At 72.9% G+C, this 57504-nt stretch carries 49 protein-coding genes (1 of these 49 running past the window's edge); 33 read left to right on the forward strand and 16 right to left on the reverse strand.

Annotation, left to right across the window (positions count from 1 at the left end):
• Both AB0H64_RS14510 and AB0H64_RS14515 read right to left on the reverse strand, forming a co-directional pair.
• On the reverse strand, window positions 1–99 hold the beginning of the coding sequence (locus AB0H64_RS14510) for a helix-turn-helix domain-containing protein (RefSeq protein WP_357623863.1). 1458 nt of this gene lie to the left of the window's left edge; the window shows 99 of its 1557 coding nt (coding positions 1–99); its start codon is at window positions 97–99; its stop codon lies off the left edge, out of view.
• Between the two features lie 49 nt (window positions 100–148).
• A complete protein-coding gene (locus AB0H64_RS14515) occupies window positions 149–472 on the reverse strand; it encodes a carboxymuconolactone decarboxylase family protein (RefSeq protein ID WP_357623864.1) in 324 nt (107 codons plus the stop codon).
• A gap of 254 nt (window positions 473–726) precedes the next feature.
• Here AB0H64_RS14515 and AB0H64_RS14520 point away from each other — a divergent pair, with 254 nt between their 5' ends.
• The 3 genes from AB0H64_RS14520 (at window position 727) to glnII (ending at window position 5693) form a co-directional block, all read left to right on the forward strand.
• Window positions 727–1404 carry a hypothetical protein gene (locus tag AB0H64_RS14520; protein ID WP_357623866.1) on the forward strand — a complete coding sequence of 226 codons (678 nt, stop codon included), beginning with the start codon at window positions 727–729 and terminating at the stop codon, window positions 1402–1404.
• A 10-nt stretch (window positions 1405–1414) separates the two neighbouring features.
• A complete protein-coding gene (locus tag AB0H64_RS14525; RefSeq protein ID WP_357623868.1) occupies window positions 1415–4507 on the forward strand; it encodes an AAA family ATPase in 3093 nt (1030 codons plus the stop codon).
• A gap of 166 nt (window positions 4508–4673) precedes the next feature.
• The gene (glnII, locus tag AB0H64_RS14530) at window positions 4674–5693 is read left to right on the forward strand and encodes a glutamine synthetase (protein WP_357623870.1); all 1020 of its coding nucleotides are present in this window, start codon (window positions 4674–4676) and stop codon (window positions 5691–5693) included.
• A gap of 213 nt (window positions 5694–5906) precedes the next feature.
• Here the strand turns inward: glnII and AB0H64_RS14535 are convergent, their stop codons facing one another.
• Window positions 5907–7442 carry an aldehyde dehydrogenase family protein gene (locus AB0H64_RS14535; protein WP_357623871.1) on the reverse strand — a complete coding sequence of 512 codons (1536 nt, stop codon included), beginning with the start codon at window positions 7440–7442 and terminating at the stop codon, window positions 5907–5909.
• Window positions 7443–7596: 154 nt separating this feature from the next.
• A complete protein-coding gene (locus AB0H64_RS14540) occupies window positions 7597–7992 on the reverse strand; it encodes a RidA family protein (protein ID WP_357624070.1) in 396 nt (131 codons plus the stop codon).
• A gap of 136 nt (window positions 7993–8128) precedes the next feature.
• Between AB0H64_RS14540 and AB0H64_RS14545 the strand changes: the two genes are divergently transcribed.
• Window positions 8129–9103 (forward strand): WYL domain-containing protein, encoded by a 975-nt coding sequence (locus AB0H64_RS14545; RefSeq protein ID WP_357623873.1) that lies wholly within the window; start codon window positions 8129–8131, stop codon window positions 9101–9103.
• A 109-nt stretch (window positions 9104–9212) separates the two neighbouring features.
• Window positions 9213–10031: an alpha/beta hydrolase gene (locus tag AB0H64_RS14550; protein WP_357623875.1), complete on the forward strand. Its 819-nt coding sequence runs from the start codon at window positions 9213–9215 to the stop codon at window positions 10029–10031.
• A 58-nt stretch (window positions 10032–10089) separates the two neighbouring features.
• Here the strand turns inward: AB0H64_RS14550 and AB0H64_RS14555 are convergent, their stop codons facing one another.
• A complete protein-coding gene (locus tag AB0H64_RS14555; RefSeq protein ID WP_357623877.1) occupies window positions 10090–11253 on the reverse strand; it encodes a glycerophosphodiester phosphodiesterase in 1164 nt (387 codons plus the stop codon).
• 139 nt (window positions 11254–11392) lie between these two features.
• On the reverse strand, window positions 11393–12394 hold the full coding sequence (locus tag AB0H64_RS14560) for a WYL domain-containing protein (RefSeq protein WP_357623878.1): 1002 nt from the start codon (window positions 12392–12394) through the stop codon (window positions 11393–11395).
• Window positions 12395–12521: 127 nt separating this feature from the next.
• Here AB0H64_RS14560 and AB0H64_RS14565 point away from each other — a divergent pair, with 127 nt between their 5' ends.
• The 5 genes from AB0H64_RS14565 (at window position 12522) to AB0H64_RS14585 (ending at window position 17395) form a co-directional block, all read left to right on the forward strand.
• The gene (locus AB0H64_RS14565; RefSeq protein WP_357623880.1) at window positions 12522–13208 is read left to right on the forward strand and encodes an alpha/beta hydrolase; all 687 of its coding nucleotides are present in this window, start codon (window positions 12522–12524) and stop codon (window positions 13206–13208) included.
• Between the two features lie 154 nt (window positions 13209–13362).
• Window positions 13363–14748: a cytochrome ubiquinol oxidase subunit I gene (locus tag AB0H64_RS14570; RefSeq protein ID WP_357623881.1), complete on the forward strand. Its 1386-nt coding sequence runs from the start codon at window positions 13363–13365 to the stop codon at window positions 14746–14748.
• Between the two features lie 2 nt (window positions 14749–14750).
• A complete protein-coding gene (locus tag AB0H64_RS14575; protein ID WP_357623883.1) occupies window positions 14751–15776 on the forward strand; it encodes a cytochrome d ubiquinol oxidase subunit II in 1026 nt (341 codons plus the stop codon).
• A gap of 42 nt (window positions 15777–15818) precedes the next feature.
• Window positions 15819–16484, forward strand: coding sequence for a DUF4241 domain-containing protein (locus AB0H64_RS14580; RefSeq protein ID WP_357623885.1), 666 nt, complete (start codon window positions 15819–15821; stop codon window positions 16482–16484).
• A gap of 53 nt (window positions 16485–16537) precedes the next feature.
• Window positions 16538–17395: an alpha/beta hydrolase gene (locus tag AB0H64_RS14585; protein WP_357623886.1), complete on the forward strand. Its 858-nt coding sequence runs from the start codon at window positions 16538–16540 to the stop codon at window positions 17393–17395.
• A gap of 4 nt (window positions 17396–17399) precedes the next feature.
• On the opposite strand, the gene AB0H64_RS14590 is transcribed toward AB0H64_RS14585, so the two are convergent.
• Window positions 17400–17825 carry a nucleoside deaminase gene (locus tag AB0H64_RS14590; protein WP_357623888.1) on the reverse strand — a complete coding sequence of 142 codons (426 nt, stop codon included), beginning with the start codon at window positions 17823–17825 and terminating at the stop codon, window positions 17400–17402.
• Window positions 17822–18688, reverse strand: coding sequence for an LLM class flavin-dependent oxidoreductase (locus AB0H64_RS14595; RefSeq protein ID WP_357623889.1), 867 nt, complete (start codon window positions 18686–18688; stop codon window positions 17822–17824). Before AB0H64_RS14595 ends, AB0H64_RS14590 begins: the two co-directional genes overlap by 4 nt.
• Window positions 18689–18782: 94 nt before the next feature.
• Here AB0H64_RS14595 and AB0H64_RS14600 point away from each other — a divergent pair, with 94 nt between their 5' ends.
• On the forward strand, window positions 18783–19235 hold the full coding sequence (locus AB0H64_RS14600; protein WP_357623891.1) for an Lrp/AsnC family transcriptional regulator: 453 nt from the start codon (window positions 18783–18785) through the stop codon (window positions 19233–19235).
• A 28-nt stretch (window positions 19236–19263) separates the two neighbouring features.
• On the opposite strand, the gene ligD is transcribed toward AB0H64_RS14600, so the two are convergent.
• Both ligD and AB0H64_RS14610 read right to left on the reverse strand, forming a co-directional pair.
• Window positions 19264–20271, reverse strand: coding sequence for a non-homologous end-joining DNA ligase (gene ligD / locus AB0H64_RS14605; protein WP_357623892.1), 1008 nt, complete (start codon window positions 20269–20271; stop codon window positions 19264–19266).
• A 154-nt stretch (window positions 20272–20425) separates the two neighbouring features.
• Window positions 20426–20974, reverse strand: a complete 549-nt coding sequence (locus AB0H64_RS14610; RefSeq protein WP_357623894.1) for a cupin domain-containing protein — start codon at window positions 20972–20974, stop codon at window positions 20426–20428.
• Between the two features lie 81 nt (window positions 20975–21055).
• Between AB0H64_RS14610 and AB0H64_RS14615 the strand changes: the two genes are divergently transcribed.
• From AB0H64_RS14615 to AB0H64_RS14635, 5 genes are all read left to right on the forward strand, one after another.
• Window positions 21056–22522 carry an SWIM zinc finger family protein gene (locus tag AB0H64_RS14615; RefSeq protein WP_357623895.1) on the forward strand — a complete coding sequence of 489 codons (1467 nt, stop codon included), beginning with the start codon at window positions 21056–21058 and terminating at the stop codon, window positions 22520–22522.
• Window positions 22519–24177, forward strand: a complete 1659-nt coding sequence (locus tag AB0H64_RS14620) for a DUF5691 domain-containing protein (RefSeq protein ID WP_357623897.1) — start codon at window positions 22519–22521, stop codon at window positions 24175–24177. The genes AB0H64_RS14615 and AB0H64_RS14620 overlap by 4 nt, the downstream gene beginning before the upstream one ends.
• 59 nt (window positions 24178–24236) lie before the next feature.
• Window positions 24237–25319 (forward strand): AAA family ATPase, encoded by a 1083-nt coding sequence (locus AB0H64_RS14625; RefSeq protein WP_357624072.1) that lies wholly within the window; start codon window positions 24237–24239, stop codon window positions 25317–25319.
• Between the two features lie 169 nt (window positions 25320–25488).
• A complete protein-coding gene (locus AB0H64_RS14630; RefSeq protein ID WP_357623899.1) occupies window positions 25489–28089 on the forward strand; it encodes a DUF5682 family protein in 2601 nt (866 codons plus the stop codon).
• Window positions 28082–29203 (forward strand): VWA domain-containing protein, encoded by a 1122-nt coding sequence (locus AB0H64_RS14635; protein ID WP_357623900.1) that lies wholly within the window; start codon window positions 28082–28084, stop codon window positions 29201–29203. The genes AB0H64_RS14630 and AB0H64_RS14635 overlap by 8 nt, the downstream gene beginning before the upstream one ends.
• Before the next feature lie 30 nt (window positions 29204–29233).
• Here the strand turns inward: AB0H64_RS14635 and AB0H64_RS14640 are convergent, their stop codons facing one another.
• Window positions 29234–30679, reverse strand: a complete 1446-nt coding sequence (locus AB0H64_RS14640; protein ID WP_357623902.1) for a DHA2 family efflux MFS transporter permease subunit — start codon at window positions 30677–30679, stop codon at window positions 29234–29236.
• Between the two features lie 101 nt (window positions 30680–30780).
• Here AB0H64_RS14640 and AB0H64_RS14645 point away from each other — a divergent pair, with 101 nt between their 5' ends.
• The 5 genes from AB0H64_RS14645 (at window position 30781) to AB0H64_RS14665 (ending at window position 37326) form a co-directional block, all read left to right on the forward strand.
• Window positions 30781–31527 carry a TetR/AcrR family transcriptional regulator C-terminal domain-containing protein gene (locus AB0H64_RS14645; RefSeq protein WP_357623904.1) on the forward strand — a complete coding sequence of 249 codons (747 nt, stop codon included), beginning with the start codon at window positions 30781–30783 and terminating at the stop codon, window positions 31525–31527.
• 108 nt (window positions 31528–31635) lie between these two features.
• Window positions 31636–32727 carry a hypothetical protein gene (locus AB0H64_RS14650; protein WP_357623906.1) on the forward strand — a complete coding sequence of 364 codons (1092 nt, stop codon included), beginning with the start codon at window positions 31636–31638 and terminating at the stop codon, window positions 32725–32727.
• Between the two features lie 62 nt (window positions 32728–32789).
• Window positions 32790–34193, forward strand: a complete 1404-nt coding sequence (locus tag AB0H64_RS14655) for an MFS transporter (RefSeq protein WP_357623908.1) — start codon at window positions 32790–32792, stop codon at window positions 34191–34193.
• A gap of 10 nt (window positions 34194–34203) precedes the next feature.
• Window positions 34204–35208, forward strand: a complete 1005-nt coding sequence (locus tag AB0H64_RS14660; protein ID WP_357623910.1) for an enolase C-terminal domain-like protein — start codon at window positions 34204–34206, stop codon at window positions 35206–35208.
• A 60-nt stretch (window positions 35209–35268) separates the two neighbouring features.
• On the forward strand, window positions 35269–37326 hold the full coding sequence (locus AB0H64_RS14665) for a methyltransferase domain-containing protein (protein ID WP_357623911.1): 2058 nt from the start codon (window positions 35269–35271) through the stop codon (window positions 37324–37326).
• Here AB0H64_RS14665 and AB0H64_RS14670 read toward each other — a convergent pair.
• Together AB0H64_RS14670 and AB0H64_RS14675 are read right to left on the reverse strand one after the other, a co-directional pair.
• Window positions 37323–37967, reverse strand: a complete 645-nt coding sequence (locus AB0H64_RS14670; RefSeq protein ID WP_357623912.1) for a response regulator transcription factor — start codon at window positions 37965–37967, stop codon at window positions 37323–37325. The two genes, AB0H64_RS14665 and AB0H64_RS14670, sit on opposite strands and share 4 nt — an antisense overlap.
• A gap of 3 nt (window positions 37968–37970) precedes the next feature.
• Entirely contained in the window at window positions 37971–39146 is a 1176-nt protein-coding gene (locus tag AB0H64_RS14675) for a histidine kinase (protein ID WP_357623913.1), read from the reverse strand.
• Window positions 39147–39257: 111 nt separating this feature from the next.
• Between AB0H64_RS14675 and AB0H64_RS14680 the strand changes: the two genes are divergently transcribed.
• Genes AB0H64_RS14680 through AB0H64_RS14690 form a run of 3 tightly spaced genes read left to right on the forward strand, consistent with a single transcriptional unit; the run spans window position 39258 to window position 41097 of the window.
• Complete coding sequence (locus AB0H64_RS14680; protein ID WP_357623915.1) at window positions 39258–39557, forward strand: YceI family protein; 300 nt, start codon at window positions 39258–39260, stop codon at window positions 39555–39557.
• A complete protein-coding gene (locus AB0H64_RS14685) occupies window positions 39542–40366 on the forward strand; it encodes an ABC transporter ATP-binding protein (protein WP_357623917.1) in 825 nt (274 codons plus the stop codon). The genes AB0H64_RS14680 and AB0H64_RS14685 overlap by 16 nt, the downstream gene beginning before the upstream one ends.
• Window positions 40363–41097 carry an ABC transporter permease gene (locus AB0H64_RS14690; protein ID WP_357623918.1) on the forward strand — a complete coding sequence of 245 codons (735 nt, stop codon included), beginning with the start codon at window positions 40363–40365 and terminating at the stop codon, window positions 41095–41097. Before AB0H64_RS14685 ends, AB0H64_RS14690 begins: the two co-directional genes overlap by 4 nt.
• Before the next feature lie 80 nt (window positions 41098–41177).
• Here the strand turns inward: AB0H64_RS14690 and AB0H64_RS14695 are convergent, their stop codons facing one another.
• Window positions 41178–42317, reverse strand: a complete 1140-nt coding sequence (locus AB0H64_RS14695; RefSeq protein WP_357623919.1) for an ROK family transcriptional regulator — start codon at window positions 42315–42317, stop codon at window positions 41178–41180.
• A gap of 106 nt (window positions 42318–42423) precedes the next feature.
• Between AB0H64_RS14695 and AB0H64_RS14700 the strand changes: the two genes are divergently transcribed.
• From AB0H64_RS14700 to AB0H64_RS14715, 4 genes are read left to right on the forward strand one after another with little or no spacing between them, the layout of a single operon-like run.
• A complete protein-coding gene (locus tag AB0H64_RS14700) occupies window positions 42424–43338 on the forward strand; it encodes a glutamate ABC transporter substrate-binding protein (protein ID WP_357623920.1) in 915 nt (304 codons plus the stop codon).
• Entirely contained in the window at window positions 43338–43982 is a 645-nt protein-coding gene (locus AB0H64_RS14705) for an amino acid ABC transporter permease (RefSeq protein WP_357623922.1), read from the forward strand. Before AB0H64_RS14700 ends, AB0H64_RS14705 begins: the two co-directional genes overlap by 1 nt.
• Window positions 43979–44806: an amino acid ABC transporter permease gene (locus tag AB0H64_RS14710; RefSeq protein WP_357623924.1), complete on the forward strand. Its 828-nt coding sequence runs from the start codon at window positions 43979–43981 to the stop codon at window positions 44804–44806. The genes AB0H64_RS14705 and AB0H64_RS14710 overlap by 4 nt, the downstream gene beginning before the upstream one ends.
• Window positions 44799–45755, forward strand: coding sequence for an asparaginase (locus tag AB0H64_RS14715; RefSeq protein ID WP_357623925.1), 957 nt, complete (start codon window positions 44799–44801; stop codon window positions 45753–45755). Before AB0H64_RS14710 ends, AB0H64_RS14715 begins: the two co-directional genes overlap by 8 nt.
• On the opposite strand, the gene AB0H64_RS14720 is transcribed toward AB0H64_RS14715, so the two are convergent.
• Complete coding sequence (locus AB0H64_RS14720) at window positions 45730–47217, reverse strand: LCP family protein (protein ID WP_357623926.1); 1488 nt, start codon at window positions 47215–47217, stop codon at window positions 45730–45732. The genes AB0H64_RS14715 and AB0H64_RS14720 overlap by 26 nt on opposite strands.
• Before the next feature lie 299 nt (window positions 47218–47516).
• On the opposite strand from AB0H64_RS14720, the gene AB0H64_RS14725 reads away from it, so the two are divergent.
• Window positions 47517–48449, forward strand: a complete 933-nt coding sequence (locus tag AB0H64_RS14725) for an alpha/beta hydrolase (protein ID WP_357623928.1) — start codon at window positions 47517–47519, stop codon at window positions 48447–48449.
• A 4-nt stretch (window positions 48450–48453) separates the two neighbouring features.
• Here the strand turns inward: AB0H64_RS14725 and AB0H64_RS14730 are convergent, their stop codons facing one another.
• The gene (locus AB0H64_RS14730) at window positions 48454–49947 is read right to left on the reverse strand and encodes a prolyl oligopeptidase family serine peptidase (RefSeq protein ID WP_357623930.1); all 1494 of its coding nucleotides are present in this window, start codon (window positions 49945–49947) and stop codon (window positions 48454–48456) included.
• A gap of 107 nt (window positions 49948–50054) precedes the next feature.
• Between AB0H64_RS14730 and AB0H64_RS14735 the strand changes: the two genes are divergently transcribed.
• The 4 genes from AB0H64_RS14735 to AB0H64_RS14750 all read left to right on the forward strand — a co-directional run bounded on the left by AB0H64_RS14735 (window position 50055) and on the right by AB0H64_RS14750 (window position 57493).
• Window positions 50055–51179, forward strand: coding sequence for an exonuclease SbcCD subunit D (locus AB0H64_RS14735; protein ID WP_357623931.1), 1125 nt, complete (start codon window positions 50055–50057; stop codon window positions 51177–51179).
• The gene (locus AB0H64_RS14740; protein ID WP_357623933.1) at window positions 51180–55427 is read left to right on the forward strand and encodes an AAA family ATPase; all 4248 of its coding nucleotides are present in this window, start codon (window positions 51180–51182) and stop codon (window positions 55425–55427) included.
• A 226-nt stretch (window positions 55428–55653) separates the two neighbouring features.
• Window positions 55654–56103, forward strand: a complete 450-nt coding sequence (locus AB0H64_RS14745) for a hypothetical protein (protein WP_357623935.1) — start codon at window positions 55654–55656, stop codon at window positions 56101–56103.
• Window positions 56104–56614: 511 nt separating this feature from the next.
• On the forward strand, window positions 56615–57493 hold the full coding sequence (locus AB0H64_RS14750; protein ID WP_357623936.1) for a hypothetical protein: 879 nt from the start codon (window positions 56615–56617) through the stop codon (window positions 57491–57493).
• Window positions 57494–57504: the final 11 nt, after the last annotated feature.

Consider the following 57504-nt stretch of genomic DNA (forward strand, 5'->3'; position numbering starts at 1 on the left):
GACCCAGGCCAGGGGCTCGTCCAGCGCGCCCGGCGGGCCCGGCACCAGCACGCGCAGTCCGAGTGAAGCGTCCCCGGCCAGGGAGCTCAGCGTGAACACCTTTGTGAATATAGACAGCGGCCGCCGGCCGGGCCGTGGGACCCCGCGCTCAGGCGGGGCCCGGGCCCTCCTCCCGCACCCGGGCGATCAGCTCCTCCACCTGGGTGCTCAGTTTGGTCCCGCGTGACCACCCCGCGTAGTGGGTGATGAAGACCACCACTTCGCGCAGCTCGTCCTCCGACAGCAGGTTCGTGCGCAGGGCGGCGTCGAGCTGGACCTCCGCCTGGTCGTCGATTCCCTGGCCGATCAGCAGGCCGAGGAGCAGCAGGCGGCGGTCCCTGAGCGACAGCACGTCACGCGACCACAGGTCGCTGAACTGACGCTCGGCCGTCATGCCGTAGGAGTCCACGGTCTCGATCACCGGTTCTTTCATGAGTGCGCTCCCCAGTCGGAGGGATCCTCATATCTTTCGTCACTTCCTGAGAGGAACCAATGGGGGGTTGCACGAACGTTGTACGGCGGTGACCGTTGAGGGAGCGGCCCTGACGTCGGCTCTGTCTGGTCTGTAACAAGTGAAGCCAAGGTCCGGGCAAGATTTGGTCAAGATTTCTCATCGTACATCCGGCTCGTCGCGCCCGAAAACGGGCACAACAACGGCGTTGGTCCGCCAAGCGGAGGTAACCCCCGGTGAGAACGGCACGGGCCTGGGTCGCGCTCATGGCCGCGGCCCTCATGCTGTCCGCGTGCGGGCAGCCCGACTACACCTACGTGCGCGACCGTGACGGCACCACCTACTTCAAGGTGCCCGCCTCGTTCGCCCAGCTCAACGCCCACCAGATCGACCTCTACCTGAGCGGGACGCAGCCCGGCTCCCAGGCCGAGGCGGAGCAGTCCCGGCGCGTCTGGTCCGTCGCCTTCGACCAGTCGTCCGAACCGGACGTCACCCACCTGCTCGGCTCCACCGAGCCCTTCGTCTACGCCACCGTCCACCAGCTCACCGACGAGCAGCGCGACGGGGTCTCCCTCGACCGGCTCCGCGACTTCGTCCTGCCGGTGACCGCCCGGGTGCGCGAGCTGTACGAGGCGCAGGCCACGGCCTCCGGCCGGCAGCCGCTGTTCACCGGGTTCGAGCAGATCAGCGACCAGGTGCTCACCTTCGACCGGGGCGCCAGGGGCGTCAGGGTGCGCTTCAGCTACCGGATCGGGGCGGACGTCCAGACCTTCGACCACACCGCCATCCTCGACGAGCAGGGCGACACCGTCTCCGTCATGCTCATCGGCTGCCAGGCGATCTGCTTCCAGGCCCGCGCCGCGGAGTTCGACAGGATCGCCGATTCGTTCAGACTGCTCCGGCTGCCCGGATGAGGGGGCACAGTTGACCACCACCACGCACCACGAAGGGCTGCGCGCGCCCGGCAGCGGGCCGGCCGACCCCGACTCGGTCACCAGGAAGAAGATGCCGTTCTGGGACCGGAGCAAGTTCCTCATCGGGCTGGCCGCGGCCTTCCTCGTGCTGTCCTGGAAGACCATGGCCGACTACGAGGGCATCGTCACCTTCCCGGAGGCTGTGCGGGCCATCGCCTACGAGCACCAGTGGATCTTCTGGCTGCTCGGCGCAGAGGCGCTGCGCCAGCTCCACTTCCTCGTCAGCGAGCGCTCGCCCCGCTACCACGGGTTCTGGAGCCGCCGCGTGTTCGGCGGGTTCGAGCGGTGGGCGCTCACCCGTTTCGACGACTGGACGCGATACCGGATCTCCCGGGCCATCAAGATCGTGTTCTGGGTCGTGCTGGTGGCGCTGGTGCTCGGCGCCGTCCTGGAGACCAGCCCGTTCCTGGCGCTGTTCCGGGCCCCGGCGCTGGTGTTCCAGGCGCTGCCGTTCCTGCTCCAGATCATCTTCCTGTTCTTCGTGGTCATCATCCAGTTCGTCGGCATGTTCTGGTTCCTGTCGCGCGGCGGCGTCGAGACGTACTTCCCCGACGACATCAAGACCCGCTTCGCCGACGTGTGGGGCCAGGACCACGTCGTCGAGCGCGTCCGCGAGAACATCGTCTTCCTCGAACGGCCCGGCGAGATCGAGGAGCGCGGCGGGTACGTCCCCAGCGGCCTGCTGCTGTGGGGGCCGCCCGGGACCGGCAAGACGCTCATGGCCGAGGCGGTCGCGGGGGAGACCGGCAAACCGTACGTGTTCGTGGACCCCGGGGCGTTCACCAACATGTTCATGGGCATCGGCATCCTCAAGGTCAAGACGTTGTTCCGCAAGCTGCGCAAGCTCGCCCTCAGGTACGGCGGCGTGATCGTCTTCTTCGACGAGGCGGACTCGCTCGGCAAACGCGGGCGGCTCGCCGTGCAGGGGCCGCCCGGCCAGGGCGGCGGCTGGTCGGCGTTCTCCGGGGCGCGGGACTGCCACGGCCTCGGCTACCTGTCCGAGGAGACCCGGTCCGTACTGGCCTTCCGCCGCGGCCGTGAGCCGGAGGAGCCCGGCGCCCGCAACCGCTTCATCATGGGCGGCGGCATGAACAGCGGCGACCCCGGCACCCTCCAGGCGCTGCTCACCGAGCTGTCCGGGCTCAAGAAGCCGCGCGGCTTCTTCAACCGGCTCGTCCGCCGGCTGCTCGGCATGCGGCCCAAGCCGCCGCCCAAGTACCGCATCCTCGTCATGATGGCCACCAACCGGCCCGACGCGCTCGACGAGGCGCTGCTGCGTCCCGGCCGCATCGACCGCATCTACAAGGTGGGCTACCCGTCCAAGGCGGGGCGGCTGCGCACCTACCAGGGCTACTTCGACAAGGTCGAGCACGAGCTGACCCCCGAGCAGATCGACAAGCTCGCCACCATCACCCCGTACGCCACCGGCGCCACCATCAAGGACCTGGTCAACGAGTCGCTCATCACCGCCATCCGGGACGAGCGCGAGGTCATCACCTGGTCCGACGTGCTGCGCGCCAAGCGGCTCAAGCAGCTCGGCCCGCCCGAGGACGTCGAGTACATCGAGCGGGAACGGCACGCGGTCGCGGTCCACGAGGCCTGCCACGCCGTCGTCGCCTACGTCACCCGTTTCCACCTGGAGATCGACATCGCCACCATCGAGAAGGGCGCCGACTACCTCGGCATGGTGGCCTCCATCAAGCCGGAGGACCAGTTCACCCGGTGGAAGTCCGAGTACGAGGCCGACATCATGGTCTCCCTCGCCTCCCTGGCGGGCGAGCGGATGTTCTTCGGCGAGGACAACTCCTCCGGCGTGTCCGGCGACCTGCACTCGGCCACCTACCTGACCGCGCTCATGGAGTCCCACTGGGGCATGGGCTCCGGGGTCACCTCGCTGCCCGCCCTCCAGGAGCTGGAGATCATGGGCGGCAAGGCCATGCCGCGGCGCGACGGCGGCCCCACCGGCGTCGCCGACAAGGATCCCCCCAGGGTCAGGCCCGAGCTGACGCCCGACGTGTTGGGGGAGCGGATCGAGTTCAACCTGGTACGGCTGCTGGAGCGGACCGAGCGGCTGCTGGAGGAGCACCGGCGTGACGTGCTGTGCGTGGCGCACGCGCTGGAGACCCACAGGACGCTCAACGGCGACGACGTGGTGGCCATCGTCGAGCGGCGCCCCGGGCCGATCATCAACGGCACGATCTACGCCTCGGACGAGCTGTACCAGGAGCTGGAGGACTACCACCTGGAGGCGGCGCGGGCGCACAAGGAGCACAGCCGCATCGACCGGGACCTGCCGGAGGTCGCGGAGCGGCCGGGCGACGGGGAGGCGGTCACGGGTCGGATCGTGGAGAACGCCCCCTCGGGGACGCCCGTCATCCCGACAGTGCCCGCTGCGTCCCCGGCGACCGCTGCGTCCCCCGCGTCCGCTGTGTCCCCGGCGTCCGCTGTGATCTCAGCGGACGGGCGGCCGGAGTTCGTGCCGTGGGCGCCGGAGCCCGCGCCGGCCGCCGCCCCCGTGGCCACCCCGCCGTCGGCTCCCGTGCCCGCTCCCGCTGCCTTCACGGCCCCCGCGTCCCTGACCGGCCCGGTGCTCGGCGCGGCGCAGCCACCGCCGGGGCCCACGGGGGCACCCGTCGTGGGGCCGGCCGCCGAGGCGGTGGCCGACCCCGTCCGCACGCCGCGGCGCGGGCTGCGCGGCCGGGGCTGGGTGCTGGTCATGAGCCTGCTCGCGCTGGTGACGCTCGTCCTGCTCGTCGGGCTCGCCCTGACCGGCGTGGCGCCGCCCACCGGCGCCGGCAAGGGGACGGGGGTCGCCTCGCCGGGGCTGCTGCTCATCGTGTTCGTCGTCGTGGTGGCCGTGATCGTCGGCATCGGGCTCGCGCTAGTGGCGGTCCGCGGCATGCGGGCGGCCCAGATCAAGGCCGAGCGCGAACGCGACCACGCGCACGCCCGGGCCCAGCTCCTGGCCGCCGCCATGGACCCGGACACCGCCATGCGCCTGCTCGGCTACGACGGCATGAACGGGAGGGACCCGCGCAACTGAAGCGCCGGGCCGGACGGGAGACCTCCGGCCCGGCACGTTCGCATGCCCTCACAAGCGGAGATGCGGACCGGTGTCACTTAACACGACGTTCACATTCGGGCAAAAAGCGGGAAACGGCCGTCCGGAAGACTCGGCGCGGCTGAGAGAAACCCCGAAAGGACCGTTCGTGAGCTACAAGGCTGAGTACATCTGGATCGACGGCACCGAGCCCACCGCTCTGCTGCGCTCGAAGACGAAGATCCTTGCCGATGGCGCCGAGCCGCCCGTGTGGGGATTCGACGGCTCCAGCACCAACCAGGCCGAGGGTCACTCCTCCGACCGGGTGCTGCGCCCGGTGTCCACCTACCCGGACCCGATCCGCGGCGGTGACAACATCCTCGTCCTGTGCGAGGTCGAGGAGATCGACGGCACCGCGCACAAGAGCAACACCCGCGCCCTGCTGCGTCCCATCACCGAGCAGTACGCCGACCAGGAGTCCTGGTTCGGCATCGAGCAGGAGTACACCTTCTTCAAGGGCAGCCGCCCGCTCGGCTTCCCCGAAGGCGGCTTCCCCGCCCCGCAGGGCCACTACTACTGCGGCGTCGGCGCCGAGGCCGTGTTCGGCCGCGACATCGTCGAGCTGCACCTCGACCGCTGCCTGGCCGCCGGCCTCGCGATCTCCGGCATCAACGCCGAGGTCATGCCCGGCCAGTGGGAGTTCCAGGTCGGCCCGGCGGGTCCCGTCGAGGTCGCCGACCACCTGTGGGTCGCCCGTTACCTGCTCTACCGGACGGCCGAGGAGTTCGGCGTGGAGGCCACCCTCGACGCCAAGCCCGCCCGCGGCGACTGGAACGGCGCCGGCGCGCACACCAACTTCTCCACCAAGGCGATGCGCGAGAACTACGACGCGATCATCGCCGCCTGCGAGTCGCTCGGCGAGGGCGACAAGCCGATGGAGCACGTCTCCCAGTACGGCGCCGACATCGAGCTGCGCCTGACCGGCCACCACGAGACCGCCCCGTGGAACAAGTACAGCTACGGCGTGTCCAACCGCGGCGCCTCCGTCCGCATCCCGTGGCAGGTCGAGGTGGACAAGAAGGGCTACATCGAGGACCGTCGCCCCAACGCCAACATCGACCCGTACGTGGTCACCCGCCTGCTGGTGAACACCTGCTGCGCGGCGCTGGAGAAGGCCGGCCTCGTCTGACCGGTGGCACGACGCTGATCTCAGGGAACGCGGGCACCCCCGATGGGGCCCGCGTTCCCGCGTTGTCCGACTGCGTACCGTCGCCTTTCGACGCCGTACGGTGATCGGGGCACGCCCATCGTGGCACGGAGCCACCCCGCCGCGCAGGCCGACGCCCGCGGCGGAGTGGCTTTCTTCCCGGCTTCTCGTGCGGAAGGATGCCCCGCCGGCGGTCTAGAGGCGGAAGTCCAGGTCGGGGGTGATGTCGGCGACGTCCATCTGGGCCTTCTGCAGGCGGCCCGAGTGGTCCCAGTTCATCGCCTGCCAGCGGGTGAACTGCTCCAGCACCCACATGCCCGACTGGCGGCTGCCGTTGCCGGACTTGCCGTTGCCGCCGAACGGCAGGTGCGCCTCCGCCCCGGACGTGGAGTTGTTGACGCTGACCATGCCGGCCGAGACGCCCTCGCGGAAGCGGAACGCGTGCCGGGCGTCGGTCGTGTAGATGGAGCTGGACAGGCCGTATCCGGGCAGGTTCGCCAGCTCGATCGCCTCGTCCAGGGTCCGGAACGTCGTCACGCCGACGATCGGCCCGAACGTCTCCTCCAGGAACATCCGGTCGTCCGGCCGGACCCCGTCGACCACGACCGGGTGGTAGTACAGCCCGCCCTCGCCGGTGAAGTCCTGACGCGGGCTGTCCGGGGTGATCCGTCCGGTCTCGCCGGTGACGACCCGGTGGTGGGGCTGGATCCAGGTCAGGTACTCCTCGTACCGGTCGGCGAACTTCTGGTCGAGGAGCGGTCCCGCCAGCACGTCCTGGTCCGGCTCGCCGATCCTGGCCTCCCGCACCGCCGCGGCGAACCGCTCCACGAACTCGTCGTGGACGCTCTCGTGCACGATCACCGTGCCGAGGCTGGTGCAGCGCTGGCCGGCCGTGCCGAACCCGGAGAACAGGGCGCCCTCGACCGCGAGGTCCAGCTCGGCGTCCGGCATGATCACCATCGGGTTCTTGCCGCCCAGCTCCAGGCACGCCGACTGCAGGTGGCGCCCGGTGAGCTCGCCCACCTTCCGGCCGACCTCGCTGGAGCCGGTGAACCCGACCTTCTGCACCGTCCCCTCCTCCAGCGCCCGCTCCAGCCCGCCGAACGTGTCGGCGCCGTCGGCGAACACCACGTTGAGCACCCCGTCGGGCAGGCCGGACGCGGCGAACAGCCGGTACAGGGCGTGCGCGGACGCGGCCGCGTACTCGGCCGGCTTCCACACCACGGCGTTGCCGCACAGCAGCGCCGGCACCAGGTACCAGGACGGCACGGCGACCGGGAAGTTGCCCGCGGTGATCACCGCCGCCACGCCCACCGGGTTGCGGAAGGTGAACAGGTTCTTGTCCGGCATCTCCGACGGCACGGTCTGCCCGTACAGCCGGCGGCCCTCGCCGAGGAAGAAGTCGCACGTGTCGACGATCTCCCGCACCTCGCCCAGCGCCTCGGCGTACGGCTTGCCGATCTCCTCGGTGACCAGCCGGGCCAGGCTCTCGGCGTTGGCCTCGACCAGCCGCCCGATGGACGCGATCACCCGTCCGCGCACCGGCGCGGGCACCTTGGCCCACTCGCGCTGCGCCTCCTTGGCGGTCCGGCAGGCGGCGGCGAACGTGTCGGCGTCGGCCAGCCCGACGCTCGCCACGACCTCGCCGGTGCGTGCGGGATTGGTCGACTGGTACGTGCTCGCGCTGGCGGCGTCCTTGCCACCCACGACGGAGACGATCTGACGGGTCACCGGTGCCCTCCTCAAAGTTCCTACGGCCAGACAATCATCCCGCCGCAAAAAACCTCAAGGCGGGGCAGGGCAGAGCCGGCGTCTCACGCGCATCATCCACCTGCCCGCTGCTCGCGCCGCCTCCGGCAGCCCTGCCGGAGGCGGCGAGGTCGCATCACGCGACGGCGGTCCCCTCAAGTTCGACCATCAGCGTGGGGATCGCCAGCCGGGTCACCCCGAGCATCGTGGTGGCCGGCGCCACCCCGGCGGCGCCCAACCGCGCCGCCAGCACGCCGTAGTGCTGGAACAGCAGATCGACGTCGGTGGTGTAGACGTTGAGCCGGACGAGGCTCGCGAGGGACATGCCGGCCTCGCCGAGAACGGCCTCCAGGTTGTCGAGGCTCAGCGCCAACTGCGCCGCCATGTCACCGTCATGCTGGGGCTTGCCGTCACCGCTCATCGCGGTCTGCCCGGAGACGTACAAGGTCCGGCTGTGCCCGGAGACGAGCTCACCCTGGTTGTACCCCAGCTCCGTCGACCACGCCCACGGGTTGATCGCCGTTCGTTCCATCGCCACATCGGCTCCATTCGATTCGTCGGGAGTACGTACGTCGAGCGGCGCGGTAGCCGCCATCCTCGACGTCGCGGTGCTGAGCCTCCCAACAAATCACGACATCTTGTGTCGTGTATTCCACTAAGGTTTTCGGGTGCGCGCCGACCGGTTGGTCTCGCTGGTGCTGCTGCTGCGGCAGCACGGCCGGCTGTCCGCGGCCGCGCTGGCGCGCGAGCTGGAGGTGTCCACCCGCACCGTGCTGCGCGACATCGAGGCGCTGTCCGCGGCCGGCGTCCCCGTCTACGCCGAACGCGGCCGGCACGGCGGTTTCGCGTTGTTGCCCGGATTCCGGACCGAGCTCACCGGGCTGAACCCCGACGAGGCCCTTGCCCTGCTGGTCGCCGGTTCCCGGCGCGGCGCGCAGGCGTTCGGCCTCGGCTCGGCGCTCGCTTCGGCGATGCTCAAGGTGGTCGACGCGCTACCCGAGAGCTATCGGGCCACCGCGGCCGGCGCGGCCGAGCGCCTGCTCATCGACCCGGAGACCGACCTGCTCTCGCGCCGGCTGGTCGCCGAGGAGGTGCCTGACGCCATAGCGGCCGAGGTCCTGCGCGCGGTGTTCGCCGGACACAAGCTGCGCATCCACTACGCGGCTGTGGACCAGACCCCGCAGTGGCGCACGGTGGACCCGATCGGCCTGGTCACCGTACGCGACCGGGGATACCTGCTCGCCACGAGGTCCGGCACGGACCGCACCTACCGGCTGTCCCGGATCCTGGCCGCCGAGGAACTCGCCGAACCCGCGCAGCGACCGGACCGGGTCGATCTGGACCGGGCCTGGCAGGAACGCAGCACGCGGTTCCGGACCGGCGGCGACCAGGTCACCGTGCTGGTACGGGTGCACCCGGCCCGGCGGGAGGACCTGGTGGGCACCGCGCTGGCCGTCCTCGCCGAGGAAGCCGACCCGGACGGGCGGCTGCGGCTGGAGGTGGCCTTCCAGGATCCGAGACACGCCGTATGGGCGCTGTGGCAGCTCGGCACGAGCGCGGAGGCGCTGTCCCCGCAGTGGTTGCGCGCCTCCCTGCGCGACCGCGCCGCCGCGGTCGCCGCCCGTTACGAAGCCTCGTCCTGAGAGCCGGTGGCGCTTACCTGGGACGTAATTGGCGCCCTTACCTCAGCCCGGCAAGATTGTCCCCATCAGCAGCACCAACCACCCGGACCATGACATTGGGGGCAATGAGATGTTCTTCGCGGCGACTGACGGGACTCGGCTGGCGTACGAGGACTACGGTCAGGGCCGGCCGATCGTGTTCGTCGCCAGTGCGATGCTCTGCTCCGACATGTGGGAGTACCAGATCCCGTACTTCGTGGAGCGCGGCTACCGCTGCATCGCCCTGGACCGGCGCGGGCACGGCCGCTCCGACCGGCCCAGCACCGGCTACGACATGGACACGGCGGCCGACGACCTGGCCGTGCTGATCGAGCGGCTCGACCTGCGCGAAGCGATTTTGGTGGGCCACTCGATGGGCGGCGCCGAGATCGCCCGGTACCTGCACCGGCACGGCGACGAGCGGATCGCGCGGATCGCCCTCGTCTCGGCCATGCTGCCGTTCATGCGGCAGACCGACGACAACCCCGAGGGAATCCCCGGCGCCATCCTGGACGCGTCGATCGCCTCGCTCGACGCCGACCGGCCCAAGTGGCTGGCCCGGCAGTCCCAGGCGTTCTTCGCCACCCACCTGGGCAACGACGTCTCCCCGGCGCAGGTCGAGTTCACCTTGCGCCAGTGCCTGGAGGTCTCGCCGTGGGCGGTGCGCCAGAGCCAGCGGAACGTGGTCGACTTCGACCACCGGGCCACCCTGCCGGAGATCAACGTCCCGACGCTGGTCGTCCACGGCGCCGCCGACTTCTCCGCCCCGATCGACGTCACCGGCCGCCGCACCGCCAAGCTCATCCCCGGCGCCGTCTACCACGAGTACCCCACCGCCGGCCACGGTCTGTTCGTCAGCCACCGTGACCAGCTCAACGACGACCTGCTCGCCTTCATCACGGGCCGGTGACCCGCGAGGACGCCACGCGAGGAGGCCGCCTCCCCGGGGGAGGCGGCCCCTGGCCGTTCTACTCCCGGCCCTCTTCCGGCAGGCCGTTGTCGAACTGCTGCGGCTGCACGAGCTTGTTCGGCCTGCCGCGCTCGGACTTCGCCAGGACGGCGGCGTCGGGGTAGTCGGTGACGAAGGCGTCCACGCCCAGGTCCAGGTGGGCGCGGTACTCCGCCAGCGCGTCACCGTGGTCGGTCGGGACCTGACCGCGGCGCAGTTGCAGGGGCAGGTACTGGTTCTCGCTGCGGAACGTGTAGACGCCGATCTTGAGCCCCGCCTTGTGCGCGTCCGACACCAGCGTCGTCGGGGTGCCCCAGCCGCCGTCCGGGTTGACCGGGATCGCCGACGACTTGTCCGGCCCGATCCACCGGGCGTACTGGGCGATCTTCGCCAGCCCTTCGGGCTTCATCATGTCCGCGTACGTCGTCGGGTCCCCGGCCGCCGTCAGGTCGTGCGGCCGGCCCGTGGTGCCGAGCGCCTGCCACAGCGGCACGCGCAGCTCCTTGGCCACCCGCTTCAGGCTGGACGGCTCGAACGACTGCACCACCACCGGGCTGTTCGGCCGGTCGAGCCCGTTGCGCTTGACGGTCTCGATCAGCGGCTCCTCCAGCGGCAGCCCGATCGACCTGAAGTACGTCGGATGCTTGGTCTCGGGGAAGACGCCGACCTGCCTGGCGTACTGGCGGGACAGCCGCTTGGCCAGGTCGAGCACCTCCTGGAACGTGAGCACCCGGTAGTAGCCGTTGTAGACGGTGTTGCGCTGGCGGATCGCGGGCAGCCGCTCGACCGCGCGCAGCGTCTTCAGCTCGGCCAGCGTGAAGTCCTCGGTGAACCAGCCGGTCACGTCGCGCCCGTCGACGACCTTGGTGGTCCTGCGCGCGGCGAACTCGGGGTGCAGCGACACGTCGGTGGTGCCGGAGATCTCGTTCTCGTGCCTGACGACCAGGACGTGGTCCTTGGTCGGCACCAGGTCGGGCTCGATCCAGTCGGCGCCCATGGCCACGGCCAGCTCGTATCCGCCCTGCGTGTGCTCGGGGCGGTGACCCGCCGCGCCGCGGTGGCCGATGACGACGACCTTGGACCGGTCGGCGGCGGGCTCGGCGGCGGCCGGGGCGGTGGCCGCTCCGGCGAGGGGAACGAGGACGGCCAGGGTGGTGGCAGTGGTGACTGCGATCTTTCGCACGTGGGCTCCCTGCGGTGTCGGCACCGGAGACTCTCACCGGTGATCACCGCCGCCGGTTATGGTAAGGACCGAAACCCACCTATGGCCCCAATAATGGCGAAATTTCCGGTGACAAGCGCGTTCCGTCAGCTGGCGCGTGTCACGGCCGGTCGGACCCCGGGTCCGGGGTGGCGTCGTCCATGGGCGGGCCCGCCACGGCGGCGGCGAGACGCGCAGCGAGCACCGTGACCGCGGCGCGCAGTTCCGGCCCACCCTCGACGCGGAAGGGGAACGGCACGGTCGGCAGCCATTCCTGCGCGTACATCGTCGGATTGCTCGTGCTGCCGACGAGCACGCACCCGTCCCCCGACGGTTCGAGCCGCCCCATGGGCGGCCGGATCCAGGGCGCCACCTCGGCGAGGGGAGCGTCGAACACGACGCGTGCGGCGAACTCCCACCCGGTGCCCAGGTTCTCCTCCAGAGCCGCCACCGGGTCGAGGCCGTCGGGCGGCTCGAACGCGTGCGTGCTCCGCTGGACCCGGCGGACGCGGTCGACCCGGTAGGTGCGGATGGCGTCCGCGCGGTGGCAGTAGCACAGCAGGTACCAGCGCCCGTGGCGGACGACGACCGCCCAGGGGTCCACCTCGGCCTCCCACTCGTTGCCGGACCCGCTCCGGTAGGCGACCACCACGCGCCGCCGGTCCGCGATGGCGGCCACGAGCGCGCTGGTGGTGGCGGGATCCGGACGGGCCGAGAGCCGGTCGGGCGCGGCCGACGCGTGCTCGCGCAGCGTCGCCGCTTGCCGTCCCACACTCTCGGGCAGGGCCCGGATGACCTTGCCCAGGGCGGCGCCGACGAGGTCGCCGACGTCGGCGGCCGCCGGCTGGCCGTCGAGCACCGCCATGACCAGGCCGAGCGCCTCGGGCTCGGTGAAGGAGACCGGAGGCAGTCGCGTCCCGCGCCCGAGCCGGTACCCCCCATAGGGGCCGCGGGCCGACTCGACGGGGATGCCCGCCTCGCGGAGGATCCCGACGTACCGGCGCGCGGCCCGCTCCGTGACGCCCAGACAGGCGGCGAGCTCGCCGGCCGTTACGCCAGGGCGGGTCTGGAGGATCTCCATGGCGCGCAGAGCTCGTGCGGTGGGGCTGAGATCGGTCGGCACCCGAGCACATTAGGCGGTCACGGGACGAACAGGAAGTAGAACGTCCGGAATCGGTCCTAGCCTGACGTCCTGACCGAGTTCCGCGGGCAGGACCTCGCCGGAACGCGCTGAAGAAAGAGAACCGATCATGGATATCCTGCTCATCGCCGGCCTGTGGCTCGACGGATCCGCGTGGGACGACGTCGTGCCCGCCCTCGAGGCGCTCGGCCACCGCCCCGTGCCGATCGCCCTGCCCGGGCAGGGCGACGGCTCCGCCTCGGCCACTCTCGACGACCAGGTGGCAGCAGTGCTGGCCGCCGTGGACTCGGTGTCGGGAAAGCCCATGCTGGTGGGGCATTCCGCCGCATGCACCCTGGCCTGGCTGGCCGCCGACGCGTGCCCGGAGCGGGTCGCCAAGGTCGCGTTCGTCGGCGGCTTCCCGGCCGCCGACGGCCAGCCCTACGCCGACTTCTTCGAGGTGAAGGACGGCGTCATGCCCTTCCCCGGCTGGGGTCCGTTCGAAGGGCCGGACTCCGCCGACCTCGGCGAGGAGGCCAGGCGGGACTTCGCGTCCGCGGCGATCCCCGTCCCCGCTGGGGTGACGAAGGGCGTGGTGCGCCTGACGGACGAGCGGCGGTTCGACGTCCCCGTCCTCGTCGTGTGCCCCGAGTTCACCCCGGCCCAGGCTCAGGAGTGGATAGCCGCCGGTGACGTGCCGGAGCTGGCCAGGGCCAAGCACCTTGACCTTGTGGACATCGACTCCGGCCACTGGCCCATGATCACCGAGCCGGCCGAGCTCGCCCGGCTCCTGGCCGCGGCGGCCCCCGAGTCCTGACAACTGCCGGCCTTCGGGCCGCGCGATGCACCGGTCGCCGCGAAAGGACTCAAGGAAGCCACGGCAAAAAGCGGAGCGTGACGGTGTCGCAGGTCGTCGGCGGGATAGGGATCAGGTTGTCCAGGGCCGGTCCCTTCCCAGCAGGAGATGACAGATGGTCGCTCCCGTTCTCGCCACCGTGGCCGATGCCGTCGCGCCCGCCGGGGCGGCCGATCTGGGGGCCGCGCGGATGCAGATGGCGCTGTCCCTCGGCTGGCACATCATCCTCGCCTGCTTCGGCGTGGGCATGCCGGCGATCACCCTGCTGGCCGAGTGGCGGGGGCACCGCACCGGTGACGTCCACTACCGGCTGCTGGCCCGGCGGTGGGCGCGGGCCATGGGCGTGCTGTTCGCCGTGGGCGCCGTCTCCGGCACCATCCTGTCGTTCGAGATGGGCCTGCTGTGGCCGGGGATGATGGGGACGTACGGCGAGGTCATCGGGCTGCCGTTCTCGCTGGAGGGCATCGCGTTCTTCATCGAGGCGATCTTCCTTGGCATCTACCTGTACGCCTGGGACCGGATGCCGCCCGTCCCGCACATGCTGTCCGGCGTGCCGATCGTCATCGCGGGTGTGGCCAGCGCGTTCTTCGTCGTCACCGCGAACGCCTGGATGCAGCAGCCGACCGGCTTCCTCCTGCGCGACGGCCGGGTGGTGGCGGTGGACCCGTGGGCGGCGATGTTCAACCCGGCGACGCCGCCGCAGACCGTGCACATGATCCTGGCCGCGTTCATGGTCGCCGGGTACGGCATGGCCAGTGTGTACGCCGTGGCCATGCTGCGCGGACGGCATGACCGTTACCACCGGATCGGCCTGCTGCTGCCGCTGACCGTGGCGGGGATCGTCACGCCGGTCCAGATCGGCGTGGGCGACTGGGCGGCGCACTTCGTGGCCGACAACCAGCCCGTCAAGCTGGCCGCCATGGAAGGGGTCTTCGCGTCGGGGCGCGGGGTGCCGCTGCACCTGGGCGGGGTCGCCGTCGACGGCGAGCTCAGGTACGCCCTGGAGATTCCGTACGGGCTGTCGCTGCTCGCCCACTGGAATCCCGATGCCGCCATCCAGGGCCTGAACGTGGTCCCGCCCGGCGACCGGCCGCCCGTCAACATCGTCCACTGGGCGTTCCAGATCATGGTGGGCATGGGCATGGCGCTGCTGCTGCTCGCCGCGTGGCTGGCCGTGTCCTGGTGGAGGCGGCGGGAGCCGCCGCGCACGGTGTGGTTCGCGCGCGCCGCGGCGCTGTCGGGGGTGGCGGCGGTGCTGGCGCTGGAGGCCGGCTGGGTCGTCACCGAGGTGGGGCGGCAGCCCTGGATCGTGTTCCGCGTGCTGCGCACCGCGGACGCCGTGAACCCGGCGCCCGGCCTGGTGTACGGCTTCGTCCTGGTCACGGCGGTGTACGTGGTGCTGACCGTCGCCACCGTGTACGTGCTGCGGCGGCTGGCGCGTGACGTGCCGGTGCCCGTCGCGCCGCAGGAGCCCGACGTCTCCGGCTACAAGGTCGTCTGACCATGCCGCTGCCGGAGATCATGCTCGCGGTGCTGTGGATCGGCCTGACCGCGTACGTGCTGTTCGCCGGAGCCGACTTCGGCGGCGGCGTGTGGGATCTGCTGGCCGGCGGGGCCGCCACGGGACGCCGGAGCCGGGAGCTGGTGGAGCACTCCATCGGTCCCGTCTGGGAGGCCAACCACGTCTGGCTGATCTTCGTGCTCGTGCTGATGCGGACGGGTGTCCCGTCGGTGTTCGCGGCCGTCGCCTCCACCCTGTACATCCCGCTGACGCTCGCGGCGCTCGGCATCATCGCCCGGGGCGCGGCCTTCGCCTTCCGCAAGGCGTCCACGGAGCTGTGGCAGCAGCGGCTGTTCGGGGCGACGTTCGCGTTCTCGTCCGTGGTCACGCCGTTCTTCCTGGGCACGGTGGCGGGCGCCATCGCGTCCGGCCGGGTACCGCCGGGCATCGCCAAGGGCGACCTGGTGACGAGCTGGGCGAACCCGACGTCACTGGTGGCGGGCGCGCTGGCCGTCGGCACCGCCGCGTACCTGGCCGCGTGCTACCTGACCCGCGACGCCGAGCGCACCGGACAGAAGGACCTGGCGGAGGAGTTCCGGCGCCGGGCCCTGGTGACCGGCCTGGTCGTGGGCGTGCTGTCGGCGGCGGGGCTGCTGGTGCTGCACGCCGACGCGCCGCGCCTTTTCGCCGGGCTGACCTCCGGCCGGGCGTTGCCGTTCCTGGTGCTGTCGGTGGTGGCCGGGGTGGCGTCGCTGCCGCTGCTGTGGCTGCGCCGCTACCTGGCGGTACGGATCACCGGCGCGCTGGCCGTGGTGGGGCTGCTGTGGGGGTGGGGCGTGGGGCAGTACCCGGTGCTGCTGCCCGGCGTGACGCTGCGGGAGGCGGCGGCCACCGGGACGGTGCTGGCGGCCAGCCTAGGCGCCCTGGCCGTCGGGGCGGTGCTGCTGGTGCCGTCGCTGTGGTGGCTGTACGCGACGTTCCAGCGCGGGCACACCGCCGGCAAGGAGCGGGAGGAGACTGAGAGCTAGTTCGTGTCCGCGAAGGACGCCTCGAGCACAGGAGCCATGGGCATGGCCTACACCCCGGACCTGGAGCGGTTACTGACACCGGGCGCCGCCCGCGTCGACGGGCTCGTCACCTACCGGATCGAGCGGCACGTGATCGGCGATGCCGTCCTCCCCACCGGTCAGGTCGTCGGCTGCGACCCGTTGGTCGGCCGGGACGGAGCCGAGCCGTTCACCATCCAGGCGCCACCTGGCCGGTACCCCCTGGTGGCCTCCGTCGCGGTCCTGTACCGGGACGGCGTCGAGCTCCAGCGGCGCGTCGCCGCTCTGCAACTGGTCGTCCGCGACCGGCCCGCCGACCGGTGGGAGCCCGCGCTCGTCGCCGGCCAGAGCGCGGCCGCTCTCGGCGACGAGGACCTCTTCGGGTACACCGTCGACGCCGGCATGGGCACGCTGGCCGACCTCGCCGCGGTGCGTGCCCTGGCCGGCTGGGATCACGAGCGCGTCGAGGACGCCTACATCGTCCCGGACGTGCCGCAGGCGCCCGTGCCCGGGCTGGTCGGCGCGGTCGTCGACCAGGAGACCGGGGCGAATGTCGTCACGGTCGAGACCGGTTGGGGCGACGGCGTCTACCCCACGTTCGTCGGCCGCACCTCGGCCGGCGAGGTGTCATCGTTCCTCACCGACTTCATGGTCCTGCCCGATCAGGTGCCACGATTCCTTACGCCATAAGCTATCCTCTCCCAGGTAACTCTTTATGCCATAAGGAATCAGAGGTGAACCGGATGACCACCCGGGCGACACTCCACGACGGAGCCGAGATCGACGTCGAGATCAACGGCGACGGCCCCGCCGTGCTCCTGCCCGTCAACCCCCGTCCCGTCGAGGGCCCGCAGGCGGAGGAGATGCGCAAGTGGGGCGCGGACCCCGCGCTGGGCCGCACCCTCATCGACGGGCTGGCGGACCGCTTCACGGTCGTCGCGTTCGACTACGAGGGCCATGTCCTGGCCCAGCCCAAGCCGGACACGCTCACCCCCGCCAACGTGGCCGCCGACCTGCTGGCCGTGGCCGACGCCGCCGGCGCCGACCGGTTCGCCTACTACGGCTACTCCTGGCTCGCGCTCAGCGGCCTCCAGCTCGCCGTCCGCACCGACCGGCTGTCCGCGCTCGTCATGGGCGGCTACCCGCCGATCGGCGGCCCGTACGCGGCGATGCTGGCCGTCACCACCGCCACCCACACGATGGCGACCGACCCGGCCCCCGAGGAGCCGGACGGGGAGCCGGGGGAGCCGGGCGACTGGTCCAAGGCGAAGGTGGAGATGACGCCCGGCCAGACGCAGCAGTTCGTCACGCTGTACGAGGGACTGCGCGGGTTCGACGACCTGGCCGTGCAGTCACGGGTCACCTGCCCGCGGCTGTGCTTCGCCGGCTCCGCCGACGTGATCCGGTACGACGAGCGGTGGGGTGGTGTCGTCGTGGACATCGCCGGCCCGTTCACCGAGCGGCGGGACGAGATGGAGTCGCTCGGGTGGGAGGTGCGGGTGCTGGACGGCCTCGACCACACCGGCGCCATGCAGCCGGGCGCCGTCCTGCCGATCCTCCGCCCCTGGCTGGAGTCCCGCCTACCGGCCCGGGTGTCCTGACGCCTCAGACGTAGTAGCCCCGCACCGGGACCTGCGCCTTGTCGTACAGGGCGGGTCCCTCCAGGCGGGGGCCGGCGGCCGTGGCCGGCGGCTTGAGGCCGGTGAGCTGCTCGCTGGACAGCGCGAACACGACGCGGCCGAGGAACGAGCGCTCGATCGCGCCCGTGCACATGCCGCACGGCTGGCAGCTCGTGTACATCGTGGTGGCCGCCGCCGCCTCGGGCGTCAGCTCGCGGGCCGCCCAGCGGGCCAGCTTCAGCTCGGGATGGGCGGTGATGTCGCCGCCCGTCACCGTCGAGTTGCGCTCCTCGACCAGCACGTCGCCGTCCGGGCCCACCAGCAGCGAGCCGAACGGCGGGTCGCCGCCCTCGCGGGCCTCGGCGGCCAGCTCGATGGCCCGGAGCAGGAAGCGTTCGTCGTCGTTCGTCATGGGGACTCCGTCCGTACAGAGGGATCGATCTTGCGGGCGGCGGCCACCGCGGCGAGCGCCCGCCAGGCCGCCTCGGGGTACAGCGTCTCCGCCGGGTCCTTGCCGAACGGGTCCAGCACCACCGTCTCCACGCCGAGCAGCCGCAGCTCCTCCAGGTCGCCGAGGACCTGGTCGAGCGTGCCCTCGCCGGCGAGCCGGTCCGGGCCCGTGACCGGGGTGTCGGTCAGCCGCAGCAGGATGCGCGGGACCATGGCCGGCACGGGACGCCCCAGCTCCTCGGCCGCGGCGGCCAGCCGGTCCGCCGCCTCCCGCATCCAGGGCACCGTGCGCCGCAGCGGATGCCAGGCGTCGCCCAGCCGCACGGCCCGGCGGATGCCGGCGTCGCTGTTGCCGCCCACCCACAGCGGGATCCGTCCGGCGCGGTAGTCGTCGTCGTTCTCCCACGCGGCCCGCATGGCCAGCAGGTGCTCCTCGGTCAGCGCGCCGCGCCGCTCGAACGGCACGCCCAGCGCCTCGAACTCCTGCCGCGCCCACCCGACGCCCACGCCGAGCACCAGCCGCCCGCCGCTGAGCTGCTGCAGGTTGGCGGCCATGCGGGCCACCAGCAGCGGATGACGGTACGGGACGATGAGCACGGTCGTGCCCAGCCCGATCCGGTCCGTGACGCCGGCCAGCCACGACAACGTGGTGAACGGCTCGTAGAACGGCGCCGGGTACTGCTCGGCCACGTCGGGCGTCACCACGACGTGGTCGGAGACCATCAGCAGGTCGAAGCCGAGGCCCTCGACGGTCCGCGCCCACTGGCGCAGCGTGCCGGGGTCGGTCCCGGGGCCGAAATTCGGAACGTTCACACCTATTCGCACGCGTCCAACGCTATCCACCATCACAGCCGGGCCGGAAGGCAATCCTCACGCGATGAGGGCCTGGTGGCCGTGGATTTCCCGGTAGTTTGAGCCCATGGCCGAGAATGTCGATGCGACCGACTGGGCGATCATCGCCGAGCTCCAGCGGGACGGCCGCGTCCCGCTGACCGAGCTGGCCCGGCGCGTCAACCTCAGCGCCTCGGCCACCACCGAGCGGGTACGGCGGCTGGAGGCGGCGGGCGTCATCACGGGCTATCGGGCGGAGATCGACCTGGCCAAGGTGGGCTTCGCGGTGCTGGCGATGGTCCGGCTCAAGTACCCGGGCAACCGGCACGAGCCGCTGCACCGGCTGCTCGGAGAGCGCCGGGAGATCCTCGAATGCCTGCGCACCACCGGAGACGACTGCTACACGCTCAAGGTGGCGGCCGTCTCCATGGGACACCTGGAGTGCATCGTGGACGAGCTCGCACAGTTCGGGAGCACCACGACCAACGTCGTCTACAGCCAGACCCTGGCCTACCGGGCCCCCGCCGCGCCCTCCACCTGACCGTTCTTTCTCGTTGCGCCCGGGAGCATCAGCTCGCGGCGCCCCGCTCCCGCGCGGCGGCGAGGCCGTCCGTCCGCACCTCCTCCGGCGAGCGGTCCGGGCGCAGGCCGCGCCACGAGGGGTGCCGCAGCCGCCCGTCGCCGGTCACCTCCGCGTACCGCACCTCGCCGACCAGGCGCGGCTCCACCCAGCGGGCGTCGCGGGCGTACTCGCGCGGCACCGGCTGCCCGAACGGCGACGAGGGCCGCTCCAGCGGCGTCAGCTCCTCACGCAGCGCGACCAGCATGGCGTCGGTGAACCCCGTGCCGACGTGCCCCACGTACATCAGCCGCCCGTCCGGGTCGTACGCGCCGAGCAGCAGCGACCCGATCCCGCCGGCCCGCCGCCCCGCGCCCGGCTTCCACCCGCCGATGACCACTTCCAGATGGGAGAAGTTCTTCACCTTCGTCCACTCCGGGCCGCGCCCGCCGGGACGGTACGGCGAGTCGCGCCGCTTGACGACCACGCCCTCCAGGCCGAGGCGGTGGCTGGCGGCCAGCGCCGCCCGCGGGTCGCCGAGGAACGCCACCGGCGTCTGCCACCGGAACCCCGGCCGCACCAGGCCCTCCAGCAGCTCCCGGCGCTCGTCGTACGGCAGGCGGATGGCGCTGCGGTCGCCGACGTGCAGCACATCGAAGATCATGTACGTGACGGGGACGGTTCTGACGAGCTCGGCGATCCTCATGGGGTGCCGCTGGTGCATCCGCGCCGCCAGCGCCCCGAAGCTGGGTCGGCCGCTGTCGTCGAACGCCACGATCTCGCCGTCCAGCACCACGTCGCGGCCGCCCACGGCCCCGGCCATGAGGTACAGCTCCGGATAGGCCAGCGTGACATCGCGCCCGTTGCGCGACATGAGGCGAAGCGCCCCCGCCTCGACGTACGCCAGGCCGCGCACGCCGTCCCACTTCATCTCCGCCGACCACAGGCCGTGCTGCGCGGGTGGCGGCAGGCGGCCGAGCTGGGCGAGCATCGGCCGGTACGTGGGGAGTCGCCCCATGACGGATGGCCTTCCCGCGCGGGGGGCGGCTACGGTCCGGCGGGGGTAGAGGGCGGGTCAAGTCCCGACAAAGCAGCCGTTTCCCGTCGCTCTCGGCCGTTCCAGTCGGCCGTGGAGCCTGGAAAGTTCAGTCGGCCGTGGAGCTTGGAAGGTTTCAGTCGGTCGTGAAGTCCTGGAAGTCGAAGCCCGGCGAGACCACGCAGCTCACCAGCACGGCCTCGTCGCCGGTGGGGCGCGCCGCCTGCCAGGCCCCTCCCGGAACCACGGCCTGCGGCACCTGTCCCTCCTCCACCAGCGGGCCGAGCACGACCGTCCCGTCGCCGACGGTGAGCGTCAGCGGCCCACCCCGGTGCCACAGCCACACCTCGTCGGACCGTACGCGGTGCGGGACCGACTCCTCGCCGGGCTGGAGCAGGAAGTAGATGCCCGTGGCGCTGGAGCGCGGGCCGGGATAGCCGTCCGGCCGGAACGACACCGGCGAGCGCCACGTCTCGCGGAACCAGCCGCCCTCGGGGTGGGGCAGCAGGTCGAGCGCGCGGGCGATGGGAGGGCGCTCCTCGAAACGGACCGGGGCCCCGTGGACGTCGCGGCGCAGGAACCGGGTGCCGTCGAGGACGAGCTGCCCGGAAAGCCCACTGGCCAGGGCCTCCGCCTCGTCCGCCACCTCGATCGACGGGCCGTCGGGATAGATCGTCAGCTCCACGGGGCGAGTCTATGATCTCGCTCCTGACCGCGTTGTCAGGCGGGGCTGGAAATGTCGGTCGGAGTGGCTAGTGTGCCCTAGGTGATCGAACGGTGGAGCCGCGACCAGGTTCTCGCCCTCGCCCCCGACGCGCCGTCCCGCAAGGCCGCCCAGGGCGTGGCGAAGGCCGCCGCGTGGCCGCTCCTCGGGGTCGTCACGGACGGGGCCGCCGTGGTGTTCGGCGAGTGCGCGGGGAGCGGCGCGAAGCCGTACCAGACGTGTGTCGACCTGGGGGAGCCCGCCTACCGGTGCGGCTGCCCGAGCCGGAAGTTCCCGTGCAAGCACGCGCTCGGGCTGCTGCTGCTCTGGGCGGCCGGCGAGGTGCCCGCCGCCGCGGCCGCGCCGGAGTGGGCCGCCGACTGGCTCGCCGACCGCGCCACTCGCCCCACCTCCGACGTCGCGCCGACGGCGGGACCGGGGTCGGCTGCGGGACCGGGGGCGGGGCCGGGGGATGCCGCGGGACCGGGTGAGGTGGCGGGGCCGGGGGATGCCGCGGGACCGGAGGAGGCAGCGGGACCTGGGGAGATGGTCCGGGGGGCGGAGGCTTCCGCGGGCCGGGGAGGCGGGCGTGGCACGGCGGCGGAGTCCGCTCGGCACGCCCGCGTGACCGCCGGGCTCGCCGAGCTGGAGCGCTGGCTGACCGACCAGATCCGTCAGGGCCTGGCCGCGGCCGGCGACGGCGACTGGGACGACCTGGCCAAGCGGCTCGTGGACGCCCAGGCGCCTGGGATGGCGGGCACCGTGTCGCGCCTGCGGGCGGCCCGCGCGGCGGACGACTGGCCGGAGCGACTGCTGGAGGAGTACGCCCTGATCGACCTGCTGGCCGTGGCCTACCGCCGCCGCGCCCACCTGCCGGCCCCGCTGGCGCAGACGGTGCTGTCGCGGGTCGGATTCCAGGTGACGCGCGAGGAGGTGCTGGCCGGCCCGACGGTACGGGACGACTGGGACGTCCTGGGGCAGCGCGACGAGGTGCAGGAACGGCTGACGTCCCGCCGGGTGTGGCTGCGGGGCCGCGACACGGGCCGGCCGGCGCTGGTGCTGTCGTTCGCCCCGCAGGGCCACGCCCTTGACGCCTCGCTTGCCACGGGCGCCACCGTGCACGCCGACCTGGCCTTCTACCCGGGCGCCGCCCCCCTCCGCGCCCTTCTGACCGCCCGCCACACCCCACCGCCACCCGCACCTGTGTCCGGAACGGCTGCGCCCGCGACAGCCGGGACCGCGTCGCCCATGGGGGTGCCGCCCGGGGTGGCGCCGGAGGAGGCGATGGACGAGGTGGCCAAAGCCCTCGCCGCCGATCCCTGGACCGACTCCTGGCCCCTCGTCCTGGCCGGGGTCGTTCCCGGGCGTACCCATCTCGGCGGGTTCCCGCTGCACCGGAGCGCGTACGACCCGTGGCGGCTGATGGCCGTCTCCGGAGGCCACCCCGTCACGGTCGCCGCCGAGTGGACTCCCTACGGGCTGCGGCCCCTGACGACCTGGGCCGACGACGGGACGGTGGTGATCCTGTGAGCTGGGACGACCTCGCCTCCACGGCCCTGGTGGGCACCCACCGCAGGCCGTACCAGGGGGATCTGCTGGCGGACGCCGCCGTGGAGGTCGCCCGGCGGCGCGCCGGCCGCCGCCTCGCCACATCCCCGGACGGCCACCCCACGACGCCCGGCGCCCCGACCGGCGCGGAAACCCAGCCGACGCCGACCGGCCAGCCGGCCGACCAGCCAACCGATCAGCCAGCTCAGCAGACCGGCCAGCCAGCCGACCAACCGACCGATCAGCCAGAGCAGCCGGCCGACGCAGGCACCGAGGCCGTCCCTGCGAGCGAGCAGACCTCTGACGCCGGCCCGGAGCTCGCCTCCTCGAACGAGACCGTCTCTGACGCCGGCCCGGACCTCGCCTCCTCGAACCGGACCACCTCTGCCACTGGCGGGGATCACGTCCCCCCTCGGAAAGTGGTTCACCGGGACGGGCGGGTGGCGCCGCCGGAGGGGCAGGCGGCCGTCGCTGGGATGGCGGCCGGGCGGCTGGTGCGGATTCTCGGGGGCGAGTACGAGCGGCTGCTGCCCGAGTGGCTGGCCGCCGCGGCGGCGACCGGACGCCGGGTGCCCCCGTACGTGCTGCCGGAGCTGCTCGAACGCGGCCGCCGCGACCGCTCCATCCGCGCGCACCTCGGCGTGCTCGCCGGGCGGCGCGGCCGGTGGCTGGCCGGGCTCAACCCGGCCTGGGCCTACCTGCTGGAGGAGCCGACCGGCGAGACGTGGGAGCTGGGAAGCCCCGCCGACCGCCGCGCGTACGTGCGGCGGCTCAGGGCCGACGATCCCGGGGCCGCGCGGCGACTGCTGGAGAGCACGTGGGAGAGCGAGACGCCGGACGACCGGGCGGAGTTCGTGACCGTGCTGGCCGAGGGGCTGTCCATCGGGGACGAGCCGTTCCTTGAGCAGGTGCTCGACGACCGGCGCCGCGAGGTCCGCCAGCAGGCCGCGAACCTGCTGGCCCGGCTGCCCGGTTCCGCCCTGTCCCGGCGGATGGCCGAGCGGGCCCGTGCCTGCTTCACCATCGCCGGAGGCGTGATGCGCGTGGAGCCTCCGAAGGAGTGCGACCGGGCGATGGAGCGCGACGGCGTCAAGGTCAAGCCGCCCCGGGGCATCGGTGAGCGGGCCTGGTGGTTGCAGCAGGTCATCGCCCGCGCGCCGCTGGAGATCTGGGGTCCCGACCCGGCGCCGCTGCTGGCCCTGCGGATCCCCGACTGGGACGCCGAGGTGAAGACCGCCTGGGTGCGGGCCGCCCTGCTGCAGCGCGATCCGGCGTGGGCGCGGGCGATGTTCGCCTGGGACCCGATCGCCGACCTGCTGACCGTGCTGCCGCCCGGCGAGCAGCAGGTGCTCGCCGCCGCGTTCGTACGTGAGCATGATCTCGACAGCCAGTTGATCATGGTGCTGGGCGGCGTGTCGCCGGACTGGCGCGAGGAGCTGGCCACGGCCGTACTCGCGAAGATCGTCAAGATGGCCAGCACCCAGCCCTGGAACCTCGGCGAGCTCGTCAAGCTGGCCGGCGAGCGGGTCGCCCCCACGCTGGGCGATCTGGCCGCGCGTTACTCGACCGAGCCGGCGGTGCAGCAGGTGGCCGCCCTGCTGCGGTTCCGCGCCGACATGATGGAGGAGCTTTCGTGAACGACCTCAGCCCGGTGAGCGGGCCCCGCACGGGCGGCGACGCGGATGCCCTGGGCGGCGTGGGCGCGCCCCACGATGCCGGTGTGCTGCGCCCCCACGCCGAGGACCAGTACGCCGAGGAGCTGCACCTGCTCGCCAAGGAGGACGACCGGCCCCGCCCGCCCGGCTGGAAGCTGTCTCCGTGGGCGGTCACCACCTACGTGCTCGGCGACGGCGACCGCATCACGCCCAAGTACGTGGGAGCCCGCCGCCTCGTGGAGGTGGCCGTCGCCACGCTCGCCACCGACCGCGCACTGCTGCTGCTCGGCGTGCCCGGCACGGCCAAGACCTGGCTGTCGGAGCACCTGGCCGCCGCCATCAGCGGCGACTCCACGTTGCTCGTCCAGGGCACGGCCGGCACCGCCGAGGAGGCCGTTCGTTACGGCTGGAACTACGCGAGGCTGCTGGCCGAGGGCCCGTCGATCGAGGCGCTGACCCCGTCGCCGGTGATGCGGGCCATGGCCGAGGGCCGCGTGGTCCGGGTCGAGGAGCTCACCCGCATGCCGTCCGACGTGCAGGACGCCCTCATCACCGCGCTGTCGGAGAAGACGCTGCCCATCCCCGAGCTGGGACACGAGGTGCAGGCCAGGCGCGGGTTCAACCTCATCGCCACCGCCAACGACCGCGACAAGGGCGTCAACGACCTGTCCAGCGCGTTGCGCCGCCGCTTCAACACGGTCGTGCTGCCCGTCCCGGCCACCGCCGAGGAGGAGGTCGACATCGTCTCCCGGCGGGTCGACCAGCTCGGCAGGTCACTGGAGCTGCCGGGCACCGCCACGGGGCTGGAGGAGATCCGGCGCGTGGTGACAGTGTTCAGGGAGCTGCGTGCGGGCGTCACCGAGGACGGCCGCACCAGGGTCAAGTCGCCCAGCGGAACCCTGTCCACGGCCGAGGCCATCTCGGTGCTCACCAGCGGCATCGCGCTGGCCGCGCACTTCGGCGACGGGGTGCTGCGGCCGGCTGACGTGGCGGCGGGGATGGTGGGGGCCGTGGTGCAGGAGCCGGTGTCGGACCGGGTGGTGTGGCGCGAGTACCTGGAGACGGTCGTCCGCGAGCGGCCCGGCTGGCAGGACTTCTACCGGGCCTGCCGTGACGTCTCCTGACCGTGACGTCTTGTGACCGCGATGCCCTTCCACCGGGACGTGTTCTGACCGGGGCCTGTTCCGAGCCACGTGATTCTGACGTCGTGACGGCGGCGTCCCGTCCTCGACGGTCGTTCCCGCACTGCTCCCGCGTCCGACGGCGCGGGGGCTCCACGTTTGAGGAGATGCGATGACTGTCTCGGTCCTGGGGGTGCGCCACCACGGGCCCGGGTCGGCGAGGGCCGTGCGAGAGGAGCTGCGGCGGCTGCGGCCCGACGTGATCCTCATCGAGGGGCCGCCGGAGGCCGACCCGCTCGTGGCCCTCGCCCCGGAGCTGGAGCCGCCGGTGGCGTTGCTGGCGCACGTCCCGGGCGCGCCGTCGAGCGCGGCGTTCTGGCCGTTCGCGCGGTTCTCGCCCGAGTGGCAGGCCATCCTGTACGGCACGGCCCACGGCGTTCCCGTACGCTTCTGCGACCTCCCGGCCGCGTACTCGCTCGCTGACCCGGCTCCCGGTACGGTCCCGGCCGTCGGCGTCGGTCCGGCCCCTGGCGCAGGTCCGGACAGCGGTGCGGGACCCATCGCCGGTGCGGTCCCGGCTGGGGAAGGGGCCCCGGACGCCGACAGGGGTCAGGGTGCGAGCGGGGGTTCCGGTGCCGGCCGGGGGGCGGGCGGCGGTGAGGTCGCGGACGTGCCGGGGGACGCCGGCGCGACGCCCGTGGAGGTGCGGGTGGATCCCATCGCGGCGCTCGCCCTCGCCGCCGGGTACGACGATCCGGAGCGCTGGTGGGAGGACGTCGTCGAGCATCGCGGCGACACCCCGTTCGAGGTGATCGCCGAGGCGATGGCCGCCGTGCGCGAGGGATACGTGCCCGGCCGGCGGGAAGCCCGCCGCGAGGCGTACATGCGCAGGACCCTGCGGGCCGCGCTCAAGGAGGGGCACCGGCGGATCGCGGTCGTCTGCGGCGCCTGGCACGTCCCCGCCCTGACCGGGCCGCTGCCACCGGTGAAGGCCGACGACGCGCTGCTGCGCGGCCTGCCCAAGGCGAAGGTCGAGCTGACGTGGGTGCCGTGGACGTACGGGCGGCTGGCCTGGTGGAGCGGCTACGGCGCGGGCGTAGCGTCGCCGGGCTGGTACGACCACCTGTTCGCCGCGCCCGACCGGCCCGTCGAGCGGTGGCTGGCCGCGGCGGCCGGGGTGCTCCGCGACGAGGGCCTCCCGGTGTCGTCCGCGCACGTCATCGAGGCGACGCGGCTCGCCCACGGCCTCGCCACGCTGCGCGGCCGCCCCCTGGCCGGACTCGGCGAGGTCACCGAGGCCGTCCGGGCGGTGCTGTGCGAGGGCGACGAGCCGGCCGTCGAGCTGATCCAGCGGCGCATAGTCGTGGGGGACCGTCTCGGCCACGTCACCGACCGCACGCCCATGGTGCCCCTTCAGCGCGACCTGCGTGACCAGCAACGGCGGCTGCGGTTCAAGCCCGAGGCGATCGACCGGGACGTGACCCTCGACCTGCGCAAGCCCCTCGACCTCGAACGCAGCCACCTGCTGCACCGGCTGCGGCTGCTCGGCGTCGGCTGGGGCACGCCGGGGGAGTCGCGGGGGAAGGGGACGTTCAAGGAGACGTGGAGGCTGCGGTGGCGGCCGGAGTTCGACGTCACGCTGATCGAGAGCGCCGCACTCGGCGTCACGGTGGTGGAGGCGGCCACGCAGCGTGCCCGTGACCTGGCTTCGGGCGGCGGCGTGGCTCCGGCAGGCGGGTCGGCGTCCGGGGATGGCTCGGGGCCTGGATCCGGCTCACGGCCGGGCTCCGGCTCCGGTTCTGGGGCCGGTTCCGGGGTTGTGGTGTCGTTGGCTGATCTGGCGGAGCTGGTGGAGCGGTGCCTGCTGGCCGAGTTGCCGGACGCGCTGCCGGAGGTGCTGGCCGCCCTCTCGGCCAGGGCCGCTCTCGACACCGACGTCACCCGCCTGATGGCGGCCCTGCCGGCGATGGCCCGCGCGCACCGCTACGGCGACGTGCGGGGCACGCCGGCCGAGGGGCTGGCGGTCATCGTCCGGTCGATGCTGGACCGGGTACGCGTCGGTCTGCCGGCGGCGGTGACGGGACTGGACGACGAGGCGGCGGCCGCGCTGCTCGGCCACATCGACGCGGTCCACGCGGTGGTCGCACTCCTCGAAGCCCCGGCCGCACCACCGGGCGACGCGACCTCGGGTGGCGGCGGTGGTGACGCAGGGTCGGGAGGCGCGCGGGGACGCTGGTTGCGGACGTTGCGGAGTCTGAGCGAGCGGCCCGGCCTGCACGGGCTGATCGAGGGGCGGCTCACCCGCATCCTGCTCGACGCCGGTGAGCTGGACGACGCCGCCGAGCGGATGTCCAGGGCGATGTCGAGCGGGCACCCGCCGGCCAGGGCGGCCGCGTGGGTCGAGGGGTTCCTGGCGGGCGGTGGGCTGCTGCTGGTGCACGACGCCCGGCTGCTGGAGCTCGTGGACGGGTGGCTGACCGGGCTGTCCGGCGACCAGTTCACGGGCGTGCTGCCGTTGCTGCGCCGCACGTTCGGCGGCTTCGCCGTACCGGAGAGACGGGCGATCGGGGAGCGGGTGCGGTCCGCCGGGCGGCCTGAGCGGCGGACGGAGCGGGACGTGGACGAGCGGCGCGCGGCGCCGGCGGTCGCCACCGTGCTGACGATCATCGGGCGAGGCGGCACAGACAGAGGCGGCACCGGACGAGGCGACATCGACAGAGGCGGCGCCGGAGGAAGTGGTGTCGGGAGGGGGAGCGGGAGCGGGCATGGATGAGCGGATGCGCAGGTGGCGCATGGTTCTGGGTGGTGGGGGAGCTGACGGCACCGGCGTGACGCTGGAGGGAGCCGACGCGGCGATGGACACCGCGCTGGCCGCCGTGTACGAGCGCGACGGCGGCCTCGGCGCCTCCGCGCCGCGTGTCGCCCGCTGGCTGGGCGACATCCGGACGTACTTCCCCTCCACGGTGGTCCAGGTGATGCAGAGGGACGCCATCGAGCGGCTGGACCTCACCCGGCTCCTCCTCGAACCCGAGATGCTGGAGGCCGTCGAGCCCGACGTGCACCTGGTCGGCACGCTTCTCGCGCTGAACCGGGTCATGCCCGACCGGGCGCGCGAGTCGGCCCGCGCCGTGGTCCGCAAGGTGGTGGGAGAGCTCGAACGCAGGCTGGCCCGGAAGACGAAGGCGGCCGTCACCGGCGCGCTCGACCGCTCCGCCCGGACCTACCGGCCGCGCCGGGCAGCCGACATCGACTGGGACCGGACGATCCGGGCGAACCTCTCCCACTACCTGCCCGAGTACCGCACGGTCGTGCCGTCGCGGCTGGTGGGGCACGCCCGGCGGCAGCGGGCGGTGCGGCGTGAGGTGGTGCTCTGCGTCGACCAGAGCGGCTCGATGGCGGCCTCGGTGGTGTACGCGAGCGTGTTCGGGGCGGTGCTGGCGTCGATGCGGTCACTGCGGACGTCGCTGGTCGTGTTCGACACCGCCGTGGTCGATCTGACGGACCGGCTGGACGACCCGGTGGAGCTGCTGTTCGGCACGCAGCTCGGCGGCGGCACCGACATCAACCGGGCCGTGGCGTACGCCCAGGGGCTCATCACCCGGCCGGCCGGCTCGATCTTCGTGCTGGTCAGCGACCTGTACGAGGGCGGCGCCCGGGACGAGATGCTGCGCCGGGTCGCCGCGATGACCCAGGCCGGCGTGCAGGTGGTCGTCCTGCTGGCGCTGTCGGACGAGGGGGCGCCGTCGTACGACCACGACAACGCCGCCGCGCTCGCGGCGCTGGGCGTGCCCGCCTTCGCGTGCACGCCCGACGCGTTCCCTGAGCTGATGGCGGCCGCGCTGGAGGGGCGTGACCTGGGTCATTGGGTGGAGAGCCGCACGTCCTGAGGCTTGTGGACGGGCCGGCCGGGGCGGGCGTCAGTGGCCCGCCTGGCCGGGGACGGCGCGGCGCGGGAGGAGGAACGACAGCGCCAGCGTGAGCCCGAGCAGGCCCACCTCGGCCCACACCGTGGCCTCCATCGCCGGCCCGAATCCCCACTGGCTCTTGAGCAGGTGGAAGAAGAACGTGCCGAGCACGGCGGTGCCGAGCGCGCCCCCGAGCTGCTGCACGGCCGTCAGCGTGCCCGAGGCGGAGCCGGACTCGTGGTTCTCCACACCGGCGAGCACGATGTCGAAGAACGGCGCCATGACCATGCCCATCCCGACGCCGGCGACGGCGAGGCCGGGGGCGAGCTGCCACGGCGAGAGGTCCAGGCCGGTGAGGTGCACGGTCACGGCGAGAACGGCGGCTCCGACGGCCATGACGACGGCGCCGATCTGCAGCAGCCCCCGGCCGAGCCGCTCCTGCAGCCCCGACATGGCCAGGCCGAAGCCGGCCACCGCGCCGAGCGCCTGCGGCAGGGCGGTGAGCCCGGCCTTGAGTGGGCCGTAGTGCAGGCCCACCTGGGTGAAGAGCGTGAGGACGAGGGCGAAGCCCATGATCCCGGAGAAGAACGCCAGCCCGGCGGCCAGTCCGCCGCTGAAGGCCCGCTTGCGGAACAGGCTCGGCGTGACCAGCGGGTCCTTGCCGCTCCTGGCCCGGCGCGACTCGAACACGGCGAAGACGACGAACATCACGGCGGAGCCCGCCATCGAGACGAAGGTCCAGGCCGGCCAGTCCAGCTCGGGGCCCTGGATGAGCGGGTAGATCAGCAGGAACGCGGCCACGGACACGAGCAGCACGCCCACGAGGTCCAGCCTGGTGGCGCCGGTGAGCCGGATCTCCGGTAGGTACCGCATCCCGGCCACCACCGCGGCCAGCCCGAGGGGCAGGTTGATCAGGAAGATCATGCGCCAGCCGGCGCCGAACAGGTCGGCGTCGACCAGCCATCCGCCCAGGATCGGCCCGCCCACCGACGAGATCGTCATCACGGGGCCGAACGCGCCGAACGCCTTGCCCATCTCCTCCGGCGGGAACATCTCCTTGATCATGCCGAGCCCCTGCGGCAGCATCACCGCACCGAACAGGCCCTGCAACGCCCGGCCGGCGATGAGCAGCTCCGGACTCGTGGACAGGCCGCACAGCAGCGACATGACCGTGAACCCGGCCGCGCCGATCAGGAACATCCTCCTGCGCCCCACCAGGTCGCCGAGCCGCCCGCCGGTGATCAGGCCGACGGCCATGGCGAGCGTGTAGGCGGCACCGAGCCACTGCACGAGGCTCTCCTCGCCGCCGAGGTCCTGCTGGATGGTGGGGGCCGCGATGGTGGTGATGAGGGCGTCGAGCATGTCCATGACCTCGGCGGCGAGGATGACGGCGAGGGCGGGCCAGCGCCAGCGGTGCGGCTGGAAGCCGGTGGTGGCCTCCAAGGTGGTGACGGTCATCGGGGGAACTCCTTCTAACACCGTTCGGATCTACGAACACCGTTCGTCAGCGAGCACTGTTCTATGGGCGAACGGCGTTCGTGTCAAGTACAGTGTTCGTCATGCGAAGCCTGAACAGCGGCGATGACCGCCCGGACCTCCCCGTGCCGCCCTGGCGCAAGGCCCGCAAGCAGCCGCAGCCGAGACCCCAGCTCAGCCAGGAGCTGATCGTGGAGACCGGGCTGCGCATCCTCGACTCGGAGGGGCTCGACGCGCTCAGCATGCGGCGGGTGGCGCAGGAGCTCGGCACCGGCCCCGCCTCGCTGTACGCGCACGTGGCGGCCAAGGAGGAGCTGCTGGAGCTGATCTACGACCGGGTGCTCGGCGAAATCGCGTTGCCGGAGTACGACCCCGCCCGCTGGCAGCCCCTGCTGCGCCAGTGCGCGCTGGAGATGCACCGCGTCATCATGGCCCACGCAGACGTGGCCCGCTCGGCGCTGGCCGGCGTCCCCACCGGCCCGAACGCGATGCGGGTCGCCGAGTACATGTTCGGGCTGCTCATCGACGCCGGCATGGCGCCGCGCGACGCCTCGCTGGCCTTCGACCGGATCGTGCTCTACGTCTGCGCGGACGCCTTCGAGGGGTCGCTGCACTTCTCCCGGATGAAGGCGGTGGGGGCGTCGAGCCTGGAGGAGTTCTTCCACGCGTACGTGTCGCACATCGAGGAGTACTTCTCGTCGCTGCCGCCGGAGCGGTACCCGCACCTGAGCGAGCACGCGAAGGCGCTGGTGGAGGACGACGGCGAGGCGCGCTTCCGGTACGGGCTGGATCTGCTCTTCGACGGGCTGGCGGCGCGCATGCCGGGGTGATCTCCCCCGGGTGGGGGAGCGGGCTCCCCGCGCGGGGTGACGAGGGCCGGGACGTACGCGTGTGATCGTGGACGCCGGCCGCACCGCGCCCGTCCCCGAGGAGCCTCCGTGACATCCCACTCGCCCGTCCCCGCGCCCCGCGCCGCCGTGGCGTGGGGCGTCCTGTACGCGGCGGTCCAGAGCGCGTGGGCGGTCAGCGGCACGACCGTGCCGCTGACCCCCGAGACCGTCTACCCGCCGGCCGCGCAGTTCCTGCTCGCCGTGCTCGCCCTCGTGGCCGCCGTCGCCTGCACGGCCGTGACCCGCCCGCTCCGCCACCGCGCCGGGGCGGCGGCGACGGCCGTCCTCGCGGTGACGCTGCCCGTGTTCGCCGCAGGGGCGGTCGGCCTGCCGGTACACCTGGTCACGGTGCTGTCCGGTGCGGGCGTGGAGAGCGCCACCGGCCTGGCCTGCGTGCTGCTCGACGCCGCCGGCGCCGCCGTCCTGGCGTACGGACTGACGACCGGCCTGCGCCGCCTGCGAGGCAGGTGCCCCCGCTGCGGGCTGGCCCATCCGTACCCGGGCGGCGGCCCTCTCGCCCGCCCCGGCCCGTCCACCGCCTCCCGCCGCACCCGCTCGGCCGCCGCCCTGCTGATGTGCGGCGTCCTGCCGTGGGCCGGGGTGAAGACGATCTGGACCCTCGGAGGGGACGCGCTCGGCGTCACGGCCGAGCGCTGGCACGAGATGAACGCGGGCGCCCCAGGCGCGGCCCGCGCGCTCGCGTCGGTGGGCGTCGACGTCACCGTGCTCGCCGCGCTGCTCGCCGTCGTGCTGACGCTCGGCCTGCTGCACCGGTGGGGAACGGTCTTCCCCCGGTGGGCGCCGCTGGTGGCCGGGCTGCGGGTGCCGCGGATGCTGCCGCTCGTCCCGGCCTGGGCGGTCGGGGCGGGGCTGGCGGCGTACGGCTCGGTGCTGGTGGTGTACGCGTCGCTGCGCGCGCTCGGCGTCCTGCCCTCGGCCGCGTCACCGGACGGGTTCACCCGCGCGGGGCTGACCTGGATGATCCTGTTCGGCGGGCTCGCGTTCGCCGGCCTGGGGTACGGCCTGCTCCTGTCCGCCCGCTCGTACGCCGCCCGCACCCGCCCCGCCTGCGCCCCGCCGCCCGCTCCGGTGGCCGCACCGGCGGCGGGAGGTCCCGGGAGAGCCGTCGTACGTCCTTAGGCCCAATTGCCTAGGACCCGCGCCCGATGTGCCCCGGCGGCCGGGACCCTAACCTGCCGGATATGACAACGACTCTTGAAGCTCCGGCCCCCGCCGGCGTGGTGTCCTCCAGTTACCGGGCGGTCAGCGTGGGCCTGGTGGCCCTGGTCATGCTGGTGGCGTTCGAGGCGATGGCGGTGGCCACGGCCATGCCCGTCGTGGCGCGCGAGCTGGGCGGCATGTCCCTGTACAACCTGGCGTTCAGCGCCACCCTGGCGGCCAGCGTGATCGCGACCGTGCTCGGCGGGCGGTGGAGCGACCTGCGCGGCCCGGTCGCGCCGCTGACGGCCGGAGTGGTCAGCTTCGTGGCCGGCCTGCTGATCGCCGGATTGGCGCCGACGATGGAGGTGCTGGTCGCCGGCCGGTTCGTGCAGGGGCTCGGGGCCGGACTGGTCCAGGTGTCGCTGTACGTGCTCGTCGCGCGGGTCTACCCGCCGGCGATGCACCCGAAGGTGTTCTCGCTGTTCTCGGCCGCGTGGGTGGTGCCGTCCATGGTGGGGCCCGCGATCGCGGGGCTCGTCGTGGAGAACGCCGACTGGCGGTGGATCTTCCTCGGCGTCTCGCTGATCGTGGTCCCCGCCGCGCTGCTGCTGTGGCGCGGCATCGCGGGCCGCCACCTCGGCGCACCGGCCGGCGCCGACCGGTCCGCGACCGAGCCGGCCGCTCCCGCCCCGCGCCTCGGCGGCAAGCTCGTGTGGGCCACGCTGACGGCCGTCGCCGCCGCCCTCATCCAGTACGGCAGCGCGCTCAAGCTGGCCGGGCTGCCCCTGCTCGCGGCCGGCGTCGTCCTGCTGGCCGTCGGCCTGCCCAGGCTCCTGCTGCCCGGCTCCCTGCGCGCCGCCCGCGGCCTGCCCAGCGCCCCCGTGCTGCGCGGCCTCGCGTACGGCGCGCTCATGGCGACCGAGGTGTTCATCCCGCTCATGCTGAGCAGCGAGCGCGGCCTGTCCCCGACGGGCGCCGGCATCGTCCTCACGATCGGCGCCCTCGGCTGGTCCACCGGCTCCTGGATCAAGGGCCGCGGCGTCATCGGCAACGTGGCCGCGGTCCGCGGCGGCGCCACCCTCATCGCCGTCGGCATCGCGCTCGTGTCCCTCGTGCTCGTCGACGCCGCCCCGCTCGCCGTGGCCCACGTCGCCATGGCGATCTCCGGCCTCGGCATCGGCATGCTGCACCCGACGGTCTCGGTCATGGTGCTGGAGATGTCCAGGCCGGGCGAGGAGGGCGGGAACACCGCCGCCGTGGGCGTCGGCGAGTCGGTCTTCACCGTCGTGGCCGTGGCCGGCGCCGGCGCGCTGTTCACCGCCTCCGGCGAGTCGTACCTCGTGGGTCTGGCGTTCACCTTCGCCCTCGCCGTCCTGGCGGTCGTGGTGGCTCCCCGTTTTGCCCAGTCCGCGAAGGCAGGCACTATGGAAGGGATCGCGTCTTAAAGGGGGGCACATGCCGCGAGTGCGGGAGCTGGAGGTCTTCCGGATCGTTCTGCCGGTCGGCAGGCGGTCCGAGAGCCTGCTCGTCAAGCTCACCGACTACGCCGGCATGACGGGGTGGGGGGAGGCCCTCGCCCCCGGGGGGAAGACGTTCTCCCGGCTGGAGGAGACGCTCGGCGCCCTGCTGATCGGCGTCGACTGGGAGCACCCCGACGCCCTGCCCGGCAGCGACCCGGCGGTCGACATGGCCTGCTGGGACCTGTGGACCCGGATGCGCGGCGTCCCGCTCGCCCACGCGGTGGGCGGCACCCGCACCTCGCTGATGGCCACCGTCCGCCTGTCGCCCGACACCTCCGTCGAGAACCTCGTCGCCCGCGTCAACCAGCAGGTCTGCGCCGGGTACGGGCACGTCACGCTGGACATCCGCCCCGGCTGGGACGTCGAGCCGGTCCGGGCGGTACGGCAGGCGTACCCTGCGCTGACGCTCGCCGTCGACGGCGCGGGGGCCTACACCGAGGACGGCCAGCTCGTCGCGCTCGACTCCTACGGCATCGAGGTCATCGAGCGGCCGTTCGCGGTCGGCGACGTCAACGCCCACGCCTCGCTGCAGGACCAGGTGGCCGCGTCGGTCGCCGTGGAGGTCCGCTCGTCGGCCGAGCTGGACGACTTCCTCACGCTGCGCGCGGCCCGCGTGCTGCTGCTGCGGCCCACGGCGTTCCCGTCGCTCACCGAGGCCAGGCGCGCGCACGACCGCGCCGCGGCGGCCGGCTGGGACATCCAGTGCGCGGGCGGCCAGGGCGCGGGCCTGGCGCGGGCCGCCACGGTCGCGCTGGCCAGCCTGCCGGGCTGCACACTGCCGTGCGACGTCACCCAGCCGCCGCGCAGCAACCAGATCGTCACGCCCATCGTCGGGGCGAACGGGGGCGTCGTCGCGGTCCCGCTCACCCAGCCGGGCCTCGGCCACACCATCGACGAGCCGCGCGTCCGCCGCCTGGCGAAGGACCACTTCCTGGCGTGACCCGGGCGTGACCCGCCCGCCCTACCTTGATCGCCTACGGGTGGCGAGGGAGGGGTGGGCATGGAGGATGTGCCGGGGCTCACGAGGTGGCGGGTCTGGTGGTTGCGGCTCATGTGGGGGCCGTCCAACCAGTCGTCGTCCTGGCTCAGGTACACGGTGGGCATGGCCCTGCTGGCGGCGGTGAGCGCTGGGGCGACGTGGTACTTCATCGAGGCCGACGCCTACGGCCTGCCCGTGGCGTTCAAGGCGTTCGTCTGCGTGGCGGTCGGCGTCGCGGTTCTGGCGTACGCGGTCCACCGCAGGCCGACCCGGTATCGCTGGCGCAACCCGCTCCTTCCGGCGGCTGACCCCGCCGGTCTGCGCGCGGTGGTGGCGGAGGCCGCCGAGCTGGCGGGCTGGGACAGGCCGTTCCCGGTGGTGCGCCTGAACCCGTGGGCGAGGGTGGTGGCGTGGCGAGGAGCTCGCAGCGGCGAGGTCATGCTGGGTGTGCCGTTGCTCCTCGGGCTGACCAGGGACGAACTGCGGGTGATCATCACGCGGGAGCTCCTCCTCTCCCGCACGGTGCCGAGGCACGTGATGTACCTGCTGGCCCTGAACTCTGCCGACCTCGGGCGCGTGATGCGGGGCGAGCCGTCGCCGTGGCGGCCCTGGCTGCGCGCGCACGCCTACAGGGTGCGGCACGATCTCTGGAAGGCCCTGGCCGAGCTGGTGGGCACGGAGACCCTGGAACACGTGATCCGGCGGGAGAACCAGGTCGTCTACGCGTTCGACTGGCACCTCCAGCGCTACGTCCACCGTACTTTCACCCCGACCTTCTGCACCGACGTCTACCGCTCGTTCGGGTGGAAGCTCACCGAGGACGACCTGATGACGAGGCTGGGCCCGAGCATCCAGGCGGTGACGGGCGAGGAACTCGACGGGCACGAGCTGAGGCTGCTGGAGGAGATCGGCTGGAAGCCGGGCGCAGCCGTGGAGTCCGTCACCGAGCCGGTGCTGGCCGAGGTGCCCGAGGAGGTGGACCACCGGCTCGGCCGGGTCCTGCTGCGCCATTACAGTCAGGACCGGCGCCTGCTTCCCATGGCGTACGCCCTGGCGGACACCACCGCCGAGCAGTGGCTCTACTACCACGAGGCCCAGCTCGACCAGCTTCGCGCCGCCGCCCGTGCCCTCCTCGGCGACTCCCATACGGTCAACGACCTCGTCCAGCTCGCCCAGGAGGGAAGGGCCGAGGAGCTGGACTGGTGGCATGTCAGGACCGTGTGCCCCCACCCGTCCCGCGCCGTCTGCGTCCTCCTTCCCGTCCTCCAGACCGGCCTGCGCCGCCAGGGGTACACCCACGCCGACCCCTTGCGGCAGCGGGTGCTGACCGGCCCCGGGGGTGCGGTGGTGGACGTGGTAGAACTGGCCGCGGAGATCGCGGGAGGTGACATGACGGTCAAGGACCCCGACGAGGACGCGCGCCGGCTGGCCGCCGAGTCGCTGGCCGGGGGCGACGCCACCGGCTGGTTCGAGCGCCTGTACGCCGGGTCGGCGACCGGGGAGGCCGTCGTCCCGTGGGACTCCGGCGGCCCGCACCCGCTGCTCGTCGCGTGGACCGGCGAGCGGGAGACCGTGCGGGCCGGCGAGCGGGACGCGGCGGGGGAGCGGCGGCGGGCTCTGGTCGTGGGCGCGGGGCTGGGCGACGACGCCGAGCACCTGGCCGGGCTCGGCTACGACATCACCGCGTTCGACGTCAGCGAGTCGGCCGTGCGCCTGGCCCGCGAGCGCTTCCCCGGCACGGCCGTCGCCTACCGCGCCGCCGACCTGCTCGACCCGCCCGCCGAGTGGCGCGGCGCTTTCGACCTGGTCGTGGAGATCATGACCGTACAGGCGCTGCCCGAGCCGCTGCACGAGCAGGCCATCGCGCGGATCGCCTCCTTCGTACGGCCCGGCGGCACGCTGCTGGTGATCGCCTCGGGCCGCGACGAGGGCGATCCCGTGTTCCCGCCTCCGTGGCCGCTGACCCGGCCGGAGATCACCGCGTTCGCGACCGGCGGCCTGGCGGTCGGCGAGATCGAGGACCTGCGCGAGCCCGGCCGCCGCCGCTGGCGGGCGACGTTCCACCGGCTGAAGGCCTAGACCAGCCCCGCCTCGTAGGCGATCAGCCCCGCCTGGGTGCGGTTGGCGCAGCCCAGTTTGTCCAGCATGCGTGACACGTATCCCTTGATCGTGGCCTCCGCCAGGTAGAGCCTGCCGGCGATCTGCGCGTTCGACAGGCCCTCCCCCAGCAGCGCCAGGACCTCGACCTCGCGTTCGGTCAGCGATCCGACCAGCTCCCTGGCCCGGTCGCGGGCCGAGTGCGTGTCGGCGGAGGCCGCGATGAGGCGGCGGGCGGCGGCAGGCGACAGCACGGTGTGGCCCTCGGCCGCCACCTTGACCAGCCCGATCAGCTCCTCCGGCGGGGTGGACTTGAGCAGGAACCCCGACGCGCCGGCCCGCAGCGCGCGCAGCACGTACTGGTCGGCGTCGAACGTGGTCAGCACCACGATCGGCGGCGGGCCGGGGAGCTTTCCGAGCCGTTCGATCGCGGTGATGCCGTCCACGCCCGGCATGCGCAGATCCATGAGCACCACGTCGGGCCGCTGCCGGACGACCTCCTCGACCCCGGCCGCGCCGTCGTGCGCCTGGCCGACCACCTCGATGTCGCCCGAGGCGCCCAGGATCGTGCTCAGGAACCGGCACACCATCGGCTCGTCGTCGACCACCACCACGCGGACCACGGGTCACACCCCGGTCGGGACGTAGGCGGGCAGCGTGGCCTCCAGCCGGAAGCCGCCGTCGGGCTCGCGCCCGGCGCGCAGCGTGCCGTGCACGACCTCGATGCGCTGGCGCAGGCCCGCGATGCCGAGCCCCGACCCGGTGCCGGCCAGCTCACCGGGCGCCCGGGTCGGCGGGGTGTTGCGGATCGACAGGCGTACCTGCGCATCGCCGTACTCGACGCGGACGGTCACGCGCGCGCCCGGGGCGTGCTTGCGCACGTTGGTCAGCCCCTCCCTGACGATGCGGTAGGCGGTGCGCCCGACGACGGGCGAGGCCAGCGCCGGGTCGCCCTCCTCGACGAGCTCGGCCGGGTTGCCGACGACCGTGGACTCGGCCACGAGCGCGGCGAAGCCGGCCACCGACGGCGTCTCCTCGCCCTCGGGCGCCGTGCGCAGGATGCCGACCAGGTCGCGCAGCTCGTCCAGTGCCTGGACGCCCGCCACCCGCAGCTCCTCGGCCTGTCTTCGGGTCTCCTCGTCGGTGGCGGTCATGCGCAGCGCGCCCGCCTGCAGCACCATCAGGCTGACCCGGTGGGTGACCACGTCGTGCATCTCGCCGGCCAGACGGGCCCGCTCCTCGGTGCGGGCCTGCTCGGCCAGCAGGTGGCGTTCGCGTTCCGCGCGCTCGGCGCGTTCGGTCAGCGCCTGGACCAGGCGCCTGCGGGCGTCGAAGTAGAGCGCGAGCAGCGGGCCGAGGGCGACGCGGAGGACGCCGAGCGTGAGGAGCAGCACGGAGGGCTGCCAGAGGCGCACGACGATCAGCGTGAAGACGGCGAGCGCGAGGATCGCCTTGCGGCGATTCTGGCCGGAGTGGTAGAGCGGGCCGTAGGCGGCCAGCGACGCGGCCGACACCGGCGCCCACACGTTGTCGGGGTTGGCGGGGGTGATCGCACCGAGCGGCCAGATCAGCAGCGTCACGACCAGAGTGAACGCGCCGATCACGGCCAGTACGGCGAGCGGGGCCCTGCGCCGCGCCACCAGCGACAGGCAGGCCAGCGCTTGCGCGCCGAGCAGGACCCAGGCCGGCGTGCCGGGCCGCTCCGGCCACCAGGAACCATGCACCAGTGTCAGGACCGTGTCCAGGGCCGCTAAGGCGACGGCGATCGCCACGTCCACGGCGAGCCGGTGCCTGCGCGTCATGCCGCCAACGCTATGACATCGGGCGAAGGGCCAGGTACCTACGAAAGTCGCATCCCAGTCCCTACGGCCGGCCCTGCCGGAGGCCGGGCGCCGGATCGTGCAATGGATCGCATGACACCTCACCTGGGACGCTACAAGATCGATTCGGGGTCCGTCACCTTCAGACTCGACACCGGCCGCTTCCCCGTCATCACCTTCCGGGCGAACGGCTCGCTGGAGGGGACGCTGACCGTGCGGGACGTCACCCGGCCGCTGGCGCTGACCGTCGAGCGGACGGAGGTGGAGCCGCGCTCGTTCACCGTCGTGGCGACCACGCGCGTCGACAGGACCGAGTTCGGCGTGACCGCCTACCGCGGCCTGGCCGCGCGCCACCTCGACGTCCGGATGGAGGTCACGTGCGTGCGCTCGTAGTGGAGGGCCTGGCCAAACGCTACGGCGCGGTGCGGGCCGTACGGGAGGTGAGTTTCGGCGTCGAGCACGGGGAGATCTTCGCGCTGCTCGGCCCGAACGGCGCGGGCAAGACCACCACGCTGGAGATCATCGAGGGCTTCCGCGTCAAGGACGCCGGGGTGGTCGAGGTGCTGGGCATGGACCCGCGCGATCCGGCGCTGCGCGCGCGGATCGGGCTGGTGCTGCAGGACATCGCGGTCGAGCCGTACCTGACCGTGCGCGAGACCATCGCGCGCAACGCCGGCTACTACCCGGCGCCGCGCGACGTGGACGAGGTCATCGACCTGGTCGACCTGCGCGAGCAGGCGCGGCGCAAGGTCAAGGCGCTGTCCGGTGGCCAGAAGCGCCGCCTGGACCTGGCGCTCGGCGTGATCGGCAACCCGAGCCTGCTCTTCCTCGACGAGCCGACCACCGGCTTCGACCCGAACGCCCGCCGCGGCGCCTGGGAGCTGGTCAGGAACCTGCGCGACTCGGGCACCACGATCGTGCTCACCACGCACTACATGGAGGAGGCGCAGGAACTGGCCGACCGGGTCGCGGTGATGTCCGGCGGCCGCGTCGTCGCCATGGGCACGCCGGCCACGCTGGGCGGGCGCGACTCGGCCGAGACCCGCATCCGCTACCGGACCCCCGAGGGCCCCGTCGTCCTCGAGACCACCGACCCCACCGGCACGCTCAGGGAGCTGATCCGGAGCGGGGTCGTGCTGGACGGGCTGACCGTGCACCGGCCCAGCCTGGAGGACGTCTACCTGGAGCTGACAGGATCATGAGACTCATCTGGCACCAGATCCGCTACGAGCAGCTTTCGTTCTGGCGCAATCCGCAGAGCGCGTTCTTCACGTTCATCTTCCCCGTCGTGGTCATCATGATCTTCGGCTCGCTGTTCGACGGCATGGAGACGGGCGACTACTTCTACGGGGTGTCGGCGCTGGAGTACTACGTGCCCACGATCGCCGCGGTGTCGGTGCTCGGCTCCTGCTTCAGCCAGCTGGCGATCGTGCTGGCCGCCCGGCGGCAGAACGGCATCCTCAAGCGCGTCCGCGCCACCCCGCTGCCGGCCCGCGTCTACTTCGCCGGCCTGCTGGCCCACTGCGTGCTGGTCAGCATCGTCGACGTGCTGCTCGTCTCGCTCGTCGGCAGGCTGTACGGCGTGCCGTTCCCCGACCCGGCGCGGCTGCCGGGCCTGGTGGCCACGCTCGTGCTCGGCGCGGCCGCGTTCTGCGCGCTCGGCGTGGCCGTGGCCTCCCTGATCCGCACCGCCGAGGCCGCGCCCGCGGTGGTGCAGCTGGTGCAGTTCCCGCTGGTGTTCATCGCGGGCACCTACCTGCCGATCCACTCCGACGTGCTGAACGCGGTCTCGGACGTGCTGCCGGTGCGGCCGTTCAACCAGGCCCTGTTCACCGGCCCCACCTGGCACAGCCTCACCGTGCTGGCCGTCTGGGGGCTGGCGGGGGCGCTGGTGGCCATCCGCCGGTTCCGATGGGATCCACAGCCGGAATGACCGGGTTGATTCGGTTGCTCGAGGGCCGTCAGGCTCATCGCCTCCAGATCATCCAGATCCAGCGATGGAGTGCTGGAGCCTCAGGAGGCGAGGGCCGCGTCCAGCAGCAGGGACCCGGCGCCCAGCAGCGCGGCGTCCCGCCCGGCCCGCGCCGGCGCGATCTCCAGGTCGCGTGTGGCCAGCGGCAGGCACCGCTCGTACACCGCGGCCCGGATCGAGGTGATGAGCGGCTCGGCCGCCGAGAGGCTGCCGCCGACGACCACCACGTCCGGGTTGAAGAAGTTCACGAGCACGGTGAGGACCTCGCCGATGCGGCGGCCCGCGTTGCGCACCATGCTGGTGGCCTCGGGCACGGCGTCGTTGACCAGGTCGACGATGCCGGAGGTGTGCTTCACCTCGACGCCCGCGTCGGCCAGCGCCGCGCCGAGGGCGGCGCCGCTGGCGTAGGCCTCCAGGCAGTCGGGGTGGCCGCAGGCGCAGATCACCGACGAGTCGGAGCTGACCCGCACGTGGCTGATGTCGCCCGCCGCGCCCCGGCCGCGGTGCAGGCGGCCGTTGACGATCACGCCGCAGCCGATGCCGGTGCCCACCTTGAGCACCATGAGGTTGTCGCTGCCGGGCCAGGAGCGGGCCTCGCCGGCGGCCATGAGGTTGGCGTCGTTCTCCACCAGGACGGGCAGGTCGTAGCGGGCGCGCAGGTGGTCGGCGACGGGGAAGTCATTCCAGCCGGGCATGCGCGACGGCGTCACCACGCGTAACGTCGCGGGGTCGACGGGGCCCGGCACCCCGGTCCCGACGCCGCGCAGCGGCACCGTCGGCGGCACGCGCTCGGCCAGCAGCCGGTCGAACGCGTCCGACAGCAGGTCGAGCGTCGCCTCGGGGCCCTCGGCGATCTCGCACGGGACCTCCTCGACGACCAGTGGCGCGCCGCTGAGGTCGAGCAGCCCGAGCCGGGCGTGGTGGGCGCCGAGGTCGGCGACCGCGAGCACGCCGGCCGTCGGCGACAGGCACAGGCGGCGCGGTCTCCGGCCGCCGCGCGAGGTGCCGGAGCCCTCCTCGACCAGCAGCCCGGCCGCGATGAGCTCCTCGACGCGCAGCGACACGCTCGACGCGGCCAGCCCCGACAGGCGGGCCAGGTCGGCGCGCGACTCGGCGCCGCCGGTGGCGACGAGCCGTAACAGGTCCCCCTGAGCCCCCTGCACGGGCAGCCGCTGCTTCATGGAAGATGCATACCATCGATCTACTTAGACCAGCAACGTATTGACTTCCTCCGAAATCCACCATTACGGTCCCCTTTATCTTCGACATCGAAGGAAGTGGACGCTCATGAAGAAGATGCTCGCAGTCGTCGCCGCATCTGTGTTAGGCCTGGCGGCCTGCGGCGAGACGAGCAGCCCCGCCGTGCCAGCCGTGCCCGGCGAGTCGAAGACCGCGACCGACGTGCTGGCCAACGCGCCCGTCGCCGAGGCGGCCGACATCCTGCCCGGCTCGACCATGGAGAAGATCAAGCAGCGCGGCGAGCTCCTCGTCGGCGGCTCGCTCGACGCCCCGCTCCTGTCCCAGCAGAATCCCGCCACGGGACAGGTCGAGGGCTTCGACGCCGACCTGGGCAAGGCGCTGGCCAAGTACATCCTCGGCGAGCCGAAGGTGAAGATCGTCAACTCGGCCTCGGAGACCCGGGAGGCGCTGCTCGCCAACGGCACCGTGGACGTCGTCTTCCAGACGTACACGATCACCGAGGAGCGCGCGAAGCAGGTCGCGTTCGCCGGCCCGTACTACACCTCGGGTCTGACGATCGCGGTGAAGAAGGGCACGTCCGGCATCACCAAGCCGGAGGACCTGAACGGCAAGAAGGTGCTCGCGGGCGCCAACACGCCGGCCATCCCCGCGATCAAGAAGCTCGCGCCGCAGGCCGAGATCATCACCTTCGGCAGCGACCCCGAGTGCGTGCAGGCGCTCAAGCAGGACCGCGGTGTCGCCTACGTCCAGGACGAGACGCTGCTGATCGCCGACGCCAAGAAGGACCCCTCCATCCAGATCGTCACCAAGCCCTTCACCGTCGACCCGTACGGCATCGGGCTCAAGCACGGCGACGACCAGATGAAGAAGTTCGTCAACGACTGGCTCGGCAAGATCCAGTCGAACGGCGTCTGGCAGGGCATCTGGAAGAACTCCATCGGCACCGTCGTCACCGGCGACGCCCCCCAGGCACCCAAGATCGGGTCCGTGCCGGGGTCCTGATGTCCGTCATCCTCGATCACCTGCCCGAGCTCTGGCAGGGCCTGGTCGTGACACTCCAGCTCACCGCCGCGTCGTTCATCGGCGCGGCGGTGCTGGGCGTGATCGTCACCGCCCTGCGCGTGAGCCCCGTGCGCGTGCTGCGCGCCATCGGCACCGCCTACGTCGAGACGTTCCAGAACCTGCCGCTGCTGGTGCTGCTCGTCCTCGCGGTCTTCGGCCTGCCGGAGATCGGCATCCAGGCCGACCTGCTCGTGACGGCCATCGTGGTCATCGCGGTGTACGAGGCGGCCTACATCGGCGAGGCGCTGCGCTCGGGCGTCAACGCCGTGTCCAAGGGGCAGGGCGAGGCGGCCCGGGCGATCGGGCTGACGTTCACCCAGTCGCTGCGGCACGTGATCCTGCCGCAGGCGCTGCGCACGGTCGTGCAGCCGCTCGGCAACATCTTCATCGCCCTGACCATGAACACCGCCCTGGCCGGCGCGGTCGGCGTCATCGACCTGACCGCCGCCGCCAACCGGGTGAACCTGGTCGAGGCGCAGCCCATCCCCATCTTCGTCGGCGCCGGCCTGGCGTACGCGGTGCTCGCCGCCTGCGCGGGCTTCCTCACCGGAAGGCTGGAGAAGCGGCTGGTGATCCTGCGGTGAACACCTCCACCACCGTCCTGTTCGACGAGCCCGGCCCGCGGGCGCGGCGGCGCATGCGGATCGCGACCGTCCTCGGCGCCCTGGCCGCCGTGGCGCTCGCCGTGCTCGCCGTCCGGCAGTTCGCCGCCAACGGCCAGCTCGACGCCGCCCGCTGGCAGCCGTACGCGACCTGGCCCATGTGGCGGTACCTGCTGAACGGCCTCGGCTCGACCGCGCTGGCCGCCGTCGTGTCGGCGGCCCTGGCCATGGCGTTCGGCCTCGTGCTGGCGCTCGGGCGGCTGTCGCACCGGCCGTGGGCCCGGGTGCCCGCCGCCGGCTACGTCGAGGTGGTCAGGACCGTCCCGGCCCTGCTGCTCGTGTACGTGGTGCTGTTCGCGCTGCCCCGCTACGGCCTGGACCTGCCGCTGTTCTGGAAGCTGGTCGTGCCGCTGAGCGTGTCCCACGCGGCGTCCTTCGCCGAGATCTTCCGCGCCGGCATCCTGTCGGTCGAGCGCGGCCAGAGCGAGGCCGGGCTGGCCGTCGGGCTGACCCCCGGGCGCACGATGCGCCTCATCGTGCTGCCCCAGGCGGCCCGGCGGGTGCTGCCCTCCATCGTCAGCCAGTCCGTCGGCCTGCTCAAGGACACCTCCCTCGGCTTCGTCGTCAGCTACACCGAGCTGCTCTACAGCGCCAAGGTGCTGGCCAACTACAACGGGCTGCTCATCCAGACCTACATCGTGGTCGCGCTCGTCTACCTGGTGGTCAACATGTCGCTGTCCAAGCTCGCCCGCACGCTGGAGGCCCGCCAGCGCGCCGTCCTGAGAAGGAGAATCGTTCGTGCCTGATCTCGCCGTCCTGGCGGAAGTCGTCCGATCCGGCTTCACCGAGAGCGTCCACTACGGCAGCGCCGTCGGCCTGGACCCCTCCGGCCGCGCCGAGTTCGCGCTCGGCCCCGTCGACGCGCCCGTCCTGCCCCGCTCGTCGGCCAAGCCGTTCCAGGCGCTGGCCTGCCTGACCACGGGCGCCGCGCTGGCCGGCCCGCGCCTGGCCATCGCCGCCGGCAGCCACACGGGCGAGGACTTCCACGTACGGGTGACCGGCGAGATCCTGGCCGACTACGGGCTCGGCTTCGACGCCCTGGCCTGCCCGCCGTCCTGGCCCGAGGACCAGGCCACCGCGCACGCGATCATCAGGCAGGGGCTCGGCCCGTCGCGCGAGCGCATGAACTGCTCCGGCAAGCACGCCGCCATGCTCGCCGCCTCCGTCGCCAACGACTGGGACGTGCCGTCCTACCTGTCCGCCGACCACCCCCTCCAGCAGCGGGTCCGCTCCGTCACCGAGGAGCTGGCCGGGGAGAAGGCCGCGCACGTGGCCGTCGACGGCTGCGGCGCGCAGCTGTTCGGGCTGTCGCTGACCGGTCTCGCCCGCGCCGTGCGGGCGCTCGTGACGGCCGCGCCCGGCAGCGGCCCGCGTCAGGTCGCCGACGCCATGCGCCGGCACCCCGAGTACGTCGGCGGCACCGGCCACCAGAACACCGAGCTGATGCGCGCCCTGCCCGGAGCGCTGGTCAAGGGCGGCGCCGAGGGCGTGCTCGTCGTGGCGCTGAGCACCGGGCACGCGGTGGCCGTGAAGGTCATCGACGGCAGCCCGCGCGCCACCACGGCCGTCGCGCTGGCCGTCCTGCGGCGCATGGGGGTGGACGTGTCGGGGGCCGAGGAGTTCGAGCGGGTGGACGTGCTGGGCGGCGGCGTCCCGGTGGGGCAGATCGTCACGCCGCTCCGCAGCCCTCGGTGAGCGCCCTGGCCGGGGCGTCGGACGCCTTGGCGCTCGGACCGGCCTTGGGGGTCCTGCGCGGCTGGGGCGTCTCGGTCGTGAGCGGGGTCTCCGGCGTCCCCGTCCCCGTCGCCGCGACGGGAGTCGGGGAGGCCGACCGGGTCGCGGCCACGGCGGCCGGGGCGCTCCGGGCGGATTCCTGGATCGCCTCCCGGGTGACCTGCCGGATCTTCTCCCAGTCGGGGTAGCCGGTGTTGATCAGCGGCGGCACGAACTGCACGCTGGTCACCTCGGCCTCCTTGACCCGCAGGGCCAACGGCACCAGGTGCCTGAGCATCGGCCGCGGGATGTCGGTGCGGATCAGCTCCTTGGTGGCCAGCGCGATCCGGTTGAACCGGGTCAGCACGGTCCCCGGGTCGGCCTGCTCCAGCAGCGCCCCGATCACGCAGCGCTGGCGGCGCATCCGGGTGAAGTCGTCGCTGTAGGTGCGCGAGCGGGCGTACCACATGGCGTCGGCGCCCTTCAGCCGCCGCGTGCCGGCCTTGACCAGGCCCTCGTTGTACTTGCCGAACACCACGTCCTGCTCGACGTGGATGCGGACGCCGCCGATCGCGTCGATCAGCCGGGCGAAGCCCCACATGTTCACCAGGGCATACCAGTCGACCTTGAGCCCGAGGGTGTAGCCGATCGTGTCCATCAGCACCCGGGGTCCCTGGCGCTGCTTGCCGCCGAAGATCTCCGGGTGCGCGTCGGCGTACTCCCACACGCTGTTCAGCAGGTCGCTGCGCCCGCCGCCGGGGTCGGGCGGCAGCCGGAACCCGTCGGGGAAGCGCGCGGCCATCGGCGTGCCCGGCCGGAACCGGACGTCCTCCAGGTTGCGGGGCAGGCTGATGAGCACGGTGTTGCCGGTCCGCACGTCGACGCTGGCCACGTTCATGCTGTCGGTGCGCACGCCGATCCGGTTGTCGTCGGCGTCGCCGCCGAGCAGCAGGATGTTGACCCGCTCGCGGCCCGCCCACGGGTCCTGCGGGCGCGACGACTCCTGCGCCAGGGGCTCGGTGGTCTCGGGCGCGTCGAAGATGCCGTTGAGCGTCTCCTTCGAGGTCCAGACGTACTGTGCGACCAGCCCGAACGGCAGCACCGACGCGACCGCCAGCAGCCCCGCGAGCGTGCCCGTGAGGACCTGCCCCGCCTGGGGGAGCGTGCCCGGCCGCAGCACCACGAACGAGTGGACCATGAGGAAGAACCAGGCCGCGCCCAGCACGGCCGCGCCGACGGTGATCGACATGAGCCAGGAGTCCTCGGCGGCCAGCGTGCCCAGGAGATTGTCGGTGGTCAGCGCCACCGCCAGGAGCGCCAGCAGCCCGGTGACGTAGAGGCCGAGCAGGACGAGCCCGGTCCTGCGCCGGCCGGTGCGCAGATGCGCCGATCCGGGCGCCAGCGCCGACAGCGCGAGCCAGCCGAGGACGCCCCAGGCGCTCACCGGTTTCTTTGCCTGCCCCACGCCATCCCCGTTCCCCGTGAACCACACCGTAGGCCGATTCGAGGCGGCAGCCTACGCGTCGTATGCGAAATATCTCGTTATGCCGGAGTGAACATCACTGACCGATTCGCCGTCAGGCACGGCCTCACGCCGGCCGGGCCCGTCGCGCGCGGCCGTCACCTGGAAGCGCCCCGCGGGCCATTGAAGCGCTCCGCCGGGCCGGACGCCGCCATCTTTGCCATGAGCGGAGGGTCCGGCGAGGATGCCTACGAAGGGGGCGAAAACATATCGTGTCTTCCATGTACGAGATCACCGTTCTGCCGATGAAGCCGGACTTCGAGGGCGAGGTCGTCGCCACCCTGGTGTCACGGAGCGCGGGCTCCCGCCGGGCGGTGCTGTACCTGCACGGGTTCACCGACTACTTCTTCCAGGACCACCTGGCCGAGCACTACGTCGACCGCGGCATCGACTTCTACGCGCTCGACCTGCGCAAGTACGGCAGGTCCCTGCTGCCGCACCAGACCAGAGGCCTGGTCAGGAGCATCACCGAGTACTTCCCCGAGATCGACGAGGCCGTCCGCCTCATCCGCCGCGACCACGACGAGGTCACCCTCAACGCCCACTCCACCGGCGGGCTCGTCGCGTCCCTGTGGGCCGACCGCGTCCGCGGCCGGGGCCTCGTCCAGGGGCTCGTGCTCAACAGCCCCTTCTTCGACCTCAACGTGCCCACCCCGCTCCGCGTGGCCGCCGACCTGCTCAAGACGCCGCTGTCGTACAGCAGGAGAGCGCTGCCGCTGCCGCCCAGCACCGTGTACGGCCGCACCCTGCACCGCTCCGAGGGCGGCGAATGGGACTACGACCTGGAGCTGAAGCCGCACGGCGGGTTCTCCGTGCACGCCATGTGGCTCGCCGCGATCCGGCGCGCGCAGCGCCGTCTGCACGCCGGCCTCTCCGTGGACGCCCCCGTGCTCGTGCTGGCCTCGACCCGGGGACTGCGGGTACGCGACTTCGTCCCCGAGGCCAGGACGGCCGACATCGTGCTCGACCCCCGGCACATCGCCCGCTGGGCCACCTGCGTGGGCCCGCACGTCACGTGCGTGCGCGTGCCCGACGGGGTGCACGACCTCGTGCTGTCGGCCGAGCCGGTGCGCAAGCGGGTGTTCGCCGAGATCGACCGCTGGATGGACGCGTTCCTCCCCGCCGACGCGTCGGACAGTCACCAGGGCCTTTAGCTCGTCACCAAGGGAAGGCGAACAAGCCGTAGTAGGCCGCAGCCACCAGCAGCAGGCCCGTGCCGCCCAGCACGCCCGCCATCGCGACGTGCTGCCAGCGGCTCGGCCGCATCCCCTCGCGCAGCGCCGACACGACCGCCGCGACGGCGGTCACCTCCTGCACGAGCATCAGCGCGGCCAGCACCCGCACGATCACCCAGCCGGCCAGCACCGCCGGCCACGCTCCGGCCTGGTTCACGGCGAACAGCACCAGCACCGTGATGAACAGCAGCACCGCCGCCAGCAGCCCCAGCCCCGTCCACGCCATCCGGGTCAGCCGGCGCCTGATCGGCGGCCACAGCCGGGCGTCGGTCTCGCCCAGCGCCGGCGGGCCGCCGCGCAGCCGTACGAGCATGACGGCGACCGGGCCGGCCACGTAGCCGACGGCGGTCAGGCACAGCGTCAGCCCCAGCATGGCGCCGCCCGCGTACCACGGAGCGGCCGGCACGTCGGCCGCCTCGAACCGCTGGACCGGCGTCGCGCCCGCCAGGTGCACCGGGGGCACCGCCGTGCCGGGCAGGCCGCTGATCCAGTTGGTGAGGGTCTCCAGGTAGCCGGGCGCGAACGGGCCGCCGTTGATCCGCATGGCGTGGTCGCCGTGGGCCATGAACCGGATCGTGTAGCGGTCGTTGCCCGAGCCCGTCAGCGCCGTGGTCAGCGCCCGCGTCGACTCCACGAACGGGATGGACGGGTCCTCCGTGCCGTAGAAGGCCAGCACCGGCTGCCTGACCTGGCGCAGCGCCGGGATCGCGTCATAGCGCAGGAAGTCGAAACCGACGCCGCCCATGGCCCGCGTCAGCAGGTCGCGCACCCCGATCGGCGCCCGCAGCCGCAGGAGCTGCTCGTTCAGCGCCCAGGCCACCTGGCGCAGCGGGGACACGTTCGGCGAGGACACCAGCACCACGAACCCCACCGACGGGCTCTTCGCCGCCGCGATCGGCACCACCCAGCCGCCCTCGCTCACGCCCCACAGCCCGATCCGCGACGGGTCCACGTCCGGCCGCTTGGCGAGGAGGTCCACCATCCGCAGCGTGTCGTCGGCGAGCAGCCCGAAGTCGCGGTCCCGGAAGTTGTAGCCGACCGTCCGCTTGTCGTAGGCGAGCGTCACCACGCCCGTCCGGGCCAGGAACTCCGCCTGCGGCGCGAACTCCGTCCGCGACCCGTTGCCCGACCCCGACACGAACACCATCGCCGGATGACGGCCCGGCGTCAGCGGCGCCCGCACGGTGCCCTCCAGCCGCTGACCCTCCGCCGGCACCGACACGTCCGCCACGGCGAACCGGGCACTCTGCGCCACCGGTCGCAGCTCGGCGCGCGGCTGCGCCGGGATCGACAGGAACGCCTGGTCGGCCTCGAGCGGCGGGAAGTCGAAGGCGGGCGGGAGCACGTAGCCGACGCAGGCCAGAGCCACCAGCACCAGACCGGCGGCCACGCTCAACGTGCCACGGCCCGCGCCCATCGGCCTCCCCATGTGCGTTGGTTTGCCCGCTGATCTTCCAGCCTACTCCCGAGTCCTGTGGCGCATGAGGCCGCATTTGTCGGTGAGAGCTGTTAGCTTCCTGCGACATGCGGATCCTGCACACCTCCGACTGGCACCTCGGGCGCTCCTTCCACCGGGAGAGCCTGCTGGCCGGTCAGGCGGCGTTCGTCGACCACCTGGTCGAGACCGTGCGCGCCGAGCGGGTCGACGTGGTGGCGGTGTCGGGCGACGTCTACGACCGGGCGCTGCCGCCCGTCGACGCGGTCGCCCTGTGCAACGAGGCGCTGGGCCGCCTGGTGGCGGCGGGGGCGCGCGTGGTCCTCATCAGCGGCAACCACGACTCGGCGCGGCGCCTCGGGTTCGGCTCCTCGCTGTTCGACGCCTCCGGCGTCCACGTCCGCACCGACCCGTCCCGCGCCTGGGAGCCGGTGCTCGTCGACGACGTCGCCTTCTACGGCATCCCCTACCTGGAGCCCGAGCTGGTCCGTGCCCCATGGGAGCTCGACGAGCGCAGCCACACGGCGGCGCTGTCGTACGCGATGACCCGCGTCCGCGCCGACGCGGCCCGCCGCCGCGCCTCGGTCGTCCTCGCCCACGCGTTCGTCACCGGCGGCGAGGCCAGCGACAGCGAGCGCGACATCAGCGTCGGCGGGATCGCGCACGTGCCGCTCACGGCGTTCGACGGGATGAGCTACGTCGCGCTCGGCCACCTGCACGGCCGCCAGCGCATGTCCGAGACCGTCCGCTACTCCGGCTCGCCGCTGGCCTACTCCTTCAGCGAGGCCGCCCACGTCAAGGGGTCGTGGCTGGTGACGATCGGACCCTCCGGGGCGGCGGAGTCCGTCGAGTTCGCGCCCGCGCCGGTGCCCCGCCCGGTCGCCCGCCTGCGCGGCCTCATCGACGACCTGCTCACCTCCCCCGCATACTCCGGCCACGAGGATCACTGGCTGCAGATCACGCTCACCGACCCGGTGCGCCCCAAGTCCGCCATGGACCGGCTGCGGGCCCGCTTCCCGCACACCCTCGCCCTCTCCTTCGACCCGGTCGGCGCCGCGCCGGCCGCCGCGCCCGCGCGGCTCAGCGGCCGGCCCGAGGCCGAGGTGGCGCTCGACTTCGTCCGCGAGGTACGCGGCGAGCCCGCCGGCGCCGACGAGGAGGAGCTGCTGAGACAGGCGATCGAGGCGTCACGGGTGAAGGAGACGATGGCGTAGATGCGACCGCACCGGCTCTCCCTCACCGCCTTCGGCTCGTTCCCCGGCTCGGAGACGGTCGACTTCGACGCGCTCGCCGAGGCGGGCCTGTTCCTCGTGCACGGCCCCACGGGCGCGGGCAAGACGACGATCCTCGACGCGCTGTGCTTCGCCCTGTACGGCCAGGTGCCCGGCCAGCGCAACAGCGCCCGCGCGCTGCGCTGCGACCACGCCCCGCCCGGCACGGGCCCGTCGGTCACGCTGGAGGTGACCATCCGGGGCCGCCTGCTGCGCGTGCGCCGCTCACCCGTCTGGCAGCGCCCCAAGCTGCGCGGCACGGGCTTCACCGAGGAGAAGGCCAAGGTGGTGGTGGAGGAGCGCACGGCCGCCGGCTGGCAGGGTCTCACCACGCGCTCCGACGAGGCGGGCGACCTCATCGGCGGGCTGCTCGGCATGAACGCCGACCAGTTCTGCCAGGTCGCCATGCTTCCGCAGGGCGACTTCGCCCGCTTCCTGCGCGCCGACGGCGACGACCGGCGCCGGCTGCTGGAGCGGCTGTTCACGGTCAAGGTGTTCACGCAGACGGAGTCGTGGCTGGCCGAGCACCGCAAGCAGACGTGGCGTGAGCAGGGCGAGCTGCGGCAGCAGGTGGACTACGCCATCCAGCGCCTCCAGGAGGCCGCCGGCCCCGACCTGTCGGCAGCCCTCACGGCGGCCGTCCCCGAGGAGGAGGCAGGCTCGGTCTCGGAGGAGTCCGGCTCCGTGCAGACCCCGCTCCCGCTCTTCGAGCCCACCACACCACCGGAGAGCACCGACGCTTCGGCGAGCGCTGCCAGATCCGTGAGCACCGACGGTGCCGTGAGTGCAGTCGGGTCCGCGAGCGCTGTCGGGTCCATGGGCACCGGCGCTTCTGTGAGCACCGACGCTGCCGTGAGCGCTGTCGGGTCCGTGAGCACCGGCGCCTCCGCGGGCACCCGCGCCTCCGTGAGCGCTGCCGCTTCCGCATCGGCCGGGGCGGCGGCGCGGCCCGCCGAGGACGCCCCCACCCCGGAGACCGATCCGCTGCGCTGGGCGGGCGCCCTGCTCGACGCCGCCCGCGCCGTCGTGTCCCGTACGAACGCCGACCACGCCGAGGCGGAGCGGACGCTCAGACGGGCCCGCGTCCGCCACGAGCAGGCCACCGCCCTGGCCGCCCGCCAGCGCCGCCACGCCGAGGCGCTGACGATGCGCCGCACCCTTGACGAGCGCGCCGACGAGCGGGCGGAGCTCCAGGCGCTCCTGGACGACGCCCTGCGCGCGGACCGCGTCCTGCCGCTCATCGCGGCCGCCCGCCAGCGCGCCGAGGCGGCGACGAAGGCCCGTACCCTCGCCGCCGACGCCTTGGCCCGCGCCCACCCCCTCCTCCGCACCCCCGACCTTCGGGCCCCCGACGCCCGCATGTCCGACGCCCGCATGTCCGACGCCCGCGCGTCCGACGTCCGCATGTCCGACCTTCGGGCCCCCGACGCCCGGACGCCCGACTCTCGCATGACCGATTCCCGCGCGTCCGATTCCCGCGCGTCCGATTCCCGCGCGTCCGATTCCCGCGCGTCGGACTCCCGCGCGTTCGACCTCCGCACCTCCGGCGTGACCCCCGGCGGCCAGGACGGGCGGGCGGGCAGCGGCGGCCCGTACACCACCGAGCCGCCCCAGGGCCCGCACCCCGAACGGTCGAACGCGCCCGGCATGGTCGAGCCGGAGCGGCTGGCCGGGCTGGAGCGGGAGCGGCGGGCGGAGATCGCGCGCCTGTCCGAGCTGCTCACCGAGGAGGCCAGGCTGCTCGTGGTGCGCCGCGACCTGGCCCGCGTCGAGTCCGAGCTGACCCAGCTCGTCGCCGAGGACGAGGCCGCCACCGCCCGCCTCGCCACGCTGCCCGCCCTGGTCGAGGAGGCCGAGCGGAGGCTCGCCGACGCGCGCCTGGACGCGGCCCGCATCCCGGCCGCCGAGGCCGTGCACGCCTGCGCCACCGAGCTCATCGGCGTCGACCGCGAGCTCACCCGCCTCCGCGACGAGATCGCCCGGCTGGAGCGGCAGGGGGCCGAGGTGGCCGCCGCCGAGGCGGAGGTGCCCGAACGGCTCGCGCAGGCCCACGACCGGCTGGCCGCGATGCGGACGGAGGCGGCGGCGATCCCGGCGGTCGGCGCGGCGCTCGACGCGGCGAGGACGTCCCTTGACACGGTCCGGCGCCGCGACGGCCTGGCGGCCGAGCTGGAGACGGCCTCCGCCACGTGCCAGGCCCTGGTGGACAAGGGCCAGAGCCTGCGCGAACGCTGGCTCGACATCCGCCAGGCCCGCATCGACGGCATGGCCGCCGAGCTGGCCCGCGACCTGACCGAGGGCCGCCCGTGCGCCGTGTGCGGTTCCGAGCACCACCCCGCCCCGGCCTCACCCGCCCCGAGCGCTCCGTCGCCGGACGACGAGCGTGCCGCCGAGAGCGCCCACGAGAGGGCCCTCGCCGAGCGGGAGGCGGCCGAACGCGCGCTGGCCACCCTCCAGTCCCGCCACGCCGACGCGGTGGGGGCCACCCTCGGGCTGGACCTCGACGCCGCCGAGTCCGCGGTGCGGGAGGCGGAGCGGGAGCTGGCCCGCCTGGAGGCGATCGCCGCTCAGGAGCCGGCTCTGCTTGCCGCGTACGAGCGGATCGAGTCGGAGCGCGACCAGGTCAGGGAGCGGTCCCGGAAGCTCGGCGAGTCCCTCGCGGCCCGCCGCGCCCACCGCACCCGCCTCCGCGCCGAACGCGCCCGCCTCGCCACCCGCCTCCTCCAGAGCGACCTGCCCGTCCTCGCCTCCCTCCACCGCGAAGCCGAGGGCCGACCGGCGGCGGACGAAACACGCGCCCGCACCGGCCTCCCGACGGCCAATGCCGATCGGCAGGCGGCCAGCGCCGACCGGCAGACCGACGGCGTCGGCCCGCTGTCGGGCAGTGTCGGCGGGGAGCTGCTCGACGGGTTCCCGCCCGAGATGGGGCCCGACGTGCTGGCCGAGGCCGAGCAGGTGGTGCGGCGGCTGCGAGGGTCGGCGGTGCGGGAGAGCGCGCTCGCGGCCGAGGCGGCGAGGCTCGCGCGGGAGCGGGTCGAGCTTGAGGAGCGCGTCCGCCGCGTCACCGCGCGGTTGGCGGCGGGCCGTACCCGGCAGGAGGAGCTCAGCGCGGACGCGACGCGGCTGACCGCGCGGCTCGACAGCGCGCGCGGCGGCGACGAGACACTCACCGCCCGCCTGTCCCGGCTGAATGACGAGGCGGAGCTGCTTCACGAGGCGCTGGAGGCGACCCAGCGGGCCGCCACCGCCGAGCGCGAGCGCGCCGAGGCGGTGCGTGCCGCGGAGCGGGCGGCGGTGGAGGCCGGGTTCGGCGACGCCGCCGACGCGGCCGGGGCCGTGCGGCCTCCCGCCGAGCAGGAGAGCAGGGCCGAGGCGCTGCGGCGGCTGGACGACGAGTACGCGGCGGTCACGGCCACCCTGGAGGACCCCGAGCTGGTGGCGGCGGCGGCCGAGCCCGTTCCCGACCTGGCGGCGCTGGAGGCGGAGCGCGACGAGGCCGAGCGCGCCCACACCGCCCTCGCGTCGGCGCGCGACCGGGCCGAGGCCAGGGAACGGCGGCTGCGGGAGCTGCTCGCCGAGCTGGAGGAGGGCCTTGACCGGTGGCGGCCCGCCGCCGAGCGGCACCGCCTCGCCGAGCGCCTGGCCGCCCTGGCCAGCGGCACGTCGAGCGACAACCAGTGGAGCATGAGCCTGTCGTCGTTCGTGCTGGGGGAGCGGCTCCGGCAGGTGGTCGACGCCGCCAACGAGCGCCTCGACCACATGTCGGCCGGCCGCTACCTGCTCCAGCACGACCTGCGCAAGACGGCCGGCGCCCGGGGGCGCTCCGGCGGCGGGCTGGGGCTGCGGGTGTGCGACGGGTGGACCGGCGTGGACCGCGACCCGGCGACCCTGTCCGGCGGCGAGAGCTTCATCACCTCGCTCGCGCTGGCGCTCGGCCTGGCCGACGTGGTCACGGCCGAGGCGGGCGGGGCGGAGATCGGCACGCTGTTCGTGGACGAGGGGTTCGGCACCCTGGACGAGGACACGCTGGACGGGGTGCTCGACATCCTCGACGGTCTGCGCGACGGCGGCCGTGCGGTCGGCATCATCAGCCACGTCGCTGAGCTGCGCAGCCGCATCCCGGCCCAGCTCAAGGTCGCCAAGACCCGCACCGGCTCGACCCTCACCGCGCACGTCTCCTCGCCCGGCTGACTCGCCCGGCTGACCCGACCGTCTGTGCGCGAACGTGTCCGGCGGTGAGTTCCACCAGGCCGGCAGCACTTTTCCGGACTAAGCCGTGTGATGATCGGTCCTGGCAATCGGTCCATTTCGGCAGGAAGGACTGTGTTTCTCCATCCACCTGAGCGCGGGCACGCACATTTGAGCGCTTCACCGACCAGTGCCACACTGTTGCGGATCATGGTGTCTCCGACGGGGGGTGATCGTGCCACTGTTGTTGGACTCGGTCGAGGTGAAGGTCCACGTGCAGTACCACCTGTTCTTCTTCGCTGACAGTGAGGCGGACGAAGACCCGCCTTTGGACCCGCGGGAGCATGGGAACTGGTTCGGCGCCAGTGAGGCTGGAGTGTGCTTCGAAAGCGACGAGGACGTGGTCTCGGCACTGATGCGCTTTGAGTCCTGGGATGGCGAGGCCGCCATTGACAGCGAGCAGTGGTCGCAGACGGCCGAAGTGACGCTAGCCATGACCAGTGGCTCAATCAGCATCATGGAGATCGCAGGAGGTGCGCTCAATGATGTGTTCGCGCTGCCGGCGCCGGGCCGCTATCGCGTGCGTCTGGGTTGGCGGGAAGGCCCGCTTCACCCGCCGGGGAGCGACGAGCCCGAGAGCTTTGCGCTCGCTCAGTTCTGGCCGACGCCGAGGGGCTGAACGCGATCGCAGTTCTGGTATTTCCCGGGCCACGGGAGTGATCACAATGCGGCCGTCGCTGGACAGGTGCAGGTAGCCGAACGAGATTAAACTCAAAACGGTCATCAGTCGGGTTCTCCTGTTCGTGATGGGGGTGGTGTGTCGGTGAAGGTCGGCATGCCGAGTTCGACCAGTTGGCGGCGGCTGTCGGTGGGGTTCTGGCTGAGGCGGGTGAGCTTGGCCTTGGCGGCGTCGAGGCTGACCTGGAGGCCTTCGACTTCGCCGAGCCAGCCGTTGGCGCGGGCCTCGGCGATGCGGTCGCGGAGGTTGTGGATGATCTCCAGGAGTCGGGGGCGCTGACGGGGATCGACTTGCAGGACGGGGCAGCGGATGCAGGCTTCTCTGAACCAAGGACCGTCCCCGAACGTCGATGTCCACGACTTGTCGGTCCGTGGGATACTCAGCGTTGCTCCCGCCAGCGATGGGCTGGGCGGTGCACCTGTTGTCAGAGGCTGCTGGCAGCATCGCCACTATGAACGTCATCCGTACCACCCCACCGCGGCCGCTTGAGGTCGCCACGGTCTTCCCCCAACTGGCTCCGCTGGCGCGCCCGGCGCTCCGGTTGCATCCCCGCCCCGGTTCGCCATCGCCACACGACAGCTCGGTCGGCGGGCCGCTGCTGTGGCCCGCTAAGCAGCCGTGGCCGTACTGCGACAAGTGGCACGAGGGGCCGGTTTCCCCCCTTGTGCCCGTGGCCCAGCTGTACGCGCGCGACATACCTCTGCTGCGACTGCCCGGACGGGCCGATCTGCTCCAGGTGCTGTGGTGTCCCTTTGAGCACCCGCCAGAGTACAAGCCCCCGACCGCGCTGTTCTGGCGAACCGCCGCCGACGTCACCAACGTCCTCGCCACGCCGCCCAAACCGTCCGAGGTGGAGTACGACGGCTACGTGCCCGAACCGTGCGTGCTCGCGCCGGAGCCGATCACGGAGTACCCCAACTTTCTGGAATTGCCCGAGGACCTGCAGCAGCAATTGGCGGACTGGAGCACGTGGCAGGCGGCCGGCGTGGCGGTGGACGATTCCTATGAGCTCGCCCCGGAGGAGTTCTACATGGGCGAGCTGTCCGTCGCCCCCGGCTGGAAGGTCGGCGGCTGGCCCCCGTGGGGCCTCACCGATCCCATTGCCCGGTTCTGCATCGCCTGTGGCGCCGGGATGAGCCCGCTGTTGACCATCGCGTCAAATGAATGGGACGGCAGCAACGGCGGGTGGGCCCCGTACGAGGATCAATCCCTCGCAGTGCTCGACGACGCCCGCGTGGCGAACCCACCCGGGGTCCGGGTCTCCAGGGGCGATCATCTGCAGCTCTATGTCTGCCCGAAGTTCCATTCGCACACCGACCTGATCCAATAAGCCGTTGCTGG

The organism is Nonomuraea sp. NPDC050733 (genome assembly GCF_040654215.1).
GTDB lineage: Bacteria > Actinomycetota > Actinomycetes > Streptosporangiales > Streptosporangiaceae > Nonomuraea.

Coding starts and splice junctions, on each gene's coding strand:
- AB0H64_RS14640 (WP_357623902.1), bottom strand. CDS start 30,679: ATGACCGTCACCACCTTGGAGGCCACCACCGGCTTCCAGCCGCACCGC.
- AB0H64_RS14665 (WP_357623911.1), top strand. CDS start 35,269: ATGGAGGATGTGCCGGGGCTCACGAGGTGGCGGGTCTGGTGGTTGCGG.
- AB0H64_RS14645 (WP_357623904.1), top strand. CDS start 30,781: ATGCGAAGCCTGAACAGCGGCGATGACCGCCCGGACCTCCCCGTGCCG.
- AB0H64_RS14660 (WP_357623910.1), top strand. CDS start 34,204: ATGCCGCGAGTGCGGGAGCTGGAGGTCTTCCGGATCGTTCTGCCGGTC.
- AB0H64_RS14580 (WP_357623885.1), top strand. CDS start 15,819: ATGGCCTACACCCCGGACCTGGAGCGGTTACTGACACCGGGCGCCGCC.
- AB0H64_RS14655 (WP_357623908.1), top strand. CDS start 32,790: ATGACAACGACTCTTGAAGCTCCGGCCCCCGCCGGCGTGGTGTCCTCC.
- AB0H64_RS14750 (WP_357623936.1), top strand. CDS start 56,615: ATGAACGTCATCCGTACCACCCCACCGCGGCCGCTTGAGGTCGCCACG.
- AB0H64_RS14590 (WP_357623888.1), bottom strand. CDS start 17,825: ATGACGAACGACGACGAACGCTTCCTGCTCCGGGCCATCGAGCTGGCC.
- AB0H64_RS14565 (WP_357623880.1), top strand. CDS start 12,522: ATGGATATCCTGCTCATCGCCGGCCTGTGGCTCGACGGATCCGCGTGG.
- AB0H64_RS14515 (WP_357623864.1), bottom strand. CDS start 472: ATGAAAGAACCGGTGATCGAGACCGTGGACTCCTACGGCATGACGGCC.
- AB0H64_RS14600 (WP_357623891.1), top strand. CDS start 18,783: ATGGCCGAGAATGTCGATGCGACCGACTGGGCGATCATCGCCGAGCTC.
- AB0H64_RS14740 (WP_357623933.1), top strand. CDS start 51,180: ATGCGACCGCACCGGCTCTCCCTCACCGCCTTCGGCTCGTTCCCCGGC.
- AB0H64_RS14695 (WP_357623919.1), bottom strand. CDS start 42,317: ATGAAGCAGCGGCTGCCCGTGCAGGGGGCTCAGGGGGACCTGTTACGG.
- AB0H64_RS14575 (WP_357623883.1), top strand. CDS start 14,751: ATGCCGCTGCCGGAGATCATGCTCGCGGTGCTGTGGATCGGCCTGACC.
- AB0H64_RS14540 (WP_357624070.1), bottom strand. CDS start 7,992: ATGGAACGAACGGCGATCAACCCGTGGGCGTGGTCGACGGAGCTGGGG.
- AB0H64_RS14725 (WP_357623928.1), top strand. CDS start 47,517: ATGTACGAGATCACCGTTCTGCCGATGAAGCCGGACTTCGAGGGCGAG.
- AB0H64_RS14675 (WP_357623913.1), bottom strand. CDS start 39,146: ATGACGCGCAGGCACCGGCTCGCCGTGGACGTGGCGATCGCCGTCGCC.
- AB0H64_RS14630 (WP_357623899.1), top strand. CDS start 25,489: ATGACTGTCTCGGTCCTGGGGGTGCGCCACCACGGGCCCGGGTCGGCG.
- AB0H64_RS14690 (WP_357623918.1), top strand. CDS start 40,363: ATGAGACTCATCTGGCACCAGATCCGCTACGAGCAGCTTTCGTTCTGG.
- ligD (WP_357623892.1), bottom strand. CDS start 20,271: ATGGGGCGACTCCCCACGTACCGGCCGATGCTCGCCCAGCTCGGCCGC.
- AB0H64_RS14570 (WP_357623881.1), top strand. CDS start 13,363: ATGGTCGCTCCCGTTCTCGCCACCGTGGCCGATGCCGTCGCGCCCGCC.
- AB0H64_RS14680 (WP_357623915.1), top strand. CDS start 39,258: ATGACACCTCACCTGGGACGCTACAAGATCGATTCGGGGTCCGTCACC.
- AB0H64_RS14730 (WP_357623930.1), bottom strand. CDS start 49,947: ATGGGCGCGGGCCGTGGCACGTTGAGCGTGGCCGCCGGTCTGGTGCTG.
- AB0H64_RS14635 (WP_357623900.1), top strand. CDS start 28,082: ATGGATGAGCGGATGCGCAGGTGGCGCATGGTTCTGGGTGGTGGGGGA.
- AB0H64_RS14705 (WP_357623922.1), top strand. CDS start 43,338: ATGTCCGTCATCCTCGATCACCTGCCCGAGCTCTGGCAGGGCCTGGTC.
- AB0H64_RS14700 (WP_357623920.1), top strand. CDS start 42,424: ATGAAGAAGATGCTCGCAGTCGTCGCCGCATCTGTGTTAGGCCTGGCG.
- AB0H64_RS14585 (WP_357623886.1), top strand. CDS start 16,538: ATGACCACCCGGGCGACACTCCACGACGGAGCCGAGATCGACGTCGAG.
- AB0H64_RS14550 (WP_357623875.1), top strand. CDS start 9,213: ATGTTCTTCGCGGCGACTGACGGGACTCGGCTGGCGTACGAGGACTAC.
- AB0H64_RS14735 (WP_357623931.1), top strand. CDS start 50,055: ATGCGGATCCTGCACACCTCCGACTGGCACCTCGGGCGCTCCTTCCAC.